Here is a 55337-nt window from a genome sequence, read left to right on the forward strand (position 1 = left end):
CAGTGTCTGATTGGGCTATACTCATGGGGAAACTCCTGGGGTAGGTTTGGTTGTCAAACTCATTCTACACCGGGAGTTTCAACCCATGACTGGAGTTAACTTAGCTTGTGCTTGTTTTCTTTGCAACAAAAACAAAGGCAGTGACCTTGCCTCTCTCTCACTCGCGGGCGATCTCACGCGATTTTTTAACCCACGTATGGATTCCTGGGCCGAGCATTTTCACATCATTGGGGAGCTGATTGTTCCTCGAACCGCTATCGGCGAGGCGACGGAGCGCATCTTTGCCTTCAATACGCCAGAGCGCTGTGAAGAACGTTGGGGACTTCAGGTGCTAAATCGCTATCCGACAGGTTAGAATGTTTCCATGCAATCAATGGCACTGACGGCAACCAATCTTCGCTGCGAGTATCGCACCAACCCGCTAGGTATAGACTCTCTGGCTCCACGGCTCTCCTGGGAGCTCCGTTCGTCGCGCAAGGGCGAGGTACAGCGAGCCTATCAAATAGTAGCAACGAGTAATAAAGAAAGCAATAACGTGCTCTGGGATAGCGGCAAAGTGGCCTCGGCGGACACCATTCAAGTGGCCTATGCAGGTAAGAAGCTGACAAGTGGCCAGCGAGTTTTCTGGCGCGTGCGGGTGTGGAACCGCGATGACCAGCCGGGGCCGTGGAGTAAAGAGGCGAGCTTTGAGCTGGGGCTTCTCACTCCCGCCGACTGGAGCGGGGCACAGTGGATTCGCGATCCCAAGCCTGCGCCCACCAATCCCTACGCCGATGATCCGCTGCCACTGTTTGGAAAGAGCTTTATGCTGCCCCGCGCCGTGAAATCCGCGCGATTGTCGGTGACGGGGCTGGGGTATTTTGAGGCGAGCGTGAACGGTATCAATCCCAGTGACGCGATGCTAGAGCCGGGCTGGACGAACTATGAGAAGCGTGTCTACTACCGCACGCTCGATGTGACCAAGCTCCTCAAGCGCGGCGAGAATGCACTGGAGATCTTCGTGGGCAATGGCTGGTGGAACCCCCTGCCGCTGGTCATGTTTGGGGGCGCGGCGTTCTTACCCAAGACCCTCTCCACGGGCCGTCCCCGCTGCATTGCGCGGCTAGAGATCGAGCTCAGCGATGGTGCAAAGCAAGTGATCGTCACGGACACAAGCTGGAGTGTGCGCGACAGCGCCCTGCGCTTCCAGAACAACTACATCGGCGAGGTCTGGGATGCACGGGAAGCGCGCAAGGGCGCGGCGCGGCAGGTGGTGCTTGCAACAGAGCCCGTTGGGCCGCTCCAGTGCGAACCGCAGCCGCCGATCAAGGTGATCGGGGAGCGCACGGCAAGCGTCCTCTCCGAGCTCAAGCCAAGTGTGTTTTTGCTCGATGCGGGGGTGAACCAGTCCGGGCGGGTACGTCTGACACTGAGGAACACAAAGCCAGGACAGAAGATTGCTCTACGCTACGGGGAGCTCCTCAATAAAGACGGCACGCTCAACCCGATGACGGGTGTCTGTGGGCAGATCAAAGGGGGGACGAAAGAGCGCCATGGTGCGCCCAAAGACAGCGAGCGTCCTCATATTCCCGCCGTGCAGGAAGACGCTTTTATCTGTGCAGGGGGAGCTGAGGAGACCTTTCAGACACACTTTGTCTTCCGGGGGTTTCGCTACGTGGAGGTGAGCGGGGCGAGTGAGAAGCCCGTTTTAATTGTCCAGTCAATGGCCGCTTCCGTGGAGAGCGCGGGGGAGTTTTCTTGCTCCGAGCCGCTGCTCAACCAGATTCAAGAGATCACGCGTCGGACGTTTCTCTCCAATCTCTTCTCTGTCCAGTCCGACTGCCCCCACCGCGAGAAATTTGGCTACGGCGGCGATATTGTGGCCACCCGCGACGCGTTTCTCTACAACTTCGACATGGCGGCTCTCTACGGGAAGATTGTCACCGACTATGTTGATGCCGCCCGCCCCGACGGTTCCCTGCCGGACACCGCGCCGTATGTTGGGATCCACTACTGCGGGGTAGGCTGGCCGATGGCGTTGCCCTTGCTGCAAGTGGAGCTTCTGCGCTACTACGGCGATAAAAAACTCATCGAGACGCACTACGCAGCGACTGCCCGCTGGCTGGAGGGCACCGATGCCAAGAAGGGACTTACAGATCACGAGGCGCGGGTGGGGAGCCCGACGGAGGCAACCCTGCCGCTGCTCTACGCCGAGTGTGCCCGGCTGGCCGAGAAGCTGGCGACGACACTAGGCAAGCCCAGTGACGCCGCAAAGTGGCGCTCTCTTGCACAGACGACGACTGCCGCCTACCAGCGTGCCTTCCCGGATGCACCGCCTATCCAGGCCTGCCTAGCCTACGCGCTGGAGTACGGTAAACTCGATCAAGCCGCGCAGCAGCGCACACTTGACCGCCTGCTCGCCGACTTGCAAGCCCACAATGGCCACCTGACCACGGGAATCTACGGCACCAAGTTTATGTTTGATGCCCTCTCGCGCCTGGGCCACGCCGATGCCGCCTTCACTTTTGCCACGAAAAAGACCGTGCCATCGTGGGGCGCGATGCTTGCGGGCGGTGCGACCACGCTCTGGGAGCACTGGGACTTCTCCGACAACACGTTCTCGCACAACCACCCGATGTTCGGCTCGATCAGCGCCTGGTTCTTCGCCTGGCTCGCCGGAATCCAGCCCGCCGAAGATGCCGTCGGCTTCGATAAAATCGAGCTACGGCCCCAGTTTGTGGCCGGGCTGAACTTCGTCAAGGCCAGCTACAAATCGCTCCGTGGCCCGATTAAAGTGGAGTGGAAGCGGCAAGGCGGGAAAATCGCCCTCACCGTCGAGATTCCCATCGGCTCCACCGCCACACTGCACCTGCCCGGTGGCGCGACAAAAGCACTGGAGAGCGGGAAGCATACCACCCAATGGAGTTAGGTGGCTAAAAGAATCGGTAGTAGCTCCTCGGCCTTCCCCATGAACTCGTCGTGCAGGTACGGGTTCTCATGGCGCGACGGCTCGATATTGACCGAGACGCAGTGCGCTCCGGCGTCGTAGGCGTCGAGGAGTAAGTACGCGGCGGGGATCACGACGCTGCTCGTGCCGACCACGAGAAACAGATCACAGCCACGGAGTGCGGCGGTAGACTGGGCGATAACTTTCTCCGAAAGCATCTCGCCAAAGAGCACCACATCCGGGCGGAGCGGCGCACCGCAGACGCAGCAAAGCGGGAGCGTTTCGTAGCTGGCTTCATCGTAGAATGGCGAGGCGCTGCATTTCGTGCAGCGTGTCCGAAAGCCAGAGCCGTGTAGCTCAATGATGTTCTCACTCCCTGCACGCTGATGCAAGTTATCCACATTCTGCGTGATCACAAACACCTGCCCCGGCCAGCGTTTTTGGGCATCGGCAATCGCCCGGTGCGCCGCGTTTGGCCCCACCGAAAGCGCCGTCGCTCGCCGCTCCGAGTAGAGCTTCCAGAGCTCGGGCAGCCGTGTCGGGATGCTCTCCGCATGCACAATCTTGGCCAGCTCCTCGTTCTCCCAGAGCCCACCCGGCCCACGATACGTCGGCAATCCCGACGCCACGGAGACGCCCGCGCCCGTGAGAATCACCACGCGGTGAAACTTCGTGCCAATACCTAGAGGAGGGATAGTCTTCATATTACTCTATCGTTTTTGATCGCCCGCTGAAGTGGGCACACAAAACTCTCCGAGTCGCGGAGCGATGCGAAGGGATACAGGATGAAAGGCTTTCAGGCATAATGCCCGCATGAACGATGAGAGTGTACCCAAACGGGCGGGGAGCGGTAGCTATGTCGCGGTGGAGGACGGCTACTTAGACTCGCGGCGGCTGAAGAAGAGTGCGGGCTGGGGGATGCTCTGGGCGCTGGGGGTCGGGGCCGTGATCTCCGGCGACTTCTTTGGCTGGCAGTACGGGCTCACGGCGGGTGGCTTTGGCGGCTTGCTGATCGCCACACTGATTGCCGCCGTGATGTACTTTTGCCTCGTGCTCTGTATCGCGGAGCTCTCGACGGCACTGCCCCACGCGGGCGGCTTCTACTCCTTCACCCGCAGCGCCTTCGGGCCGGGCGTCGCCTATCTCAACGGGGTCACGGATATCATTGAGTATGTCGTCACGCCCGCCGTGGTCGTGGTGGGGATCGCGGGCTACCTCAAGGCGCTCGTTCCCGGTATCCCCGACTGGGGCTGGTGGCTGGGGTTTTATGTGCTCTTTGTGGGCATCAATATCCGGGGCACCGCGCTGACATTTCGGATCTCGCTGATCATTACTCTACTGGCCGTGAGTGCGCTGTTAGTCTTTTTTGTGGGCGTCTTGGCAACGGGCTCGTTCCACTACGCCGACGCGCTCAATATCCCGCCCGATCCTGGCCAGAGCGCGTTTTTGCCCAAGGGGCTCTACGGCATTTTTGCTGCACTGCCTTTTGCAATCTGGTTTTTTCTGGCAATCGAGCAGCTTCCACTCGCTGCGGAGGAGAGCCATGATGTGGTTCGGGACATGCCCCGGGCGCTGATCCTGGGGATTTTCACGCTCCTGGGGCTTGCACTGCTCACGCTGGTGATCAACTCCGCGATTCCTGGCGGGGCGCGAGCCGTTGCGGCCACCGATGCGCCGCTCAATCTTGGCTTTACCGCAGCGTTTGGCGGGAAGGCGACCACCACGGTGCTGAGCCTGATCTCTGTGACTGGGCTTATCGCGAGCTTCCATGCCATTATCTACGCCTACGGACGGCTGCTCTTTGCCCTCTCACGCGCGGGCTACCTGCCGCGTGGCCTCTCCGTGGTGAGCCGCTACCAGACACCGCACCGTGCGCTGATCGTCGGGGCCGTGGTGGGCTTTGGGATGTGCGTCTTGATCAGTAGCTTCAAGGCCAATGTCGGGGCGGCGCTACTCAACATGGCGGTCTTTGGCTCCGTGATCTCGTACGTGATTGTTCTGATTGCCTACCTAAAACTGGCAAAATCCCGGCCTGAGCTGCCGCGTCCCTACAAGAGCCCTCTCGGGACTTTCGGTGCTGGGGTCGGCTTGATTCTTGCCGTTATCTGCCTGCTCGCCACTTTTGCCGCCCCCGATCTACGGCCCGGCGTGGTCGGCACCGCAATTTTCATCGGCGTGATGTTTGCCTACTACTGGCTCTACAGCCGCCATCGCCTCGTGGCCCATGCCCCCGAGGAAGAGATCGCGCTGATCGCCGAGGCGGAAAAAGAGCTGAGCTAAGCGCCTAAATTGTGTACAATAGCCTATGCGTTTGTGGTTGATTTTTGCGGCACTGCTCGCCGCCGTGCCGTCGCAGGCACAGGATATTCTCAAGACCCGCTGTGTGAGCTGTCACAGTGGGATAAAACCCGCCGCCGGGCTGGATCTCTCGCGCACGGAAGCGCTCCGTCAGAGCGCCGCCCGTATTGTTCGCGTCGTGGAGTCCGGCAAGATGCCGCCCTCGGGGAAGCTCCCTGCGGCAGAAATTACGCTGCTCAAGAAATCCCTGCCAACTACCGCGCCACTCTGGTCTCTCCAGCCACTTTCTAGCCCCCTACCCCCCGCTAGGCGGGGGGAAACGGGGGGGGGCTTCCTCGACAAACTCGTCCGTGCCCAGCTCGCTAAAAGTGGCCTGAAGCCCTCGCCCGAAGCGGATAAGCGGACGCTGATCCGGCGGGTGACCGTTGATCTCACGGGCCTACCGCCCACGCCCGGAGAGATCGCCGCGTTTGTGAGCGACACGCAGCCTAATGCGTATGAAAGGCTCGTGGATAAATTGCTGGCGTCCCCCACCTACGGCGAGAAGTGGGCGCGGCACTGGCTGGATGTGGTGCGCTTTGGGGAGAGCAACGGCTACGAGCGCAACTTGCTGCGAGAGAATGCCTGGCCCTACCGCGACTGGGTAGTGAGTGCACTGAATGCGGACATACCGTATGAAAAATTCGTGCGGGCGCAGCTTGCGGGCGACACGCTTGGGCAGGACGCGGCGACGGGCTTTCTGGTAGCCGGTGTCCACGACGATGTGCCGAGCCCGGATGAAGTCCTCACCCGTCAGCAGCGTGCCAGCGACTTAGACGACATGGTCGCCACTACATCGGAGACGTTTCTAGGGCTCACGGTGGGCTGTGCGCGCTGCCACGACCACAAGTTCGACCCCATCCCCCAGACCGACTATTACAAGCTCTGCGCGGTATTCGCCGGAGTCTATCACGGCGAGCGGGCGCTGGAGCCGCAAACAAGAACGGCAGATCGCCAGCGGGCGTATCAAAATGTGCTCTGGGAGGTTCGTAACCAGGCAAAAGCGGAGCAGAAACTCTCGGCTCTCGGCAATGAGGAAGTCTTCCCACCGACCTATGCGAAGTTCGTGCGCTTCACGGTTCTCTCCACACAAGGCGATGGCGAGCCTTGTCTGGATGAGCTGGCGCTCTATGGCCCAGAGAGCACCGAGAACCTCGCACTCAACGGCAAGCCCACCGCCTCATCGCTGCTTCCTGGCTACCCGATTCACCAGATTGCGCACCTCACCGACGGCTGGTTGGGCAATGAGTTCTCCTGGATCAGCAACGAGCCGGGCAAGGGTTGGGTCATGGTCGAGCTGCCGCACGAGACCACGATCAGCCGCCTCACCTGGGGCCGTGACGCCTCGGGGCGGACGGCAGATCGCTTGCCACAGACCTACAAGATCGAGGTATCCGAGGACGGCGAGCGCTGGCGCACGGTCTCCAGCCATGAGCTTCATGGCAACGAACCAGTGCTTCAAAAAGACCGTGACACGCTGCTACAAGAACGGGATGCGCTGCTGCGCAAAGCCGCCACCCTCCGCGACGGCACGCGGGCCTATCTTGGCAAACTCGTCGCCCCCGAGCCGGTCTATCTTCTCCAGCGCGGCGATGTGATGCAGCGCGTTGGGGAGATTATGCCTGGTGCCCCTTCAAATATCCCCCCCTTCGCGAAGCCGGAGGGGGGGGCGAGGATTGCCTTTGCCGACTGGCTGGTGCGCCGTGAGAACCCGCTGACCTGGCGCGTGATTGTCAACCGGATCTGGCAGCAGCACTTCGGTGTCGGGCTTGTGGCGACACCCTCGGACTTTGGCAACAACGGCGCGAAACCTAGCCATCCGGAGCTGCTCGACGCGCTCGCGGGCTGGTTCCAGGGCAGTGGTCAGTCGTTTAAGAAGCTCCATAAACTCATCGTCACCAGCCAGACTTACAAGCAATCCGCCGTGATCCCTCAGCCCAAAGCGGCGGCACTCGACAGTGGTAACCGGCTTCTCTGGCGTGGCCCCCTACGGCGCATGGAGAGCGAGGCACTCTGGGACGCGGTGCTGGCAACCAGCGGGACGCTCGACCGGACGATGGGTGGCCCACCGTACCGACTCTTTACCTACAAACAGGAAAATATCGCCTTCTACGGCCCCGCGGAGAGCTACGGCCCCGAGACTTGGCGAAGGAGTCTTTATCGCATGGCTGTCCGCGCCGTCCGCGATAACTTACTCGCCTGCTTCGACTGTCCCGAGAGCGCCCAGCGCGCCCCTAAGCGCGAGACCACCACCACCCCGCTCCAGGCACTCTCGCTCCTCAACGGTGCGTTCGTCCGTGAGCAGGCCACGCACTTCGCCCAGCGTGTCGCAAAAGAGGCGGGGCTAGTGCCCGACAAGCAAGTCACACACGCCTTCCGGCTCGCCTTTGGTCGCAGCCCAAGCACCGACGAGCTCGCTCTCGCCAGAACTCTGGTCGCTAAGGACGGCCTACCTGCGCTCTGCCGCGCTCTTTTTAACGCCCATGAATTTTTGTATTACTAGTCAACCTCTCCCCCTAGCCCCCTCTCCCGGTCGCTCCTACGTCGCTGGGAAAGAGGTAATAAGGCCATGAGCGACCGCCGCGCCTTTCTTGGGAACCTCGCCACTGGCCTGGGCTCCATTGCCCTAGCCAGCCTGCTCGCCGAAGAAGCAAATGCCCACCCCCTCTCGTCCGGCGGAACGCCGAAACAGAGCGAGAGGGGGTCGGCGAAGCCGGGGGGAGTGCCTGGCAAAGCCAAACGCGTCATCCAAATCTTCTGCCCCGGCGCGGCCAGTTCGCTGGACATGTGGGACTACAAACCCGGCCTCACCCAGCACGACGGCGAGATGCTGCCCGGCGCAGACGCGCTCGTGACGTTTCAGGGGGGACAGGGCAAGCTGGCGAAGAGCCCCTACGGCTGGAAACCCTACGGCCAGAGCGGCAAGTGGCTCAGCGACATCGTGCCGCACATCGCGCAGCACGCCGATGCGCTGTGTTTTCTGCACGCCATGACCGCCAAGAGCAACACGCACGGCCCGGCGACCCTTCAGATGAACACGGGCTTTATCTTTGAGGGATTCCCGAGCATGGGGGCATGGGCCACGTTTGCGCTGGGGAGCCTCACTGCCGACTTGCCAGCCTTTGTCGCCATCCCCGATGTGCGTGGCCTGCCGATCGCCGGGCCTGCGAACTGGAGCAATGGCTTTCTGCCCGCCGCGTTTCAGGGCGTGGCTTTTAATACCGAGAAGCAGATTCCCGACTTGGATCTCCCCAAAGGCGCGTCTCCCGACAGTGAGAAACGCGTCCGTGGCTTTCTGGACGCGCTCAATAAAGGCTACGGCAAGAGAGCACCAGGGTACACGGAGCTGGACGCGCGGCTGGCGAGCTACGCGCTGGCGGCCCGAATGCAGCTCTCCGCGCCCGAGGCCACGGATCTCTCCAAAGAGACGGCAGCGACGCACCAGCTCTATGGTACTGACAGTAGTAATCAATATATGGCAGCCTATGCGAAGAACTGTATTTTAGCGCGGCGCTTAGTGGAGCGCGGGGTGCGCTTTGTTCAGCTCTACTGCGGCGCATCGTCCTCGGCGGCGGAGGGTTCGATCAACTGGGATGCCCACCAGCGGCTTAAGTCGGACTTAGATAGGCACTGTCCTATTCTCGACCAGCCGACGGCGGCGCTCCTCACGGACTTGAAGCAGCGTGGGCTACTGGAAGACACCCTGGTGCTCTGGACCACGGAGTTTGGGCGCATGCCGACATTTCAAGCCCGGACCCAGGGGCGCGATCACAATCCGCAGGGCTTCACGGTCTGGATGGCGGGCGCGGGCGTGAAAGGCGGCTTCTCCTACGGTGCAACTGATGAGCTGGGCTGGAAGGCCGAGCAAAACGTCACGACGATCTACGACTTCCACGCCACCGTGCTTCATCTACTCGGGCTGGATCACAAGAAGCTGACCTACTACCACAACGGGGCAAACCGTCGCCTCACCGATGTGCACGGCGAGGTGATCCGGGAGGTCTTGGCCTAGTGCTCGTGCGGTGTCTCCTAGTGCTCGTGCGGTGTCTCTTTGACGGCGTTGCGGTTCCAGTGGGGTACCTCGATTACCACATCCTGCGTTCCGTTGGGGACGCACTGACAGCCTAGACGAGATTTCAACGTCAAGCCCGGCGCTTCCTCTAGCTGATCGTCTTCGTCCTCGGTGGCTTCGTTGAGTGAGCTCCAGCCCTCTTTGACAATCACATGGCAGGTCGAGCAGGCGCAGACGCCGCCGCAGGTGTGCTCCAGCGGGAGGTCGAAGCCATCGCAGATATCCAAGATCGAGCCAGGTAGGCCATTGTGGCCCAGCGGCAACGACGACGGGTTGATCGTCAGCTCGTGCCGCTCCCCCTCCATCAGGATCGTGAGTTTGTACGCTTGCCGAGGTTTCTCATAGGAAACCGGTGCCGTGTAGGGATTCGTTCCAGCCATAGATAGTTGTTGTATCGTATAATCCAACCAATGAACACCCCTTTGCTGGAAATCCGCGACTTGCAGAAATCTTTTGGGCAGACCCCGGTGCTGCGTGGCATCTCCCTCTCGGTCAAGGAAGGTGAGGTGATCGGGCTGATCGGGGCGAGTGGCTCGGGCAAGTCCACACTGCTGCGCTGCATCAATCGCTTGGAGACCCCGAGCGGCGGCAGTGTCGTGTTTCAAGGCCGCACCGATACCGACCACAACGAGAACGCGCTCCGCCAGCAGATCGGGATGGTCTTCCAGCGCTTCAATCTCTTTCCGCATCTCACGGCGCTGCAAAATATCACCCTCGCGCCCCGGAAAGTGCGCAAGCTAGACGCAGCAACGGCAGAAAAAGAAGCAAAAGCGCTTCTGGAGCAGGTGCACCTGAGTGAGCATGCCCACAAGCTTCCCGCCCAGCTCTCCGGTGGCCAGCAGCAGCGAGTCGCTATTGCCCGGGCGCTCGCCATGCAGCCCGCCGTGCTTCTTTTTGATGAGCCGACCAGCGCTTTAGACCCGGAGCTGGTCGGCGAAGTGCTCGAAGTGCTACGCGAGCTGGCCAAAACAGGCCGCACGATGCTGGTCGCCACCCACGAGATGGGCTTCTGCAAGGAAGTCGCACAGCGCGTGTGCTTTCTCGATGCGGGCAAGATCCTCGAATCTGGCCCGCCCGAGCAGCTCTTCGAAAATCCTAAAGAGCCAAGAACCCGAGAGTTTCTGGCACGTGTGCTCAAATAATCTCGGAGAAAAACAATGCCGTTTGTTCAAGATAGGTTTGCTATCGGATTCTGGGTAGATCCCCCCCGCGATGCCCATGTCGAGCAGCGCTACAAAGAGATCTCGGCGGCGGGGTTTAATCTGGTGCTCGCCGGGTTTCAGAGCGGACCGCTCCCCACGCTTTTCAGACTCCTCAAGAAGTTCGGCCTCAAGTGCATTCTCTCGCCGAAGGGCAGTGAGGCGGGCACGTTTCCCACCGACCCAAATATCTGGGGGTACGCGCTCCAAGATGAGCCCAGTGCGTCCGAGTTCCCGAAACTCAAAGTGCGGGCTGAGGCGATTGAGCGGCTTCATCCTGGAAAGCTCGCCTATGTCAATCTTTTCCCCGACTATGCCAGCCCCGAGCAGCTTGGCTCCCCAGACTATGTTACCCATGTCAGGCAGTTCATTGAGCAGGTCAAGCCCGGTGTTCTCTCGATGGATCACTACCCTATCTTTCACCCGGATCGCGACGGGCGGGATCGCTACTGCGGGAACTTAGCGGTGATGCGCGAGCAGTCACTGGCGGCTAAAATTCCGTTCTGGAATTTCTTTAACTCGATGCCCTACGGCCCCCACACCGACCCCACCGAGTCGCAGCTCCGGTGGCAGATCTACGCATCGCTGGCGTACGGGGCAAAGGGCGTGCTGTATTTTTGTTACTTCACCCCTGGCGGCGATGAGTTCCCTAAAGGCGGTGCGATTATTGCCATGGACGGAACTAAGACTCGCCACTACGCCCACGCCCAGCGCCTCAACGCTGAGCTACATGCCCTCGGCCCGACCCTGATGCAGCTCACCAGTACGGGCATTTACCGGGTCAAGCCTACCGACAACCCCGCCGAGGCGCTCCGTGGCTCCGGGCTTGTGGATCTCAAACGCGCCCCGGAAGATCCACAAGGCGACTATCTCGTCGGGGCATTTCGTCACAAAGACGGTCGGCGCGCAGTGCTCCTCCAGAACTACCGCTTCGCCTACTCCGCCTGGCCGACCGTGGTCTTTGATGCGCCGCTTGAGAGTGTCCGCGAGGTAGATAAAGTCACTGGCAAAGAGGCTCCCATCCGCGACGAGAGCCCCAACATGCCCGGCCTCCAGCTCTCTTTGGGGGACTCCGAAGGGCGGCTGTTTTTGCTGCCCTAGGCCCCGAGCTGGATACGAACCACCTTCTTGCCCACCCCCACTCCGATATAGCGAAACTCTTTCTTCACGGCCTTTTGGAGCTTCTCACTGAGCTTGCAGCGGAAGTCCAGGAGAACTTGCCGGTGGAAGTAGCGCATCGGAGGAATGAATGCCGTGTCGTGATCCCAGTCGATAAGGTTATCAAGGACAATTCGTCGGGCGATATCCACCTCGTCGGCCCAGCCACGTGGCGGCTTGGGGACATAGGTCGGGATCGGGACGATAATCTCGCGCCAGGGAGTACCATTTTCCAGAGCCTCTGCACGGGGACGCGAGCTGCCATGTGCTCCCTAGCCCTTTACATATCAATCCAGGTAACTTATCCCCACGCATAAATGCGGGGGCTTTGACAGTCACGAAGCCGGAGCTGTCGTGCCGTCCATAGCACCCAGGGGGTACCCGGTTACATTGCCCCGTGCCTTAAACGCAATATTCAGAGCTGCATTGCAGTCTGCATTGAGTTCAAGCTTGGGTACTTGGTGGGCTGGGCGACCTATCTGGAGCGCAACGCTACCTAGACCCCGTGCTCCCCTTAATCAACGAAAAAGGATCCGAGTACCTCCAGCAGCTTGCCACCTCGCTGCTCCACGGGCTCTATGGCTGATACCCGTGGATAGCAAAGTTAGTAGAGCCGAAGATTAGTAGCTACGGCGTCCGCTACCGAAGTTGCGGCTACCGGCGGAGCGTCCCCCGCTGGCGTTGCCCCCTAGTGACTTGGGGCTGGGGAACTGACGGGGCTGTGAGCTCTGGGAGCCGCGAGATTGACCGCCGTTGCGGTGCGGCGGGGTAGTCGAGGTCTCCGCCGTCTCCACGACCGAGGGCGTAAAGTCCGTGGCGACCTTGCGCTCGATCCTTTTCTGAATGAGCTTCTCAATGTCCGCCACATAGGTGCGCTCGTCGGCGCTTACCAGAGAGACTGCCTCGCCGGGTGTGCCTGCACGGCCCGTGCGCCCGATGCGATGGACATAATCCTCGGGGACATTGGGTAGCTCGTAGTTCACGACAAACGGAAGCTGGTCGATATCCAGCCCACGTGCCGCGATATCCGTAGCGACCAGAACCCGAATCCCCCCGGACTTGAAGTCCGCGAGTGCCTTGATGCGCTGGGGCTGGCTACGGTTCCCGTGGATGGCAGCGGCGTGGGTGCCACCGCGCACGAGCTGCTTGCAGAGCCGATCCGCACCGTGCTTGGTACGGGTGAAGACAAGCACTTGGCCCTTGATTGTGGTCGCGAGCAGGTGCTCCAGAAGCTCGCGCTTGCTGTCTTTGGCGACGGAGTAAGCGCACTGGGTTACCAGCTCGCTCTCTAGGTGCTCCCGGGGGACTTCCACGCGCACCGGGCTGTCGAGCAGGTCATCTGCAAGCGTCTTGATCTCATTGGAGAACGTGGCGGAGAAGAGCAGGTTCTGGCGGCGCGTGGGCAGCAGGGAGAGCACTTGCTTAATGTCGCGGATAAAGCCCATGTCGAGCATCCGGTCGGCCTCGTCTAAAACAAAGATCTCGACCTGGCTGAGGTTCACGGTGCGCTGGCTCACGTGGTCTAGTAGACGACCCGGTGTTGCCACAAGAATGTCCACGCCTTTATTGAGCGCACTGATCTGGGGACCGATCTTGACCCCACCAAAAACAACCGCAGCCTTCAAGGGTAAGTGGGCACCGTAGGTGCGAACACTCTCCTCAATCTGCGCGGCGAGCTCACGGGTAGGGGTGAGGATCAGGGCACGAATCGGCTGGCGGCGCGGGTGAGCGGCACCCTTGCCCGTACTCAGCTTCTGAAGCAAGGGAAGGGTAAAGCCAGCGGTCTTGCCCGTGCCCGTCTGGGCGGCGGCGAGGACATCGCGGCCCTCTAGGATCAAGGGAATTGCCTGTGCCTGGATAGGAGTGGGCTCGGTGTAGCCAGAATCGCTGATCGCACGCAGAAGCTCGGCACGCAGGCCGAGGGAATCGAAACTCATAAAAAAAATCTCCTGAAAATCAGCCTGCGTCTGTGCCCTCAAATAGGGAGGAGACAGCGCCGGTTCAGGCAGATTCGAACGTAATTAAAACGTGGTTTAGTGGTGCAGCGAGGACTCAGAAGGAGAAGCAAACCGGAGTGCGAAATCCACCAACGATACACAATTGTCAAATTGACGCACCACTCTATCATACTCTGAGGGGAGCCGCTATGTTTTGTTGTGGGATCGCTACAATAGCTTCTTTGTCACGGGCTTCTTCGCGCTGGTTTTCTTTTTTGTGGGCGTTATTTTCTTTTTTGTGGTACTTGCTTTGGGCTTCTTTGTTCTCTTTTGAGGGACGGCTTTCTGGGTGGCGACCGTGGCAGGAAGAATCCGGTGTGGCACCGTGATCGTGGCGGGGAGGATGTTGCTAGAAATTGGCGCACGCTCAATATTTGCGGGCGGTGGAATCTCCAAGGGAGCGGTTCGCGATGAAGCAGGCTCTGTCTCGCCGGGCTCCGTCTCGCCCGGTTCTGGGGTTCCCCGAGGTGTGAAGACGGGCAGAGTCACTGCGGCAACCGAAGGCTCGGGGGTGGTTTTCGGAGTGGGCGTGGACACGATGTGCTCCCGCATGCCCAGCGGAGCGGACGCGGGCCGGATGCCTGGAAAATCCGCCCCCGACAGACCGGGCAGATTGATCGCAATCGCTGGAAGCGGTGCGGGCGTGGGGGAGGCGGCAGGGCTGGGTTTTGGCTGCGGAGTGGGCTGGTCGGGAAAGAGCCCCTCTTTGGAGTCTATGGCATCGAGCGAGGCACGCGCCGCATCTTGTTGCAAGGCGTCGGCATACGGATCTGTTAAAAGGCGCAACAAGATCCCACGGGCCCTGTCTTCGTCGCCCTTGCCTCGTAGAGCAGTCGCCAGTGCCAGGCGGGCCGGAATGTCCTTTTTATCTTTTTCGACCAGACGGCGAAAGACCCTCTCCGCCTCCTCAAAGCGCCCTACATGTAGCAGACAGGCGGCTCGCGTTCGGATCGCCGCCGGATTCTCTTTGTCGCGTTGCAGCACCCACTCTGCCTCTCCCAGAGCCTCCGAGAAGCGCTGGGCTTGGAAAGTGCGACGCATGGCGTCGGCATGGAAGAGCAGGGTGTTCGGGGGCGGCGAAGGCGGTAAGAAGGGAAACCACTCGCGTGCCTGGAAGTTACCAGAAAGTACATAGAAGCCCAGCGCTGAGGCAGCAACTAGCCCCAGTGCACCTTGAACCAGCTTCCATTCTTTCACATTATCGTTCATAGACTACTCAAATGCCTCTACTACGATCCGGCCATCCCACTCACGGCAAGCGGGAACTCCCAGGGCGTGCGCCAAGGTCGGACAGACATCGTACAGGAAAATCGGCTCGTTGAGTTCCCGCCCCGCCGCAATGCCGGGCCCGTGCAAAATAAAAGGAATAGTCATGTCCTCCGCGCAGTTCGTGCCATGGCTACGTCCGTGCCCTCCATGATCACTGACAATGCACACAATGCCCTCCCAATATTTTAGCACCTGCGCTAGGCAGATGTCGGCGTTTTCAATGGCTTTTAAGTACGGCTCGGTCATCCAGCCGTGCGCGTGACCAGCTTCATCCGGATGTCCGAAATAGACAAAAACAAAATCTAGAGCATCGCTCTGAAGCGCCGCAATGGCTGCACCCGCCACTTTCTGGTCGCTCTCAAAAAGATGTGCCTCACCGTAGCAGGCACTAATTTTCGTGCTCCCTGGCGCGGCCAGATCTCTGAGCTGCTCCCAGTTGTAGAAAAAGCCTACCCGCTTGCCGTAGCCCGCCGCCGCGTCCATCACGCTGGGAACGGGCCGAGCGAGCGGCGTGAAGGTGTTGCTGGTGATCCCGTGACGCGGTACATCCACGCCGCGCAGCATGGACGTGTGACACGGCAGGGTCACCGAGGGCATCACCGACGATGCCTTCCACGTGTGCGCACCCTCGCGAGCGAGCCGCTGAATCGTGGGCGTCTGGCAGGCAAGAATGGCATCGGGCCGGACGCCATCCAGAGAACAAAGCAAAACGCGCTGAGACATGGTGCTATTTTACCTGGCATCCCTCCCCTCGGCCCCCTTCCTTCGCTCTTTTCCGCGCTCCAAGGGACGAAGCAAGGGGGAGAAGGGGTAACATTCCCTTATGATTTTTGATCTCGCCATTGTCGGTTCAGGCTTTGGCGGTGCGCTTCTTGCCATGGTCGCGCGTCGCCTGGGCAAGTCCGTTTTGCTTTTAGAGCAAGGCAGCCACCCGCGCTTTGCGATAGGCGAGAGCACGTCGCCGCTGATGAACTTACTGATCGAGGAGATCGCCCACACCTATGACCTGCCACGCCTATTGCCTCTCGCCACCTACGGCGCATGGAAGACGCACTACCCGGAGCTAGGCGTCGGGCTCAAGCGCGGCTTCACCTACTACGGCACGCAGCCCGGCGAGCGTTTGTTAGTTGCCGCCTCCCCAGGCGACGCTTGTGCCGATACGCACTGGCTCCGCGCCGATGTCGATCACTTTCTGGTCAAAGAAGCCATCGCCTTGGGTGTGGCGTACCAAGAAAATACCCCTCTGACGCGGCACGAGCATATCGGCGACATCTGGCACCTCAACGAGCACACCGCCTACTTTCTCGTGGATGCCACCGGGCCAGGAAAGCTCTGGAGCAAGGATGTCGGGTTTGCCGGCTACCCAAAAACGGAGGCGCTCTACTCGCACTTCGTGAGGGTAAAGGGGGCCTCCCTCCTGTGTGCATCCCTCCCCCAGCCCCTCCCTTCGCCTGAAACCCTCGTTCCGAGGGGCGAAGGGAGGGGAGTTGAAGAAGGGAGGGGAGTCAGAGGGGTGGGTTCTCCCCCTTCCTTCCCGCCGACGAAGGAGGGTTTCAGGCGAAGGGAGGGGGCCGGGGGGAGGGATGCACACAGGAGGGAGGCCTACCCCTATCCTCCCGATGCCGCCGCGAGCCACTATGTCTTTCCCGGCGGCTGGATGTGGATTCTCCCCTTCGATAACGGCGTTACCAGCGCCGGATTTGCGGTCGAGAGCTGGCTCGCCGATGAATTGCAGCTCTCAGAGGGCAACCAAGCCGCCTGGGAGCGGTTTCTGGTGCGCTTTCCCGCCATCCAAGCCCAGTTCGCCGCCGCGAAACCAATCGAAAAGTGGCACTATGCCCGCAAGCTCTCCTACCGGGCGGCAAATGCTGTCGGCGAGGGCTATCTTCGTCTGCCCTCCGCCGCCGGGTTTATTGATCCGCTCTACTCCACCGGAATGCCCCTCACGCTGCTCGGCATCCAGCGCATTGCAAAACTACTCACGGAAGGCGTCACCCCGGGTGGCCTTGCCGCTTACGAAGCCACCACCTTCGCCGAGCTAGACTGGGTCGCGGAGTTTATCGCCGCCAACTACGCCGCCTTTGCCGACTTCCCACGCTTTGTGGACACCACGATGTTCTACTTCGCCGCCGCCAGTTTCTCCGAGCTCGCCCGCCGCACGGGCCGGAGTGATCTCGTCAAGGGCTACCTCCTCACGCAAAACCCACAGTTCCGCCAAAGCTTCCAGGCCTGGAAGCAAAACAAAATTCCCCTCACCGACGCCATCGCCCCCTGGAACGCCGCCGGGCTCGCCGACAAGGGCAAAAACAACCTCTACGGCATGGACTTGGAAGATGTCGCCAAGAGCGCCGCCAAGCTCGAAAAAACCGAAGCCGAGATGCGCGAAATTATCGCCACCGCAGACTGGGCACAGTGCGAGTAACTGCGGCACAGGTTGTCTCGTTTCCAAAGCCGTGGTATCGTAGCCGCAATGCAAACGCGAGAGCAAATTTTACAGTGGTGGTGGCGCACGGGGGCTTGCCCGGTGCGCGCTACGAGCTGAGACACGCCGACGCTGCACACGAAAGAGAAGGCAGGCTCCCGAGTTACGATAACCCGGGAGCCTGTTTTTTTGTGTCTGGAATAAGAACAACCTATGTTTCCTACCACACCTGATCGAGCGACCTTTAAGGCACTAGCCACCCAGGGCAATGTGATCCCCGTCTCCCGGGAGATCCTGGCCGATATGGAGACGCCTGTCTCGGCGTTTAAGCGCCTGGCACACCGGCCCAATGCGTTTTTGCTGGAGTCTGTCGAGGGCGGCGAGCGAATGGCCCGCTACTCGTTTCTCGGCTCCGACCCGCGCGTGGTCTTGCGGAGCCGTGGCACGAGTGTGACGCTGACCGAACGCGGAAAGACAAGGCTGATTCCGCTGGCAAAGGGCGAGGATCCGCTGCACGTCCTGGAAGCCGAGCTCGCCAAAGTGAAGTTTGTGGAGACACCGAATCTGCCGCGCTTTGTGGGGGGTGCGGTAGGCTACATCGGCTACGACTGGGTGCGCTTTTTAGAGCCCATCGGCCAGAAGACCCACGACGATCTGAACCTTGACGATGTGTACTTGATGCTCACCGACACACTCTGCATTTTTGATCATGTGAAGCATCGGATCGTAGTGCTAGCGAATGCCCACGTGGAACCTGGCGATGACTTAGATGCGGCCTACGACACGGCCTGCGAAAAAGTCGAGGACATGATCGGGGCGCTCCGGGCTCCGATTCCCGATCTGATGGGGATGCCAAGTAAACGAAACAGTGCCCCACCGCCGTGGGAGTCGAATCTTACCCGCACCCACTACGAGGAGATGCTGACCACGGCCAAGGAGTATATTTCGGGCGGCGATATTATTCAGGCCGTGCTCTCCCAGCGCTTCTCGCGGCCCTACGATGGTGATGCGTTTGATGTCTATCGCGCCTTGCGCTCGCTGAATCCCTCGCCGTACATGTTCTTTCTGAAGTTTGAGGACGGCCCGATCTTAGTGGGGGCATCACCGGAGATTCTATGCACGGTCGAGGAGCGCACCGTGCGCGTCCGGCCCATCGCCGGAACCCGCAAACGTGGCGAGACACCCGAGGAAGACGCCGCGCTAGAAACCGAGCTTCTCGCCGATGACAAAGAGCGCGCCGAGCACATTATGCTGGTTGATCTGGGCCGCAACGATATCGGGCGGGTCTGTGAGTACGGCTCGGTGAAAGTGACGGACTTAATGGTCATTGAAAAATACTCGCATGTAATGCATATTGTGAGTAATATCTGTGGCAAGCTGCGAAGCGAAGTCACACCGATGGATGTGCTGCGCGCCACTTTCCCGGCGGGGACACTCTCCGGCGCTCCGAAAGTGCGTGCTATGCAGATTATTGAGAGCCTGGAGCCCACCCGGCGTGGGGTCTATGGCGGGGCGATTGGCTATTTTTCCTACAACGGAAACCTCGACGCCTCCATCACGATTCGTACCGCCGTGATCCATAACGGTAAAGTGCATGTGCAAGCGGGTGGCGGCATTGTCGCGGACTCGCAGCACGCCGCCGAGTTTGAGGAAACCGTCAATAAGTCCGCCGCCGCTCGGCGTGCGGTCGAGTTCGCCGAAGCGGGTTTGGATACCGTCCCCGTGCTCGCCGAAGTCGTCGAGGGGCGCTTCCGTCGCTTAGAGATTATCGAACCACAGCAACAACTCACGAGGTAATGTTATGATCGTCACCGTTTTCCGCAACCGCCTCCGCCCGGAGGCCACCGAAGCCTACGCCGAGCTCGCTCCTCAGATGGTGGAGCTGGCAAAGCAGCAGTCGGGTTTTATTTCCCTGAAGACCTTTACAGCTACGGACGGTGAGCGCGTCACTATCGCCGAGTTCGAGAGCGATGAGGCCGTGCTGGCCTGGCGCAACAACACCATCCACCAGAACGCTCAGGAGCGTGGGCGCACCGACTTCTACGCCGAGTACATCTCCCAGACCTGCGAGGTCATCCGGGAGTCCCGGTTCCCGTGACGACTCTGCCGAAAGAACCGTGGTGTGGCTATCTTCGGTGCTACGTCGAGGCGAAGAGCGCCCAGGCGGCCCAGCCTATCGCCGATCAAATTGGTGAAGTGTTGCGCCGTTTTGTCCAGCCCATACTCAAGCCGATTGAGCGGTACTGGAAGATTGAAGAATACCAGGAAGTACTGTTCGACTGGCAGCTCGACGAGAGCCCGGAGAAAATGCAGCGCTTGCTTCTGGATGCCCTGGGGCCGGAGTGGCACGAGCAAGACTCGGAAGCGGCGGTCTGGGACTTCCGAATGCACGCACCCCTGACGATTCCTGGGATTCGCTGGGCGAACCTGGAACACTATCTTTGCTCTGCAAGAGTAACAAATAATGATATTAGTAATTGATAACTACGACTCGTTCACCTATAATCTCGTTCAGTATCTCGGAGAGCTGGGCCAGGAGATCGTGGTACACCGTAATGATGCCATCACGCTTGACGAGATCACGGCGCTGAAACCCGATCATCTGCTTATCTCGCCGGGGCCCTGCTCACCTGCCGAGGCGGGGGTCTCGGTGGCGGTGATCCAGCGCTTTGCGGGGGAGATTCCGATCCTGGGCGTCTGTCTAGGGCATCAGAGCATCGGGCATGCATTTGGCGGCAAGATCATCCGGGCGCAGCGACTGATGCACGGTAAGACCAGCACGATCCACCACGAGGGTGTCGGGGTCTTTGCAAACCTGCCGCAGGACTTTCCCGCGATTCGTTACCACTCGCTGGTCATTGAGCGCGCGAGCCTGCCCGAGTGCCTTGAAGTGACGGCGACCAGCGAGGACGGTGAGATCATGGGGGTGCGCCACAAAACGCTTCCCATCGAGGGCGTCCAGTTCCACCCCGAGTCGGTGCTGACGGAGCACGGCCACGCCATGCTACTGAATTTTCTAGAGAACACGTAAGAATTGGCTGAACGAGGCACTTTCCTATAGAATTTACAGGTATGATTCCCTTGGTATGCGTCACATGCGTCCCTTACTATTTTTCTCTATTTTTCTTTTGGGCCTTGTGAGCTGGAGCTGTAGTGCCGGAGGCCCTGGCGCTGATCCTACTCCGAGTCCAACTCCGACCCCCACACTGACTCGAGTTCGTCTTAAAATCCACTGGCGATCCCGTTCGCGTAACACGGTTGATGTACAGTCCTCGGCCCTCTCTGTACGAATTACAGTAGGCACAGGAGGCCCTGTTCTTTTTCTTGTCAATCGAGATGACCGCTCGGAGAGCTATACCCAGACCATTGAGTCTCCCAATGAGATTCTGACCGGCCCGGTGTGGTTTTCCGTAGTTTACTACTCGGAGCGTGATCAGAAGGGAGAAGTGATCGGGTTAGGAGGGATGGTAACCGTGCCTTGCGCTGGAAAGAGGGGCAGCCAGCTCTTCTTGACTCTCTGGTACCTCCGGGGACTCCTCGCTTGGGGGCAGTTGCTCACGTTAGTGGTAATGGCAAGATGGCAGTGAGCGTCTTTACTGGCCTTAGTTTCATCGGCGTACTTCTGATCCCAAAGCAGCTCGCATAAGCCCTTTCTTTAAAACCGGATGCCGTAGGTGAAGACCGGATCGGTGGAGCCGCCGCGCTTGAGGCGGGTATAGGATAGCTCAAAGGTCTGGTGGGGGCCGGTAGGCCACCCGATAAAGAGCCGCGTCCCCGTGCCGCGCCAGCCGTAGCCTCCGATCCCCACCCCAAAATACCCCGAGTCGGCGTCCAAGTGTAGCGCGACTCCATTGCCACTGAAGCCCTGGCGGCTACGGCGGAGCGCGTAGAGGTTCTCGCTGTAGAGATGCAGAACGCTCCCCAGCTTCAGCGAGACCGACGAGTAGGCATCGCCCACCGAGTATGGATCGGAGGAGCCGAAGCCCGCCGTGCCGCCTAGCTGGACTTGGAGCTGCGCCGACGCAGGGAGGGCGAGGAGCGCAAGCGCCAGGCCACACAGTAGGTTTTTCATGTGGGCATTGTACAATGGGAACGTGAATACCGAGACGATCCGCGTACAGCTTAATTTTCCTCTTGCCGAGGCAACCAAACCCATTATCTGGCACTTCGCTCACGACTGGAGCCTGAAGTTCTCCATTCGTAAGGCCAACATAGACTCGAAGATCGGGGGCTACACGGTGCTTGATCTGACCGGCACCCGCGAGAACATAGACGGTGCCCTGGAGTGGGCGGCTGCCGAGGGCATTGAAGTGCAGGTCGGCGGCGCGACGGGCGAAGATGAGTGGGTGATCGGCAGATGAGTTTTACACACCCGGACGAGCAGGAGTACAGTGTCGGGCTGGTGACTAAAGAAAGCATCACACTAGGGGAGTTTGTCTGTGAGAACCGGCAGACACTCTCCGAGGTGACGGTCGCCTACGAGAGGTACGGGGAGCTCAACGCGGCCCGTGACAACGTGATTCTGGTGCTTCACGGCATCACGGGCTCGTCGCACGCCGCCGGAAAATATGCCTGGGAGAATCGCTCCCTGGGCTACTGGGACGGTTTTATCGGCCCCGGAAAAGCCTTTGATACCGAGAAATACTGCGTGATCGCGCCCAATGTGCTCGGCGGCTGCCGGGGCACCACCGGGCCGTCGTCGGTGAACCCCCGCACGGGCAAGCCCTACGCGATGACTTTTCCGATTATCACGGTGCGCGACATGGTGCGTCTCCAAGCCCGTTTTCTGCAGGAGCATTTTGGAGTGACGGAGCTTGCGGTTGTCACCGGCGGCTCGATGGGTGGGATGCAGGCACTGGAATGGGCGGTGATCTACCCCGAGCAGGTGAAGCACTGCATCCCGATTGCCACCAGCGCCAGAGTGGGGGCGCGGAGCATTGCCTTCAATGAGTGCGCCCGCCATGCGATTCTGCTGGATCCGAAGTGGAAAAGTGGCAACTACTACGACAGTCCCGAAGGCGGCCCCGATTCTGGCCTGGCGCTGGCCCGCATGATCGCCACCATCACCTTCCTCACCGATGCCACCATGCAGGATATGTTTGGCAGAACCAGCGCCACGCAAGACGAGGAATCCGCCTTCCGCCACGATCTGCACGCCCGCTTCGATGTCGAGCGCTACCTGCACGACGAAGGGGAAAAACTCGTCAAGCGCTTCGATGCCAATAGCTATCTTTATCTCTCAAGAGCCATTGATTTGCACGATGTCTCGCGCGGCTACCCGTCGCTCACCGATGCCCTGGCGCGCATCAAAGCCAAGTGCCTCGTGATCGGTATCTCCAGCGACGATCTGTTCCCCGTACGAGAGACCCATGAGATGATCGAGCGCATGCAAAAACGCGGCGTGGATGCCACCAGCTTTATCGTGGAGTCGTCGTACGGCCACGATGCGTTTCTGGTCGAGTACCGAAAAATGCTCCCCCCGCTCCGGGCGTTCATGGAGAGGATCAGACCTTAAACGTAAACCCCGTTTGGCCGAACTGGATCACGTCGCCGCTGGAGAGCGTTTCGGCAACATTGGCGACGAGTTTTGTCCCATTGAGCCGCGTCCCGTTGGTGCTGCCAATGTCAATGACTTTGTAGGTGCCGTTCTCAAAAATCAGCTTGGCGTGGCTGCTGGAGACGAACGAGTCTCCGGTGAGGACGATGTCATTGCCCGCTTTACGGCCCACGGTGGTGACGGCGGCTTTAAGCGTGTGCGAGCCGCTTGGGCTTTCGAGTCTTGCACCGCTGACCGTGCCACCTAGTGCGGCAATCGGGGCGCGACCAGGGTCTTTGGCTCCCAATGAGCGGCGCTCGGGCTGGGCGACATGGGGAATCTGGATCGTGAGCTTCACCGAGCCAAACTGGATCGCCTGGCCGTGGGTGAGGGCTTTCTGGCTCCCGGCGGGGAGCGGCTGACCCGCGACTTTCGTGCCGTTGGTGCTCCCGAGATCCTCCAGAGTGACATGATTGCCGCCAGAGACAATAAACCGGGCATGGCGGCGCGAGATGGTCGGGTGCGCCAGCGCGACATCGGCTCCCTCGCGTCCGACAATGCTCTCCCCCACACGGAGCATCAGCTCACGCCCATTTTCCTCGACCAGCTTGGGCAGTGGCGATGCCTGCGGCGTGGCCCCGACCGTGCTAGCGAGCATGTAGCCGCACTCGGAGCAGAAGCCCTCGTCGGCGGGCGCGAGCGTGTTGCAGAGGGGGCAAGCCCCGGCGACGATCAGAGCGCCGCCAGCCCCCGCTCGCGGGGGAGCCTGCACAGGTACCTTGCGTTGTGCATCGTACACGGCGCGTTTTTGCGGGTCTTTGAGCGTATCAAAGGCGTCCATCAAGATCGCGAACTTGTCGGGGTCTTGCTGAGCGGCGGGGGTTTTCTCGCGCATGGCGGTGCGGATCTCGCTCTCCGTCGCGCTTTGCGAGACCCCAAGAATGGCATAATAATCAAGCATTTTTGCATCCATCCCCCCGGCCCCCTTCCTTCGCCTGAAACCCTCGTTCCGAGGGGCGAAGGAAGGGGGAGTCTGAGGGGGTCTTCCGTTAATGTACCCCCTCTCCTTCCGCGGAACGCGGAAAAGAGGGAGAGGGGGTGGCGAGGGACGAGCGGGGGAGTGCCTAGCTCCGTTTTCCTAGATCAAGGCTGTAGATCGTACCGATCAGGGTCTTCTCCGCGCCTCCTGTATCACCGCGCTGGGCGGCTTGGGTGGCCATCTGGACGGTTTTCGCGGCCTCGGTGTTGCCTTGCTGGGTGAACATCTGCTGCGTTTTATTGAGAGCCGCTGTCAGATCCGCGAGGTTGAGCTGCTGAGTGCGCATCCCCATCATCGTTTTCTCGAGGTCACGTGCGGCCTGCATGGAGCTGAGCTCTTGGGCAACTAACGGATCAGCTCCCGACGGCACTCGGGACGCGTCTCCGGTGAACTCGACTACGGCGTTGGCGGTGAGCGTCTCGCGCTGCCCGGTCGCGCCATCGTCCCAGGAGAGGATCACTTTCGCGGTGCGGAAGCTCGCCACGGCGTGCGGGTCGTAGTCCACTTCCCAGAGCTTGGTCACCGTTGCGCCGCGCTCGATATCGGGGAGGGTGATGGCGGCGTGACGTGCGCCTAGCTCGGGCGGGGAGCCGTAGCACTGGCGCACGGTGACCCCGCGTGGGAGCGTGAGGGTAAGCCGTATGTTCTTCGCAGTGACGCCTAAGATGGTCAGCATCTCTTTTTGAAAGACCTCGGGGATCTGCTCGGGGCGCTCGATGTAGTAGTAGTTCCCCCCCGAGCGGCGGGCGATCCCAGCCATGAGCTCCTCGTTGTACTCTGGCCCAAAACCCAGCGCAGTGACCGTGATACCACGCGCTTTCAGATCCGCCACTTGCTGGACAATGCTCCCAAAGTCCTTTAGTCCCGCCGTCGGCTCGCCGTCGGTAAGTAATAAAACACGGGTGACGTAGCCCGCCATTGGCACCGACGCGACTTGGGAGCCGCCTGCATAAAGCCCATCAAAGAGATTCGTCGTGGTTCCAGCAACAATGCGCTGGATGTGCTGCTTGATGAGATTCGGGTCCGTCACACGCCGCGCGGGCATGAGCACCTCAACCGACTCTTCAAAAGTGACGATGGAGAGTACATCATCGGGGGTGAGTAGATCAACGACATGCTCGCAGGCTTTCTTGACGTACTGAATCGGCGAGCCATCCATCGAGCCAGAGCGGTCAATCACCAGGCAGACATTGACCGGCAACCGCTTATGGCCCCCCCCGCCCCCAAGATTGGGGGAGCTTGCCGCCGAGATTTGTGTCAGCACGTGCGCCCGTGTCCGATCTCCCGCAAAGGCGTAGCGATTACTCACCCGCACACTGAGCGCCAGCGACGGGCCGCCCCCTTGGCCCCCGCCCGGCGAGGGAAATCCCATCACGGTTGGCTGAGCCATCTGCGTTCGGTTGGGATCGCCTCCCAGCATTGTCGGATTCACGCGAATTGTCTGATCCATATTTTTTCCTACCCCCTAACCCCCGCCCGGCGGGGGGACAACGAGGACTTATTCTACTTTCAGTGTACTGGTACCAATCACGATCTGATCGCCCGGGGCGAGTGCGACTCGGGTGATGCGCTGGCCGTTGACGAATGTCCCGTTGGTGCTTCCTAAGTCTTCCAGCGCCACGCCGCCACTGTCACTGACTAGCTGTGCATGCCGCCGTGACGCTTTGGTGTCGGCGGGGAGCGCGGCGCCATTGCCAGGGTCGCGCCCAAAGACCAGCCCGGCAAGGAGCGCAAAGCTCTGCCCTGAGTGCGGCCCCGCCACCACGAGCAATCTGCCTCCCCCCCGGCCCCCGCCGGGCGGGGGAGTTTGTGGAATGGCATATGGCGACACGCCCGGCTGCGCTACGGGAATGGCAGGCGCTTGCTTGATGTCGCGGTTCTCCAGCACCGTGCGCTGGCGGACTTGTTTCTCAAAGAACACCAGCACTCGGTCCACGATCTGGATCTGGTCGCCCGAGCGCACTTTCTGCTCAGTATTTATCTTCGCGCCATTGACCAGCACACCGATTGGCGACTCGCCCGTGTCGCGCACGGCGTAGCCGCCGCTGGGAAGCGCGACCAGCAGTGCGTGGCTGCGCCCGATCTGCGCGTTGCCAAAAAGAGGGATGTCGCACAGCTCACTTCTGCCGATCTTACTCTCCGATTTTTCTAAGAGAATCTCTTTGCTAAACTCATTGCGGCCCACTTGAATCTTCACCCAAGCTTCTTTGAGCCACTCTTGAACCAGTGCGATAAACAGCCCAATCATCGCTCCCGTGATCACAAAGCCCAGCGTACGAGAGACCGCTCCCGCTCGAACTCCCGGCATCAGATACGGCGCGATCTCAAATACCGCCCCGCCTAGCAAGCCGCCGATCGCGCCGCCGATCAGGCCATTGCGCCCCACTCGGATACTCTGTTTACGCCAGCCCTCGGCGGTTCCGGCCAGCGCCCCGATAAAGCACCAGCCCAGCCCCCGGGCGATCACATTGCCCAAAAATGCTAGCGGATTGCGGGCTTTTTCCACATAGAGCGGGGCAAAGACCGCCATCCCAAACGTGATCCCGACAAACCCGGCAGCAACTCCAATCCCCAACCCGAAGCCCACAGCACGCACCCAGTCACGAGTGCCCGAGGCCAGATTGTTTGCGACACCAAAGAGCGCTCCCAGAAAGCCTCCAAAACACACCGCGGCACTGGTCGTGTTGTTCAGGTCGGTCTTGGTAGGTGGCCACTGGTCCGTGATGCGCAGGATTCCGGTGATATCCGTGAGGAAGACGACAAGAAGCCCTGCGGCGGCTCCCGCCAGCAGAAAGAGCAGGATACGTGAGGGGAAGTTCATTTTGCCCGCCCCCCATCCCCCGTCCAACGGGGGGGATATGCGGAAAATTCCTTATTGTCCCCCCGCCGGGCGGGGGTCAGGGGGTCAGACTCACGCTTCATAGCGTAACCTCGACGAGCCGATCTTAATCTCATCGCCGTGGGAGAGGGTCTGTGGAGTAGTGAGGCGCTGGCCGTTGATAAAGGTCCCATTGGCGGAGCCGCTATCGGCGAGCTCCCAGCCGGTGCCCGTGGGCAGAAAAAGGGCGTGCTTGCGGCTGACGGTGCTATCGGTGGGGAGGGAGAGGGCGTTGTCGGGTTCCCGGCCAACGCTGAGAGCGTCCATGAGCGGAATGACTTTCCCAGCGGCAGGGCCACTGTAGCCCACGAGCTTGGGTTGCCCCGTGGGGGCAGGCAGTGGCGGCGCACTCGTCGCTCCACTGGCAATGGCGACGCCTGCGGGGGCTGCTCCTGCCGAGGGTAAGTCCGAGAGGGAGGGCATGGGCGGGAGCGGGGCCACAGCGGGCTTGCCAATGGGCGCGGTGGCGGGGGGCGCTTCCTGCGGTAGCTCCACCCCGAGCTGCTTGAACGCTCCGGTAACCGTCACCCCTTTGCTTTTTAGTGCACGCCAACCAAAGAAGCCACCCCCGACAAGAATCGCTAGCCCGAGCCAGCCCGCGATCAGGCTACTGCTATTGTTTTGTTCCGGCTCTTTCTCACGCAACACGACCACAACCGGGGCAGGAGTCGCCACAGGCGCGGGGGTAGCAGTCGGAGAAGCGGCAGGCGCGGGCGTCGCAGCTTTTGGATCGGGTGTCGGGGTGGCTTTTTGTGGCGTCGGGGTGGCGGCGAGCGCTGTTTTAGGGGGCTCCAGCTTGGGCGCAGGCGTCGGTGTTTGTGCCTGCGTGCTGGTGGCAAGTAAGAAAGCAAGTGCCGTCAGTTGTGTCTTCATAGGTCGCAAATATCCCCCGATTCTAAGTGCTGCCGCACGGCGGGCAGGGCATCCCGAATCTCACCGGCAAGTGCCCCTGCGAGCAGCGATTCCCCTGCCAGTGCGTGCCAGGTGGCTCCACAGCGAGCGGCCTCTGTGGCAGAGAGGCCCTGTGCGAGCAACGCGGCTATCACGCCGGTTAGCACATCGCCGCTTCCTGCCGTCGCCAACGTCACCGAACCCTCGCGGTTGTAGTATAGCCGACCGGAGGGGGTTCCGACCAAAGTTCGTGCGCCTTTGAGCAGAGTCACGGAGCCAAAAGTGTGTGCGCAGCGCAGCGCGGCCTGGGTTCGGTGCGCCTGGACGTCCGCAGTGGGGACTCCCAGCAGTCGGCCCAGCTCGCCCGGATGCGGTGTCAGGACACGCTCACGCCCCGTAAGAGTTTGGAGCAGCACGGCTTTTTGCGCGATGGCATTGAGCCCATCGGCGTCTATTACCAGAGGAAGTTTGGTGTTCTTGAGCAGGGCTTCCACAAAGCCTTGCACCGCCTCGCTCGCCGCTAGCCCGGGGCCGAGCGCAAGGGCATCGGTGCGCTCTAAAAGCGGCAAGAGCGCGGCAAGTGCTCCAGAGCCACCGTGCGTGCCCTCCGGTGTCTCGGGCAGGGGGCGCACCACCACTTCGGCAGAGAGCGCGGCGACCGTCGCGACCAGACTCTCGGGGACGGCCAAGTAGACCAGCCCGGCTCCTGCACGAAGCGCCGCCGTCGCCGCCAGAACGGCAGCCCCCGCCATGCCGCGTGAACCCGCCACAACCAGCACGGTTCCAAACGCGCCTTTGTTGGCATCGCGGCCTTGTGTGCGCCGAGGAAGGGTTTCTTTTACCCAGCTTGCTGTGGTCAGCTCCTGGGTTGGAGGGGTGAGAATCGGCAGTCCAATCTCGGCGACAGTCACTTTGCCCGCGTACTCTGCGCCCGGATAGAGTAAGAGGCCGGGCTTGAGCGCCGCCAGCGTGAGCGTTTTCTGCGCCCGAATCGCCAGCCCCTCAACCACTTCCCCCGTGTCGGCATCCACTCCCGACGGCAGGTCGCAGGCTAGAATCGGCACCCCGGAGGCATTCGCGGCGACAATCGCCGCCGCCGTCACGCCCTCGGGCTTGCCACGTGCACCCGTTCCCAGCAGACAGTCCACCAGTAAGTCGTAGCCCGTGAGTGGCGCATTTTTCAGCGGTAGTATCGTCACGCCACAGGCACGGAGCGAAGCAAAGTGGAGGGCGGCATCGCCTCGAAGCTCCCTCTCTTCTCCCGTCAACAGAACCGAGATCTCTTTTCCCGCCACCGCGAGATGCCTTGCCGCGACAAACCCATCCCCGCCGTTGTTGCCCTTGCCACAGAGAAACGCCACGCGCTGTGCTCCCTCACACGCCCGCGCGAGTGCCTCCCCCGCCGACTGCATCAGGCAGGCGTTCGGAATCCCCAGGTTCTCAATGGCCTGACGATCCGCCTCCCGCAGCTCCGCCGCCGTCGCGATTCTCATGGTGCGCTTCCCAAAACCTCCGAAAAAACCAGAGGTTTCTTATGGACAGTATTCCGGTTTCATTTGTTCCAAGCCGAAGGCTCACTGACGCCTACGTTTGTGTGGGCGGAACCCGCGAGGACGGCCCAGCCGTAGATGCAATCGCGCTCGCCGACACGCACGGCCCAGCCGGCATCGCCGTAGCTGTAGTGCCAGAACTCCTCGGCGCAGTTGGAAAACCCAGCGGCGAGCATCGCGGCAAAGAGAATCTCGCGGTGGCGAACGGCTTTCTCGCTGAGGCCCGTGGCGAGGCTCCGCGCAGCCTTCCAGCCCGTGAGCGGCTTGCGCAGCTCGGCCTGCCTGCCCGAGGGAAGCAATAAATGGACATCCACGGCGGCTCCGGTGCAGTGGCCGGGGGGAGCAGGCTGATCATACGGCGCAAAGAAACGGCAGGTCTGGCGACGGAGGGTGGCGCGGCTCCACTCCGGGTGTTTTTCCGTCAGCTCCGCAAAGTACTTATCAAAGAGTGCCTGCTGTGTCTCTTTTCTGCGTAGCGCCGTCGTGACGTGTAGTCTGTAGCCCACCGGGAGCGCGGCCTGCGCAGCGTTCAGCTTCTCGGCAACACTTTGGCGTAAGTAGGGCAAGCACGTTCGGGCAACTCTCACGCCCGGGCAGTGCTTGCGGATGTCTAGCAGTGGCTCGCCGCACTCGCGCTCCTTGATGCGATTGAGCGCGGCAATCGGCTCGGGGCCACTCACGGCACGAAGCTGAGCGACCAGCTCAGGGTCAAAGGTGGCAGTTCGCAGACGGCGCGGCATGATGTCCTAGTGTACCCGGGTACAATCCCCCCATGTTTGACTGGCGGCTACACACACGGATTGTCTGCGGGGCGGGGGCACTCGCGCAGCTTGGGGAGCTCACGCGGGGGCTGGGGAGGCGGGCGCTGCTCGTCACCGACCCGGGAATCGTTCAGGCGGGACACGCGGCGCGGGCAGAGACCTTCCTGAGTGCGGCGGGCGTGGCAACCGCTGTCTTCGCCGCGGTCCATGAGAACCCGACCACAGACGATGTGGAGGCGTGCCTGGAAATAGCCCGGCAGTTTCGTCCCGAGGTACTGATTGCACTGGGCGGCGGCTCCGCGATGGACACGGCCAAAGGGACAAATTTTATCCTCACCAACGGTGGTCCTCTCCGTGATTTCTGGGTCGCCAGCCCAGTGCGTCGAGGTTTCGCAAGCCCCCTCCTACCCTCTATTGCTATCCCTACCACGGCGGGTACCGGCAGCGAGGTGCAGTGCCATGCGCTTATCGCCGATGCCACAACCCATGCTAAGATGGCGCTGGGAGAGACCGGCGCGGAGCCAACGATTGCGCTTCTTGATCCTGAGCTGACCCTCTCGCTCCCCCGAGGCGTGACCGCCAATGTCGGGATAGATGCGCTGGTGCACGCCATCGAGACCGCCGTCACCAAACCCCGCACCCCGCTCTCGCTGCTCTTCTCTCATGAAGCGTTCCGGCTCCTCTCAGCAAGCTTTGGCTTGGTACTGAGGGAGCCGAACAATCTTGAGGCGCGGGAGGGGATGCTACTGGGCTCCACCTGGGCGGGCCTGGCAATTGAGTACTCCATGCTGGGTATCGCCCACTCGCTGGCGAACCCTCTCACGGCGCACTTTGGCACGGTACACGGACAAGCCGTTGGAGTGATGCTCCCGCACGTCATCCGGTTTAATGCACAATACCCCGCCGCCCACCGTGCCTACGAGGCCTTGGGCCACACGCCTGAAGCGCTCGCCACGCTTGTGACAGGTTGGCTGGAGCAGGCACAGATGCACACCACCCTGACCGAGTGCGGCATTACCGAATCCTTGCTGCCCACCCTCGCCGCCGAAGCCGCTCGTCAATGGACCGCCACGTTCAACCCACGCTCCGTCACGGTTTCTGATCTCGAGATGCTATACCGAGCAGCACTCTAGCCAGTCTCCTAGTAACCTCTCCCCCTTCCCCAAGGAGCCTGCGACTGCCCGGGGGAGGGGGCAGGGGGAGGGGTTACCACGGCACGGGCGCACTTGTGACTGTCTCGCCGCTGGTAGCGGCGCGGTCCATTAAGATGCCCAAGTAGTGGTCGTGGCAGCCCTCGGCGAGGCCGTAGTAGCCGGGGCCACCCGTGGCGTACTCCGCCATGCGCACCAGGCACTCCGCAATCGCGATCTCATCATCGGCGAGGCGGGCGAGCGGGAAAGGGTTCTCATAGACCCACTCGGTGCCCGCACTGTAGCCTTTGTGGAACGCGCCCTCAAGATTGCCTCGGTGCCCGGCATCCTCGCGGCGCAAAGTCAGCGCGACCGGCGTTTTATAGTCGAGCAGTAGCCGTACCGTTTCGTCACAAATCTCCCCACGCTCGCCACGCACGAGCACACGCTGGCTGCGAATATAGGAAAAATACTGGTCGCCCGTAAAATCAAACACCCCAAGCTTGCCGCTCTCAAAATTCAGCCACGCCAGCGTCTGGCCCGACGGCATGACTTTCTCTTCCAGGGGGCCGCCGTTGCGACCCGGGCTACTGAGAATCGGCGACGTGAACTTCTGCGCTCGAATGGTCACGGGCTCAAAGCCAGTATCCAAGTACCGACGGATCAGCGCCATGCCGTGGTAGCCGTGCACCGCCGAGACCTGCGCCTGCGTCACGGTTCCGAGCTTCCCCGAGCGAGCAATGGCAATCCGGGCGGCGTGGTGCGGCTGGAACGGATACTGCTCCGCGATCTGCACTTTGGCCGTGCTGCCCACTTTTTCCCAGAGCGCCCGCAACGCCTCTTCATTGGGCGCGGGCGGCGTCTCCGCCAGCACGGGCATGCTGCGCTCGGCGCACCAGACAATCAGCTCCGGTGTCACGGGCCACGGCACGGAGAGCACCAAAAAGTCGGGCTTCGCGGCTAATAACTCCTCCGGCGTGCGCACCGTCGGTACGCCCCACATCTTTGTCAGTGCCGCGCCTTTTTCCGCGCTTCGCGTCACAACTCCTGTCACTTCAAAGCGCTCTGGGAGTGCCTGTGCGATACGCATAAAGAACTCGGTGCGCCACCCGCCGCCCACAATGCCAAATCGGATCATGCGAGGATTGTACCAAAATTCCGTCCTCGTTCATGAGGGCAGGTATTATAGGCGTATGTTAATCACGGCAGTGACGGCGCTGCCGCTGCGGGGGGCGACCCCTGATGGCGGCTGGGCGCAGGGCTACAATCAAGACGAGGAGCTGCACACACTGATCCGGGTGGAGACCGACGGCGGCATCACCGGCTGGGGGAGCTGTTTCACGTCGGGGGCGCTGGTCACGGCGGCGCTGGCGCTCCTGCGGCCCTATCTCATTGGCGAGTCAGCGCTGGAGCCCGAGCGGGTGAGTGAGACACTACTCCAGTCCACCTTCTGGCAGGGACGCGGCGGAACCGTGGCGCACGCTATCTCGGGTGTGGACATTGCGCTCTGGGATATTCTGGGCAAAGCGACTGGCCAGCCTGTCGCGCGTCTCTTGGGCGGCTGCTACCGCGATAAGATCAAGCCCTACGCCTCGATTCTCTTTGCCGAGCCTCCCGTGCTGAAACAGCGACTCGAAGCGGTGCTGGAGCGTGGCTTCAAGGCCATCAAGATCGGCTGGTCGGGCTTTGGGCGCGTGCATAGTAGCTACGACAAGCTGCTTGTCCAGACCGCACGCGAAACCGTCGGCAACGACGTCGAGATATTTGTGGATGCGGGCGGCTCCGAGCAGCTCTGGCCGCACGGCTATAAGTGGGCGCTCCAGACCAGTAAGATGCTCGCCGACTACGGTGTCGGTTGGTTTGAGGAAGCGCTCCCCCCCGACGACATAGACGGCTTCTGCAAGCTACGCGAGCACGCGCCTTTGCCCATCACGAGTGGCGAGGTACTGGTGCGGCGGCAGAGCTTTCTGCCCTGGATCGAGCGCGGCGCGGTGGATATTCTCCAGCCCGACACCACCAAGTGCGGCGGCCTCTCCGAAGCTCGAAAGATCGCCTGGGCCGCCTACGACCATAATATTGGCTTTGTCAGCCACGGCTGGAACACGGCGGTCGGGCTTGCTGCCGATCTCGCCCTGGCCGCCGCACTTCCCACGGCCCGCTACGTCGAGTACATCACGCCCGCCGCGTACATAGATCAGCTCGTCAAAATCCCCTGGAAACTCGACGACGAGGGATTTTTGCCCATCTCAATGACTCCCGGCCTAGGGATTGAGATTGACGAAGAGGCGCTCAAGAGGTTCACGTAACCTCTCCCCAACCCCTCTCCCGGGCGCTCGCAAGCTCGCTGGGAAAGGGGCTTTTCGGGCTCCCTCCTTTCCCAGCGAGGAACGAGCACCCGGGAGAGGAGGGCTGGGGAGGAGAGGTTATGAATAGTTTAGACAAAACACTCTACGACGGCCTGACGTGGCCGGAGCTCAACGAAGCCGTGCTTGCACGCAAAGTCGTCTTGTTACCCATTGGGAGCACGGAGCAGCATGGGCATCACCTGCCGCTTGATGTGGATAACTTTCTGGCGCGTAGTGTCTGCTTGGAGGCAGCTAAACGCGCTCCGCAGGAGCTACTCGTGATGCCGACCATCCCCTACGGCTACAATGAGCACGGTCAGGACTTTCCGGGGACAATCCATGTGACTTATGCCCACTTTATCGAGTATTGTTTGGATGTGGTCAAGAGTGTCGCCTACGCCGGGTTTGATCGGATCGTGATTATAGATGGCCACGGCTCCAACGAGCACCTCTGTGAGTTCATCGCTCGGCGTGCGACTCTGGAGACTGAAGCACTGGTGGCCTCGACAATCTGGACGAATCTGGCGATTGAAGCGTTTGAAAAAGTCCGGGACAGCGGGCACGGCGGCGCGGCCCATGCCTGTGAACTAGAAACCAGCGCGTACCTGCACCTGGCTCCCGAGCACGTCCAGATGGATAAGGCCAGCGATCACTACGGGGGCGCGGCAGGGCGCGAGGGCAGCAAGTTCCTCTCGGTGGATCTGACGCGCGGCTGGGGGCCGATGAAGCTGGTTCAGTGGACCAGCGGCGCGACTCCCACGGGGGTCTCCGGCGCGCCGACGCTCGCCACGGCGGAGAAGGGTAGGGTGATTATCGGCGGCGCAGCGGACAATCTCGTCGCCTTCATCAGAGAGTTTCGTGGCATGGAGAAGCTCCTGCGAGTGGATCACCGCGCTGTCAAACCCGCCTCCCCGACGCTGCCTAACTTGGACTAGCAATTAATTTGGACCCGCAATAAATCATGAAACAAACACCCCTCTACAACGACACTGTGGCTAATTCTAACCCCCTGCGCACCCAGCAGGCAAAAGAGCTGGAGAGCTACATCCAGACCTTGAAAACTGACCAGAGCCGCCGGATTTCCGATGTGAAGAAGCTCCGCCAGCGCTTCGCGGAGAGCATCGGCTGGCCTCCACCTGGCAAGCCCGACACGGAAGCGGCGAGCTTTACAAAGATTGGCGAGGACAGTTTGGGAGTTTATTTTCGCGCGATGATCCCGGTGCTTCCGGGCGTCCATGCCGAGGGAATCTACATCGTCCCAAAGAACGCAACGGGACGCGTTCCGCTGGTGATCTCCATGCACGGCGGCGGCGGCTCGCCGGAGGTGGCGCTTTTTAACGGCGGAGCGAACTACCACGACATGGTGCGCGGCGGGGTGAAGCGTGGCTACGCCGTCTTTGCGCCCCAACATCTTTTCCGGGCCGACGGTTTCCCTGGCGATGTACGCAACCGCACCGATGAGCGCCTGAAGCTACTCGGGACGAGCCTCACTGCCGTCGAGATCGCCAAGATCACGCGCAGCCTGGATGTGCTGCTCAAGCGCCCCGAAATTGACCCCAAGCGCGTCGCGATGGTCGGGCTCTCGTACGGCGGCTACTACGCTCTTGTCGCGCCCGCGCTGGAGCCGCGCATCAAAGTGGCGGTGTCGAGCTGCTACTTCGGCGTCCAAGAGTGGCGCTACGAGCGCGACGAGCTCTCCGTCCCGTCCGACTTCCGCTTTCCGGATAGATTCTCCCAGCTTCTCGACTCCGATTTAGTGGCGCTGATCTGCCCACGGCCTCTCCTCATTCAGGCAGGCACCAAAGACGACGCTGATCACCGCGACGGTGGCATCAAGCTCGCTCCAGCGTCGGCGGAGCACTACAAAAAAATTGGCAAAGAGGCCAACTTCGAGTTTCTCGTCTTCGAAGGTGGCCACGAGTTCCACGATCCGTCGGCGTGGGCATTTTTAAAGAAGCACCTATGACGGAGCTCTGGAGTGCTCTAAAAATCGGCGACAAAGTGCGCTTCATCCGCTTGCCTGAAGGCTGGATGCACGACGAAACTCGCGTGGTCTACGAGGCACTGATCGCCACGGGTGCCGTTCTAGCCGTGGATCAAGTTGACGAGTTCGGGCATCCTTGGACAGAGCCGTTCGATGTGAATGTAGCCGGTCAAGTGACGTGTGACTCTGGCATCGGGCACACGCTGGCAATAATTGACGACACCTGGGAGTGGGTTTAGCTCGTAGGCCACGGAAGCGCCCCGCTGAGACGCAGAGAGATTAGCTCCTCTGGATCGCTCCAGCCCGTGCGCTCCTTTTCAAACTGCTCCCAGTAGGTGGCGAGCTGCCCATTGTCGCGCTTGACACGAATGCGAAGCTGCCAGGCTCGCTTAAAGCGCGGCCAAGGAAAGTCTTCGTCTGGCCAGCAGCCGTTTAGGCGGTAGGTGCGGGGGTGCTTGTAGGAATTGATGTAGCGGCAGCGGATGGCGGAGCGCAGATGCTGGCTGGCGATCTTTCGGTTGGAAGCTGTAATAAATAACCAACCCCCACCTGTCGCCGACTCCCAGATGTAGTAGCAGTCCCAGACAGGCAGGCGCTCGGCGGCCCAGAGCGCCCCACCAGCGGGGGTCAGATAGTAGGTAAGTCGCCCGTCATCTTCGTCGAGTTTTCTATAGAACAGCCCGTCATGGTGCCAGTGCTCTATGCGTGCCCTCAGCTCAGAGTCTGCCATTGTGTGGGGCTGAAATGGCAGGTTCATATGAATCGCAGCGTCTTCGGCAAGTAGGGGGCGCGACCAGCAGTCGTACATCGCCATTTTTGCGAACCAGTCGAAGTGGATTAGCTCGTCGTCGGTGAGGCCAGAGGTGTGGGTGCGGAAGCGGAAGTAGTCGGTACGGGTCATGGGCATTAGCAGGAGACATCTTTGCCGTCGGCTCCGAAGGCGGCGAGGCGCACGGTATTGTCGGTTTTTACGGCGCTGCTGGGGAGATAGTGGTACTGGAGCGCCCAGCGGGTTTCGTCGGTCTGGTTGATCGGGGTGCCGTGGGGGAGCTTGCCATCGAAGAGTAAGAGATCGCCCGCCTGCATCGGGACGGCAGTGCGCACAAACCCCTCCGCCTCCGTGTCGCAGAGCTGCCAGTCGCGGCGCATGAAGTGGGTGCGGGGGCCGCCTTGGTGGCCGCCTGCCAGAACAAACATGCAGCCGTTCTCCGGGCGCACGTCTTCCAGCGCGATCCAGACGCCTACAATCTTGGTGGTCAGCGGAAAGTTGAAGTAGGCATGGTCCTGGTGCCAGGGCTTCTCGCGCAGTTCGGGCAGGTGCGCAACTTCGGCCAGCGGCGGGTGCTCTTGCGTGAAGTCCATGAACTTGCGGACATAGCGTGCCCGTTCTTCAGCAGCAAGCGCGGGCTGGCCCGCACCATCTTGACCCAGTGAGAACTGCGATACAGGAGCGCCGCCGTGCTGCACGTCTACGCGGCGCAGGTACTCAGGGAGCGAGCCCTCGTAGGCCAGGGAGCCGCAGCGCGGGTCGTCGGCTAGGGTCATGAGGCGCAGCTCTTCTCGTGTCGCCCGCACTTGCTTATCCGAGAGCGCCCCACGAACGACCAGATAGCCGTCGGCTTCGTAGCGTGCCTGGGCGTCAGCATCAAAGCCCTCCCAGCCACAGATAGAATTTTGTGCAAGTGCATCCACGCAGTACAGCTCCGGCGCGTGGGAAGCAATCTCAGGTTCATAGATCACTTTCATGGATTTATGCTACCACAGCACGCAATGACGACAACCCTGATACCCCGGCTTCAAGGTCAGAGGCCAGAGCGACGCGCTGGGCTGGCTCACTTCGGGATTTTAGGGGTTTAGGCATAAAAGTTGCCAACCAGACAAAGTTACTATGCGACTTACCAGATTCTTACTACCTCTTTTACTGCTACTCTTTGTTGTTAACTCCCTGACGCACACCCGGCAATTTCCCTACGATGCTATGAACTACGTGGATGTCGCGTGGCACGTGACGCAGGGCGATGGCCTAGTGCAGACCACAGTGGGAGTATTTCAGCCACGACTCGCGACGCTTCCCAGCACTGGCCCTGTACCTTTTGTGGCTCAAGCGCCTCTTTTTCCTCTGCTGGTCGCGGTGCTTCATGCACTAGGAGCCTCTTTCCAAGATGCGGCGCTACTTCTCTCCGCACTAGGCTATCTGCTCACACTCGGGCTGGGCACGCTACTCGCGCGCCGCTTCTACGGAGATGGTGGTGCACAGCTTGTTCTCGCCGCCTTGCTGGTCTATGCGCCCTTGGCACAGGCGGGGCGTACCGCTCTCACGGAGGCACTGGCACTGGCAGTGCTCCTGGGAAGTATTGTGCTCGTGACCGCCCCAGGAAAACACCTTCGTGCGCCGGTGTTGGCGGCGGCGGGCCTGCTGGCGGGTCTCGCCTTTGCAACCCGCTACGCCCTCGTGGGGTGGATTCCCCTCGGGCTGCTCTGGATCCTCTGGCGGGGTCAAGGACGGGCTCTCTCGGGGGCAGTCGCCTATGGACTCGGGGCAGCGTTGCCCGTCGCGCCAATCCTCATCCGTAACTTAGCTCTCACGGGGGAGCTGATTCCCCGACCTCTCCCCTCCGACCAGGGCTGGCAACAAAACATCACGGACGCCATCCAGGCGCTGCTCGGCAACTTCTTCCTGGCGGAGCGTCAACAAGTGGCCCAGGGCCTCGTGAGCCTTGTCTTTCTCGGAATCGTGTTCCTATGGAAGCGGCACTCGCTGCGCCTGCGAAACGTCCCCCATCGGCCTGATGTACTCCTGATACTCTGGGCGCTGATCTACACAAGTGGGCTGATCCTCCAACGCACGCGGGTTCACTTCGATCCGCTAGACTCCCGGCTACTGCTCCCGGCAGGCGTGCCTCTCCTCCTGCTCCTGGGTAACCTAGCTGGAAACCCTCGGGCCGTCCGAACGGTGCTGGCACTGGGGCTTCTGCTGGCTCTAGGCAGGGAGGTCAAGATTCTCAGCACGCCGCTTGAGGCACCAGCCATCGTGCGTTCCCCCCGCCTCGCTTGGCTGGCGAAGAACACAGCCAACGCGGATCGCATTCTGGGCGATGATGCAATGGACATTCCCTTTTTCCTGGGACGGCCCCACGTGTTCTCTTTTTCCGCCTACCCTTACAACGAACCAGTGGACACGGATTTTCTCCAGCAAATAGCGCCCGTCTATGTCGTGGTCCGCCCCTCAGAGGGCGACAAGAAAGATGCTCGCTACGGCCCGATTCTCGCCGGGCTAAAGCAAGGTGTGCTTCCTCCAGGGCTACATATCACGGAGCAGGCCGTTCTCCACGATGCCCGAATCTACCGAGTCGAGGCGGAGATTTTTACGATACCATAGCGCTTATGAACCTGACAGAGACGCAGCGACAGACACTAAACAACGACGGTTTTGTAGTTCTCGAACGTGTCTTCACGCCCGGCGTGTTGGAGCACGTCACGGCGCGGATCGAGACATTTCAGAAGCGGCATGAGGAGACACTGGCCCAAAAAGGCGGCACGGAGGGAATCTCGCGTGCCAACGAGATCACGTTCACGGCGTATCTCGCCGAGCACGACCCGGAGCTACTCGCCTTCTGCCGCCGCCCGGAAATCGCTGCGCTGGGAGTCGCGCTGCTTGGCCCCGACGTGGATCTCTACTGGAACCAGGCGGTCTTCAAGATGCCCGAGGGCGCACAGCAGTTCCCGTGGCACCAGGACGACGGCTACACGCCGGTGAGCCCCTCGCCGTATCTCACCCTCTGGATCGCGCTGAATGAGGCCACAGTGAACAACGGCTGTGTCTGGGTGCGGCCCGGCTCACACAAAAACGGTCTGGTGGAGCATCTGGCTACACCGATTGGACTCGCGTGCCATAGCCTCGACGACCCTGACCAGGGCATTCCCGTGCCGGTGCCCGCGGGCTCGATTGTGGTATTCTGGTCGCTCACCATGCACAAGAGCGGTGTCAATGTCTCCCAGGGCTGCCGCAAGGCCTATATTGTCCAGCTTGCCAAAGCCGGGCTGGTCAGCTTACGCACCGGCGAGCCCGTACCCAACTTACTGCCCATCGCCCGTGAGGGTAGGAGCTTGTAAAAAATGATCACGTACGGCGGACGATTCCGCGTGTCACTGGAAACCTATCACGGAGTTCCCACGGGGTGGAGCAAGGCCGAGCTAATCGCAACCCATCGCGCTCTTGGTGGCTTGTTTGACATTGCAGCGCCGGAAGCCACAGAACCCGGTGCGCCGTGTTGGCTTCCAGATCGCAAGAACTGGCTACAGTACCGTGCGACACTCTACAAAATTGCCGAAGGCGTGCGCGCAAAAGACCCTGCCTGCATTGAGCTTGCGGTGCGCTACATTGAGCTTCGCTACATCGGCTCGTATTCTGGCTACATTCGTACTCATCTGGCTCGTGGGCTTAAACACGCACTCTTGTCCGTCGAACAAAAAGAGCGTCTTGATCAAGTCTTCCTCTCCATGGTCAAACGTCGCGACTACACCTGCGAATTTAGGGAGTACGTAAAAATTTGGCATCGCATCGCTTCGCCAGAAGCCATAGAGTTCATCAGATCACTGTCCGCTCAACACTCACCAAATAATCAAAGACCTTGGCTACAAAAATTTGCCCGTGTAGACTAACGCCAAAATAAATTCAATCCCCCCGCAACCAAGTGGTTGGCGCTTGCGTCTAGTAAGTGTTGTAAAAACATATACGGAGGTTCGGATCATGCTTGGATTTTTCAAGGGGCAACCCAACGACTATGTGCTGCGCTACTCAGGCGGGCATCTCGCCGACGAGGGGCAGGGGCTGACGTTCTGGTATCTGGCAGCGACAACGACCATTGTGACGGTGCCAACAGGGAGCTGCGACGTGCCTTTTGTTTTCAATGAGCAGACCGGTAGCTTCCAGGACGTGACGGTGCAAGGACAGTACACCTACCGCATCACGGCTCCACGCAAGACCGCCGCACTTCTGGACTTCTCGATTCATCCCCTGCGCCGGGAGTTTCGCAGCGACGATCCCCAGCGGCTGGCGCAGCGGATCACCAATCTCTTGCAGACCGAGGCGCGGCGGGCGATCCTGCGGCGCTCTCTGGAAGCGGCGCTTCAGGAGAGTGAGGCGATTGCCTGCGAGGTGCAGAGCCGACTTCAAGAGAGTGCACTTCTGGAGCCACTGGGAGTGGAGCTGCTCACGCTCTCGCTCTTGGCGATCCGCCCCACGCCCGAGGTGGCCCGTGCGCTGGAGGCAAGCTACCGGGAGAGCCTGCTCCGCGCCGCCGATGAGGCGATCTATGCCCGCCGCGCTGCCGCCGTCGAGGAGGAGCGCAAGATCAAGGAAAACGAACTGGCGACAGACATCTTGCTGGAGCGCCAGCGCCAGCAGTACATTGCGCTCCAGGGAGAGAATCTTGAAAAAGAGGCCCTTTCAAAGGCCCATGCACTTCAGTTGGAGCTAGGAAGCTACCAGAGCCTCGATCCCCGCTTGCTACTGGCTCTCTCCATGCGCGAGCTGGCCCAGAACGCGGGCAACATTGGAAACCTCACGATCACCAGCGAGCTGTTCGCATCGCTGATGGAGGCCAAAAATGCCTGACAAGCTGGTGATTGTCACGCGCAAGACGCCGCTGGAGGAGCTAATCCAGCGGCTCGGCACCCGCTCGCAGGCGAAGTTCTACCTGGAGCAAGAAGCGGCGCGGGGTGGCAGCGGCTTTGCACGCTACGAGCGTGAGGACGCGGCCTATGCCCGCTCCCGCGAGCTGCTCCGCCGGGCACTTCCGGGCAAAGTGCGAACACACTGGATCGAGCGCGATTTTTTGCCGACCTTCACCTTTGGGCCGCAGGATCTGATCGTGACGCTCGGGGCCGATGGCCTGGTAGTGAATGTCGCCAAGTACGCAAGCGGCCTACCGATTCTTGCCTTCCTGCCTGAAGGGGTCGCCTCAGAGTCGCAGCTCGCGCCCCATCCCGTCAGGCAGGCGGCGGCTCTCCTCGCACGGGTGATGGCAGGCGGTCTTGTGTCGCGCTCTATCACCATGGCTCGTGCCACTCTCGCAGATGGTCGCCAGCTCCACGCGGTAAACGAGCTTTTTATCGGGGCACGCACCCACGTCTCGGCACGCTACCAGCTCCGGGTGGACGAGCGAGCGGAGTTTCAGTCGTCGTCGGGCGTGCTGGTCTCCACGGGAGCGGGCTCCACCGGCTGGCTCCGTGCGCTCTGTGCAGGCGCAGCAGGAATCTCCGGCGAGCCCCACGCCTGTCAGTTCCTCGCGGAGTCGGAAAAGCTTGTCTATGCCGTCCGCGAGCCGTGGCCCAGCAAGACAACCGGAGCCAGCCTCGTCTATGGCGAGCTAGTATCGGGCCAGGTGCTGGAGCTGGTCTCCCAGATGCCCACCGGTGGCGTGATCTTCTCGGATGGGGTCGAGAGCGATTTTTTGCCCTTCGAGAGTGGTGCCGTCGCCCGCATCACGGTAGCCGATCAGAAAGTTCAGCTTTTGGCGGGGTAAGAGGATTTTCGTACAACTAAAGGCAATACAGCCAGCATGACCCCGCTCTGGCACCCCGATCCCGAGACCCGCAAGCCCGACAGCCATGTTGCCTTTCGTGCGACCTTTGAGCTAACGCAAGACGCCGAGATCGAGGTGCGCCTTCTCGGTGCCTCGTGGTTTGTCGCAAAACTGGACGATGTTTTTCTTGCCGAGGGGCCAGCACGCTTTACGCTTCCCTTCCCGCAGTACCAGCCGCACCGTGCTCGGCTCAAACCGGGGACACACACGCTGACCGCCCAGGTCCACCACTTCGGGGTGGGCACGCGCCTCTTAGAGAACCCACCGCCGTTTCTCTGGGCAGCGGTTGTGGTGACTGGGGAGCGCGAGCTGGCGCTGAGCTGGAAGTGCGCCCGGCTCACGGGCTACAGTCGCACGGGGCGGCGGATCAACAACCAGCTTGGCTGGAGCGAGTGGTGCGACACGCGTGCAGAGCCCGTCTGGGTTGCTCCTGTCGAGGCAAGTATTCCCCTCGGCACGATTCTGCCCCTCTCCACCGCTCCCGCCCGCGCCAATGCCCTGCCGGTGAAGGCCATCGCGCAGGGGACGCTCACCGAGACGTTTGGCTACGAAAACGACAACCCGCAAGCCCGATTTTTCCTACGTGAACTCAAGCCGAGCCTGCCACCTCAAGGGGTTTGGCGGCGCTACGATCTGGGGCGCGTTCGGCTGGCTCGTCCTCGTTTTGTGCTGGATCTGCCTGCTGGATCCATCGTCGAGTTTGCCCAGTCCGAGGCACTCACGCACAACCGGGTCGCGCCGTGGATCACGCTCTCGGCCAGCGACTCGTGCAACTTAGACCATTTTGTGGCCCGTGGCGGCCCTCAGGAGTTTGCGCCGCTGAACCCCAAGGGCGGGCGTTATCTGGAGGTGCATGTTCTCGCGCCACCGGAGAAAGTGCGCTTTGTCAAAGAGGAAGCCCTTGAGCGGACGTACTTTGGTGAGCAGATTGGTGCACTGGCAACGGGCGATACGCTGCTGGATAAAATCTGGAAAGTGGGCGTCGAGACACTGCGGGCCTGCTCCGAGGATGCGATCTTAGACAACCCGACTCGCGAGCGCGGGCAGTGGGCAGGCGACGTGGTCTCGGTAGGATTGGACATTGCGGGTGTGGCCTTCGACGATCTACGTGTTTTCGCCCGTGGCTTGGTCCAGTGTGCCCAGAGTGCCCGCGCCGATGGGCTGGTCTCGGGGATGGCGCCGGGCAAAGATATCTACCTCTCCACCTACGCTGCGCAGTGGGTCTCGGCCTGCGTGCGTTATGTCGAGCGCACCGGCGACAAGGCGCTTCTGGAGCAGCTTTTTATGGCGGCGGAGCGCAATATCGCCGCATTTGAAGCCCAGCGCGGCCCGGAGGGTGTGAGTAGCGGGCTGGCGTGGGCGTTTGTGGACTGGGGCTACGTGGCAAACCCCGGGCCGTCGGACATGGGCCTGAACTTGCACTATCTGGCGGCGCTGGAAGACATGCAGCGCTGGTGCGGCTTGCTGGGTAAACCAGACCGGGCAATGCACTACCAAGCTCTTGCCCGCGCTGTTTGGGCGACGATCCAGCGCTACTTCGAGCGGGAGCCGTCGTGGGAGAAGCGCGGCTTTCACCGCATCGCGCTGGCACTTCGGAGTGGCTTCTTTACGGGTGGCGACGAAAAAACAGCCATCGCAGCGCTAAAGTCTCACATCAGACGCTGTTTTCCCAACGACCCGAGCGCCCCACGCCTCTCGGATCCGTCGGCGGCCAACTCGCGCCTGATCACACCGTATTTTGCTCACTTCGCGTTTCCGGCCCTCATCGAGCGTGGCGAGCTGGCCTTCGTGCTGGAGCAATATAAAACTTGCTGGGGCTGGGCTTTAACTATTGAGGACGGCACGTGGCTAGAGGTGTTTGATCCGCGCTGGAGTCACTGTCATCAGTGGGCGGGCTGCCCTACCTGGCAGCTCAGCCAGGCACTTCTGGGGCTCAAACCACGCTTCGATCTAGGAAAGAATCACTTCGAGTGGGCCGTCCAGACCGGCGGGCTACGGCGTGTGACCGGAACGTTGCCAGTGCTCGGGGGGCGGGCGCGAATCACCCGCGAGGGACAGCGCTATCAGCTCCAAACGGATGCCCCCCTCACACTCCACGAGGGCGCGACGGAAATTCGTATCGAGCGCATGTGGCAGCCTCAGATTTCCTCTACTTTAGCGGACGGCTCTCGGTGACGATACCCACTTTGCGAGTGACAATCACTTTGCCATCGGAGAACGTCACCCTGCGTGGTTGGGCGGTGGCGCTGTAGACAAAGTAGGTTCGCTGGTTGCCTTTCTTAAACACGCCGTAGAGTGGGGTGTCGGCGGAGATGCTGGTGTCTACTTGCCCGGCTTTACTCAGAAAGTGCATCCAATAATAGAAATTCGCCCGGGAGTTTCCGGACTCGATCTCCTGGGTCTCGAAGTTGCAGTTTGCCAGCGCCCCGGGGGCATCAGCGAGGGCCTGGTACATCAGGATCACGTCACCCCAGCCGCCCCAGTTCTTGCCCGTGCGCGGTGGCAGGCTCTGGTCGCGCTTGGCATCTTTTTTGTCGTGAGCAATGCGCTCGGTAGCGAGGCTGGCGAGGTTCTCGGAGATATAGGCCGGGTGCGTCCCTAAGTACAGCGAACCGCTCTGGAGGGGCAGCAGATTGATGCCGTGCATGTGGATCGGGTCGCCGGAGAACCAGGTGGCAAAGACGGCCTTTGCGCCCCAGACCATCGAGGCCAGCGAGCGCGTAAACGCCTTCGGGTAGAGCTTGTTCACATCAAACCAGTAGTTGTCAATTGCGTCTTTTTCGGTCACGTAGAGATAGATGCCCGTGTCGCGGAGCTTTTTATCGCCCGTGAGCTCTCCCCAGAGGATCATCCCCGTCCATGCGTTCATCGCCTCCGACGACGACTCATTGTTATTGCCATCGGCGAAGTCGCCCTTTCCGTCGGCCCAGGTGTGGCCCTCGTAGATATCGAAGTTACGCAGAAACGGGAACAGCGGGTCGCTGCGCTCCGGGTTGGCACAGTCGCGGATCAGTAAGTTCACCATGGCGCCCCACTGCGCTTGGCTTGCCCACTCTGGCTCCTGGCGCGCCAGCTCGGCGGCGGCGCGGATGAAGTAGCCGTAGTGAAAGTGATGGTCGTTGAGGGCTTCGTCGCTACCGTAGGAGGCCGGGTAGCCGATCAGTGTCCCCCACGGCTTGTTGTAGTAGAACAGCCCCTTTGTCTTAGCGTCTTTTGCCGTGAAGTAGTCTTCGAGAAGCGCCTGCAGTCGCGCCCGAAGCGCCGTGTTGGCGGCAGTGTTGCCCGTCGCCTCCGCGAGCGCGGCGAGGGTCGCCAGCTTACCCAGCGCCTTTCCCGTCCAGTACGTATCGGCCAGCTCTGGCTTGTAGGTGGCGGCATCGGTGTCTATGAACTTCTTGAGGGTCGCTTTCTCATAGCCACCAAAGTCGGGCAGGAGCGGCAGGACACCCTGGAACGGGGTGACCGTGGTGAACCCCTCCCCGGCGGCAACTTTTAAGGTTCCACGAGTGCACTGGTAGGTGTAGTCCGTGAGCTTTGTGGCGCTCCGCTGGTACTGGTGCGGATAGAGCCCAAAGAGCGTCCCCAGCGTCGCGCCCTCATAAGCTTTTACCGTGAAGGCATACTTCGTCGTTACTCTACTCGTCTTCTCGTCGTAGCTCCAGACAACTTTTGAGTCCGTCACGTGGTTATACGCGTACTTAGCAAAGAACGCCAGTGTCTCTTGTTTATTATCAGGCAGTAGCGCCACGGAAAAATATGACTTGCCTTTGCAAGTAAGCTTACTCGTGCCGGTACCTTCCCACGTGCAGCCCGCCGCGCCGAAGAGTCCGTAGCTACGCCCCCCAAGTGTCACCCCAAGCACGGGGCTCTTCGCATCGCCGGAGAACACCGTTGGTGCGCTGGCGAATGTGAATGTCGGGTCACCGTCTGTAATGGTGCCGTAGACAAACGGTGAGCCGTGCCCAAACGTCAGGAAGAGCTTATTGCCAAAGGCAGCCGTGACGAACCAGTCGCTCCAGCTCTCGGCACGCGCATCGGGGAAAGTAAGCTGCGCGGAGTGCCCAATCACCAGGTCATCGGGGGCCTGCATCACCGCCGTGAAGATTCCCTCGGGGTTGGCGGTGTAGCCGACACCAGGGTAATAAATCCGCAAGCCTTTCTCGTGCGCCTGAACGCCCAGTGGGTGCGGGAACATCTGATTCGAGAACTTCGAGAAGACCAGCGAGCTCCACCAGTCATTGGTGGGAATGGGCTTCTTCACTGCCTCCGTCACAAACGGCAGTGTCCCTGGCTCCTTCGCCCCCGTAGGAAGCTTTGTCGTGTAGCTTCCCGCCCCGACAGAGACGATGTCGGGCGATTCATTCTGTGCACAAGCAATCGGGGAAGTCAGCATTAGCACACTCAGCGTGGCAAAGAGAAAAACCATACAGAAGTTTACCACTTGGGGCTGGAATCGCATTTGCATCATGCAGTATGCATTTCCCTGCAAGACAAAAGAACTCCGGCTGCACTGAGGAGCAGGCAAGCACTGAGGAGCAGGCAAGCACTGAGGAGAAGTCCATTAATCAGTAGGATCGCGGAGGGCTTGGGCAACATGGCTTGATAGTACCTAAATTTAGTACGGCGGAAAGAGCCGACGGAAGCCATGAGCGAGGACAATGGGCAGGAGTAGGGCGTGTGTAAGCAGCCAGAAGCTGGCGTCGGGGCGCTGGGGGGTTCCTGAATGGGCGACTTGGGCGAGCTGCGTGGCGAGTTTTGCAAGGCGCTTCTCGCTCCACCAAGGCTCGATCAGCCCAGCAAGCCAGTCGGTGGGGATGCCCTCATGCCCTACCCGTGCCCCGATCAGTCCGCCCACAATCGCTGCCACTGTGTCGGTGTCTCCGCCCAGCGCGACGCTCTCAATCACGGCGGCGCGGAGGTTATCGGGGTGACGAGCAGTGAGTGCGAGCGCGGCGGCGACAGTGTGAACGATGTAGCCTGAGACGGGTCCCTGAGGGAGTTCTGTCGCTGCTGGAAGTGTGATGGCAGCTTTGGCAATAGCCAGCGCCCCGTCTTCTGCTTTCGGGTCCGTGTGCGTGAGGCGAGTGGAGGCGCGGACAAGCGTACGGAGCCGGGTGTCATCGGTGTCGGCGGCGCAGAACAGCCCGATAATCGGGGAGCGCATCGCCGGACCGTTGCCTGCGGAGAAGACCCCGGAGTGCTCAGGGGGAATGCCAACAAGAAGCCTGAGGGAGGCTTGCGCGGTGGCCTTGCCTATTCCTGGTGGCAGACTCAGAAACCAGCACTTGAGCCGACCAGCTAGCTCTCTCCCAAACTGTGTCGGGTCGCCGCCAGAGGCAACGAGGGCTTGGGCCGTCATGATCGCGTGCGCCGTGTCATCGCTGACAAAGCCATGTCCAAAGAAAAGTCGGTGGTTGGTGAGCTCGCCAAAGAGCCGTTGGCGACGCTCAGGACGCAGCCCCTCGGAGGGGAGTCCGATGGCATCGCCCACTGCCATGCCGAGAAGACAGCCCAGGAAGTTGTTTTTATCCATACAACACCAACGAAAAATACGGGGCTTCGGTTACGCTTTGGCACGGGGCTTGCTCTAGGAAGAATCCTATAATGATTTCGCCGCTCTCAGGTCTGCTTGTTCGTCCACTCACCCCCTCTGATGCATCGTTCTTGCCGGAAGCTCTGTACCGGGCTCTCTATACCACTGCAAAAGAGGCACCCCTCTCACGCGATGTTCTCCTGCTGCCGGAGCTTGCCCGCTACATTGATGGCTGGGGGCAGCGCTTTGGTGACCAGGGGATGCTCGCTCTTAAAGACCAGGGCTACTTTCTGGGGGCAGCTTGGCTGCGCCTTTTTTCTCATGAAACACCGGGCTATGGCTATGTGGATGATCTCACGCCCGAGCTCTGCGTCTCTGTTCTGCCGGAGTGGCGCGGCTGCGGGATTGGTACCCGGCTCCTTGTCGCGGCTTTGGAACAGGCCCAGCGGCAGTTCCCCGCCGTGAGCCTGAGTGTCACTCCGGGCAACCCTTCCCAGCGCCTTTATGAGCGTCTTGGCTTTGAGGTAGTGCACGCCACTCCGCACGAAATCACTATGCGCCTCGCCTTTTAGTTTTCCCGTTGACTCGTGTTCATCGTGGCAATGCGCGCCACGCAAGCTCGGTCGTCGTTGTTGTGGATAAAGGGTTCGATATCCCAAAGATCTGCCGTGACACGCATTTCCTTGCCTAAACCCAGCCCGTAGTGCAGGCACGCCTCCAGGCTCTGGAGGGTCGGTGGTACGTAATGCCCTTGCGCGGCAAGGGCTTCCAGCGCCCCGTTGCCCGCACGGGTGGGCAAGAGCGCTGCAAAGGTCGCACCGCACGCAGATGCCGTGTCCAGTGAGCGACAGCCCCACTCCACCCCTTCGTCTTCGCTCAAAAACGGTGGGCGCACCAGAAGAAACACCCGGAGTGCGATTTTATTCTCCGCCAGAAACCCCGCCGCCCGGCGAAAATCCTCTACACTCATGTGCTTATTGAGCTTCTCCAGCGCTTGTTCGTGCACGGTCTCCAGCCCTATCGCCACTTCTAGGGTTGCGGGCGCGATGGCATCCCGAAAGGCGAGAACATGCTCGGCGTGCTTTCCACCCAGAAACGCCGTGTGGCTCTCGACAATCACGCGATCAAACTCAGAGTTTCGGATGTGCGCGGCAATTTCGGAGTAATCGTCGCGCGGCACCTGACCGGGATCGAAGAAGCTCCCCGCATTGTAAAGCTTGAGGGCACGCCGCTTAGATTCCCCCGTTCCACAGGGGCTAGGGGACAGGCTCGCGGCCACTTGCGCTGCAATTGCGCCAGGCTGTGTTGGTGTGTCCAGTGTGTCTTGCCAGAGGTCGCACATCAGGCAGCGAAAGGCGCACTCGCGGTTGGTGAGCAGCAGCGTGTGGCAGAGCCAGGGTGTGCCATCGGGGCCGGGCTCCGCTTCGAGAAAGTTGCCGTAGGGGAGCGTGGGAGCGTGGGGCGTTTTTGGGCCACGGTGCTTCAGAATCCAGCGGGTGCGCTCGGTGGATTTCTTGGGATAGAGAGTTAGCGGTGTCACGGCATCATTTTATCGCGGTAGAATGGGACAGTTTATCGCGGTAGAATGGGACAGTTTTTATCCGAAAGGACACTTCATGCCCCGTTCTGTTGTTACTGGAGGTGCAGGTTTTCTGCCCTCGCACCTGTGTGATCGCTTGCTGGCCGCAGGCCACGAGGTCGTTGCGCTCGATAACTTTATTACCGGCTCGCCGGACAATCTCGCCCACTTGACGGACAACCCAAAGTTCACTTTTATGGAACAAGATGTCTGTCAGCCCTATGAAATTGAGGGCGCGGTGGACTTTGTTTTTCACATGGCCTCGCCCGCCTCGCCCGTGGACTTTACCACCAAGGCCATCGAGATCATGATGGTTAATAGTGAGGGAACACACCAGTCGCTCAAGCTCGCCCTGGCAAAGAGGGCGGTTTTTCTCATGGCCTCGACCAGTGAGGTCTACGGCGATCCGCTGGTACATCCCCAGCCTGAGGAGTACTGGGGTAACGTGAATCCCATCGGTATCCGGAGTGTCTACGATGAGTCCAAGCGCTTCTCAGAGGCGTTGATCATGGCCTACCGGCGCTTTAAGGGCGTGGATACCAAGATTTTCCGTATTTTTAATACCTACGGCCCCCGTATGCGCCTAGACGATGGCCGGGTCGTCCCTAACTTTATCGGGCAAGCTCTGCGCGGCGATAATATCACGGTCTATGGCACCGGCACCCAGACCCGCAGCTTCTGCTACGTCGCCGACCTCGTGGACGGTATCTACAGGCTCTCGCAGACTCCCTCAGAAATTTCGGGCCCCATCAATCTGGGTAACCCCACGGAGCGCACGATGCTGGAGTTCGCCCAGGAGATCAAGCGCCTCACGGAGTCCGACAGTGAGATCGTCTACGAGGCCCTCAAGACCGCCGATGATCCTAAGCAGCGCCGCCCAGACAGCACCAAGGCCCGAGAGATTCTCGGCTGGGAGCCTAAAGTCAGCCTGGAGGACGGTCTACGAGCCACCATTGAGTATTTCAAGGGCAAGGTGTAGAGTTTACGCAGAAGATTCCCCGATTCCCCTTGACAGTGGGATAGCGCTTGTGTTATCCTGCGAACAGTTTTTCTGTCTCTCAGAATATAGGGACAAGATACGAGGACAAACCTATGGCAATCCGACGGCTCGGTGTGGCAGCGCTCGGCGTTCCCACAGCTCTTTCGCTTTTGATGGTTATGCAGAGCGGCGCTCTCGCACAATCTTCCGTGACCCGTGGCTCCGCAGCAGATCTGCGTGTTCTGACTCCTCTCAAGGGTGAGATCATCGGGGCAGGCTCCTTCAAGCTGGACTTTTCCTTCAAGAGTCTCTCCGCTTCCCCGATCACTCGGGTGGAGCTCCATGTGGATGGTGTGCAGTGGGCGGGCCGCAACCTGGATGTCCCGAGTCTGGGCAATGTGCTTACTTTTGAGGTAGATGGCTCAACCCTTGCCGAAGGCCCCCATACCTTCCAGGTAAAGGTAATCAACAAGAGTGGTGCGATCTCCACCACTGACCTTCAGGTCGTGGCGCAGAGCAAGAACAGTACCCTGGGTGGTGAGAATGCGACTCCCGCTAGTGTGAGCGCTGCCGGTGCCCCGCAGATGACCTTCCGCGCACTGCCCTCTAGCCGTTTGATGGGCACTGTTGAAATAAAGATGGATGTTAAAGCGCCCAACAACCAGAACCCCTATGTCTCGTTCTACGTAGACAAGCAGTTCAAGGTGCTCAAGAACTACCCGCCTTACTCCTTCCTCTTCGACACCACCACGGTTAGCAATGGCAAGCATATTATTGAAGCCACTGGCTACCTGGAGTCCTCGAACGCCGCTACCACCACACGCAAGGAAGTGTTCGTAGACAATCCGGGGGGTAATACTGAGCGTGCGACGGATATCAAGGACCTAAGCAACAAGTCCGGCGAGCCCTCGCAACCCCAGCTCTCTGCCGTGCCGGGTGCCTTGGCGGCGAGTGTACGTGCCGCATCTGGTGTGAAGCCGATCCAGCTCATGCTGCCCGGTATCAGTGGAGCCCGCTCCGTGGAGCCCCGTGTGGCTCGGACGAGTGTACCATCTACTGCTGTGGCGACGAAGACCCTTGCTGCAATCGAGACTCGAACTGCTCAGCCTCTCGCCAAGGGGCTGCACGCTCCGATGCCAGTGGCAACGGGGATCTCCGTGGGGCGGCCCATGCCTTCTGCGCCGGGAGCCGCTACGCGCGCTGCGGGTTTCGCTACCGCCCAGGCCGTGCGAAGCGCCGATCTGATGGTGCCACGCCGTAGCGTGAAGCCCACACCGCGCACGGCACAGGGCATCAAACCGATTCTCTCCAGTGCAATGACCAATGACTTTAGTAAGAAGCTGATGGTGGCCTTCGATGGCAGTGCAATCAACTTCGATGTGGAGCCCCGTGTTGAGGCAGGTATCCCACTCGCTCCGTTCCGCCAGATTTTCGAGCATACCGGTGGACAGGTCATGTGGGCCTCCGATGCCAAGACCGTGCGCGCTCTGAACGCCGACCGCGAGGTGATCATCAAGGTGGGCTCCCCGAGCGCCACCGTGAACGGCCAGAGTGTCAGCATGGAGCGCACCTCGTTCATTGACCGGGGACGTACCATTGTGCCGCTGAGCTTTGTGGGCAAGGCACTCGACGTAGACGTGGACTTCGATCCCACTACCGGCAAGCTGACCATCACCAGTAAAAAGTAAACTCTCTCTCCTACCCCGGCGCTTCGTCTCGTTGCGCCGGGGTTTTGTTTTTTGTAAGGGCTTTGTCATGAAATTACTGATCCTGGGGGGGACGCTCTTTCTGGGGCGGCATCTGGTAGAGGCTGCGTTGGCGTCTGGCCATACGGTGACAATCTTTCACCGAGGGAAAACCAACCCAGGGCTCTTTCCCGGCGTGACTGAGCTTCTGGGGGATCGCACTAAGGACGACGATCTCGCACAGCTTGAGGGGCTGCGTTTCGATGCCGTTGTTGATACTTGTGGCTATTTCCCCCGCATTGTGCATAAGAGTGCACAAGCGCTCACAGGGAAAGCGAAGTGCTACTGCTTTATCTCCACAGTGTCTGTCTATGCAAACTGGCCGGAGTCGTCTCCTGACGAGGAGTCGCTATTAGGAACACTGGATGACCCCAGGACGGAAGAGCTTACGGGCGAAACCTACGGCCCCCTTAAAGTGCTTTGTGAGCAAGCGGCGCAAGCGGCTTTCCCGGAGCGTGCGCTGATTATCCGCCCCGGCCTGATTGTTGGCCCGTATGACCCGTCGGATCGCTTTACTTACTGGCCGCACCGTGTGGCGCAAGGAGGAGAGATTCTCGCTCCGGGTAGCCCGGAGCTGCCGATTCAGTGGATCGACGCGCGCGATCTGGCCGAGTGGACACTGCGTCTGTTGGAAGCGGGGCGCACGGGAATCTACAACGCGGATGGTCCTCCGATGGGCTTGGGACAGCTCCTAGCGACCTGTGTGCTGGCGAGCGGCACACAGCCTACCATTACCTACGCCGAGGAAGCCTTTCTTCAGGCGCAGGAAGTCAAGCCCTGGCTGGAGCTTCCGCTGTGGATCCCAGGGCTTCTAGGCCGCGCCGACGGCGCGACCCGGACTCAGCGCGCCAACCTCGCGGGACTGACCTACCGAACCGTGCTTGAAACTGTCCGCGACACGCTGGTCTGGGATGCGCAGCGCCCGCAGGAGAACGCCTGGAAGAACACCCTCACGCCCGAAAAAGAGGCCGCCGTGCTAGCCGCATGGAAAAGTCGCGCCGAGGGATAGCACCGCCGGTTGGAGCGGGGGGTTAAAAGTCGAACTGTGCGACGTTGTCTTTGGTGAAAATCGTGGGAGGGCCGACGGTGATCTTGTTCAAGTCCTCGACCGCCCGCTCGCCCATTGCGCCCACTTTGACTTTCTGACCCTTCTCCGCTTTCAGCTCGCCTTTTGCCAGAGCGAGGCAGACATACGCCGTGACCGTTCCCATGTCCACGGGGCTCCAGAGCATGATCTCGGGCGTGACGCCTCCCTCGATAAAGCTTCGCATCTGTTTAGGGAGACCGAGCCCAAAGACCCGCGCGCCTCCGTTCTTGGCATTGGCCCCGCCCGGATAGACACCACGCTGCTGCGCGACCTTCGCCGCCGCCGAGACACCCACCGTGGTCGGCGCGATCACGCCCTTGAGGTTCGGGAACTTGGTGAGCAGGCCCTCCATCTCGGTGGCGCTCTTCTCGGGCTTATCGTCGCCAAAGACCGTCGCGACCAGTGGCATCTTGGCGTACTTCGGGTCTTTCCACGCCGCGTTCATCTGCTCCACCCAGAGCTTCTGGTTGGGTGAGTCGCTGGTGGCCGAGAGGATCGCGACCTCGCCGGTGTAGTTGATCCCCTTGCCAAGCTGCTCTAAAATAGCCCCGCCGAACTTGGAAAAGTCGGTCGCAAAGACCCCGATATCACGGTGACTCTCGTTGCCCGTGATGTCGGCGTCCACGGTAACCACTTTGACACCCTTGGCTCGAATCTCATCGAGCGTATTGTTCAGCGCATCCACGGAGTTTGCCGCCAGACAGATCACATTCGCCCCCGCCTGCACTTCATCCTTGATGTACTGAATCTGGTTGGTCGCCTCCGCTTGCGCCGGGCCGGTCATCTTGTACTCCGCGCCCTCGGCCTCACAGACAGCCTTCATGCCCTTGTCAATCGCGTCAAAGTACGGATTGCCGACGTTCTTAGGAATAAAGACCACCTTGATCTTCTTCGTCCCACCGCCTGCCGTGTCCGTCGTCTTGGCTTCTTCAGGCTTACAGCCCGTCATCAGCGCCAGTGCCGCCAGCGGCACAAAAGAGAGTAGTGTTCTTCTGTTCATAGCAGCTTATTCGTGATGTTTCGTTATAGTTCCTGCCGAAGGTCCCTCTGGATTTTCGAGCAAGGCATTGGGACGAACCATAAATAAGAGAATCCCCAAGATGTTTTCAATACGATCTAAGTAGTAGTAGCCGTCTTCCATGACGACACTCTGCCCGGAGAGCTGTAGAAAGCTCCAGGCATCGCCCGTAGTGACGGCTCCGTAGATTACAGTGCGCGGTGTTCCTGCACGTTCGTTGAAAATCTTGGCTGCGACCATCTCGGCGATGCACTGGCCGTAGCCGCTAACAATGGCTTCGTTCTTGGCTTCCACAACAGCGAGTACGGGCGCTTCTAAATAGAGCGACTCAGGCGAGGCGGAGACCAGATAGTCACAGAACCCGGCGAGGCGCTGGGCGGCATCAACGATAAAACTGGCTCCCGAGAACACGCTGATCTGGTAGTGTGCCTGCCGCCGCGCTTCCATCAGAATCGGCATGATGAGTAGCTCCGAGCGTGCTTTCTCAGTGTTCAGGCGCAGGGCATACTCCGCCGACTCTTCCAGGTGCGCTGTAAGAATGCTAGAGGGCGACACGGGGGCGGCGGCGGCAAAAAGCCCAGCTTGATCCTGGCGTGTGAGGCCAAACGAGCGCAGGGCATCGGGGAGGGTAAAGTCGCTGTAGGCCATGGTTGTATTGTACCGCTTGACGGATAGCCGCGAGAGATTGTAGGATGCGCACACGATGAACCGTTTTGTAGGAGTTTTGCTACTAGCACTGGCGGGCTGTTCGGTGTCTCCAAGCCCCTCGGCGACGCCGTCGCCGTCGGTGCCTCGTCGGGTGAGTGCGGAGCTTCTGCCCACGGGCGATATGCCGGTCGAGGCGAGTGCAACCGTGCAGGCACTTCAGGCGGCACAGGAGGCGGGGCAGAGTGCGAAAGCCTTGAGTTTAGCGTTGGCACTGGAGCCAGCGGCGGCTCGCTCGTCGGATCTCAGTGATTTTCTAGGGGGTTTTTATCTTCAGCAAGGCGCACCGGACCGGGCGCTCCCCTTGGTACGACAGGCGGTCGCGCTTGCCCCGAAGTCGGCGGCGGCGCTACTGCATCTGGGCCAGTTGGAGCAGGAGCTGGGCTACTCGAAGCCCGCCGGGGAGCACCTGCGCGCCGCGCGGGAGCTGGCACCGGATGTGGTATCGGTTCACCTGGCACTGGCACGTTTTTTAGAGCGTGAGCTTCACCTGCCAGAGGGTGAGGCCGAGCGGCGCGAGGCCGTGGCTCTCGATCCACAGAACCCTGGCGTGCTGGGAGAACTCGCGAGCAATCTCATCAAGCAGCAGCGCTACGACGAAGCCAAGAAG

The 55337-nt window shown here is 60.8% G+C and carries 51 protein-coding genes (1 of these 51 running past the window's edge); 30 read left to right on the forward strand and 21 right to left on the reverse strand.

Going from position 1 to position 55337, the window contains the following annotated elements; all coding sequences use genetic code 11:
* Positions 1-85: 85 nt before the first annotated feature.
* Both ACH2ED_RS06425 and ACH2ED_RS06430 read left to right on the forward strand, forming a co-directional pair.
* Entirely contained in the window at positions 86-355 is a 270-nt protein-coding gene (locus ACH2ED_RS06425) for a hypothetical protein (protein ID WP_395089464.1), read from the forward strand.
* A 9-nt stretch (positions 356-364) separates the two neighbouring features.
* On the forward strand, positions 365-2908 hold the full coding sequence (locus ACH2ED_RS06430; RefSeq protein WP_395089466.1) for a family 78 glycoside hydrolase catalytic domain: 2544 nt from the start codon (positions 365-367) through the stop codon (positions 2906-2908).
* On the opposite strand, the gene ACH2ED_RS06435 is transcribed toward ACH2ED_RS06430, so the two are convergent.
* Positions 2905-3630, reverse strand: coding sequence for an NAD-dependent deacylase (locus ACH2ED_RS06435; protein ID WP_395089469.1), 726 nt, complete (start codon positions 3628-3630; stop codon positions 2905-2907). The two genes, ACH2ED_RS06430 and ACH2ED_RS06435, sit on opposite strands and share 4 nt — an antisense overlap.
* 109 nt (positions 3631-3739) lie before the next feature.
* Between ACH2ED_RS06435 and eat the strand changes: the two genes are divergently transcribed.
* The 3 genes from eat (at position 3740) to ACH2ED_RS06450 (ending at position 9275) form a co-directional block, all read left to right on the forward strand.
* Positions 3740-5206: an ethanolamine permease gene (gene eat / locus ACH2ED_RS06440; RefSeq protein ID WP_395089471.1), complete on the forward strand. Its 1467-nt coding sequence runs from the start codon at positions 3740-3742 to the stop codon at positions 5204-5206.
* A 25-nt stretch (positions 5207-5231) separates the two neighbouring features.
* The gene (locus ACH2ED_RS06445; RefSeq protein ID WP_395089473.1) at positions 5232-7766 is read left to right on the forward strand and encodes a DUF1553 domain-containing protein; all 2535 of its coding nucleotides are present in this window, start codon (positions 5232-5234) and stop codon (positions 7764-7766) included.
* Between the two features lie 66 nt (positions 7767-7832).
* Positions 7833-9275, forward strand: a complete 1443-nt coding sequence (locus tag ACH2ED_RS06450; RefSeq protein WP_395089475.1) for a DUF1501 domain-containing protein — start codon at positions 7833-7835, stop codon at positions 9273-9275.
* A gap of 17 nt (positions 9276-9292) precedes the next feature.
* On the opposite strand, the gene ACH2ED_RS06455 is transcribed toward ACH2ED_RS06450, so the two are convergent.
* Entirely contained in the window at positions 9293-9715 is a 423-nt protein-coding gene (locus ACH2ED_RS06455) for a 2Fe-2S iron-sulfur cluster-binding protein (protein ID WP_395089478.1), read from the reverse strand.
* 42 nt (positions 9716-9757) lie between these two features.
* Here ACH2ED_RS06455 and ACH2ED_RS06460 point away from each other — a divergent pair, with 42 nt between their 5' ends.
* A complete protein-coding gene (locus ACH2ED_RS06460) occupies positions 9758-10477 on the forward strand; it encodes an amino acid ABC transporter ATP-binding protein (protein WP_395089596.1) in 720 nt (239 codons plus the stop codon).
* Positions 10478-10492: 15 nt separating this feature from the next.
* Positions 10493-11635: a hypothetical protein gene (locus ACH2ED_RS06465; protein WP_395089480.1), complete on the forward strand. Its 1143-nt coding sequence runs from the start codon at positions 10493-10495 to the stop codon at positions 11633-11635.
* Here ACH2ED_RS06465 and ACH2ED_RS06470 read toward each other — a convergent pair.
* From ACH2ED_RS06470 to ACH2ED_RS06485, 4 genes are all read right to left on the reverse strand, one after another.
* A complete protein-coding gene (locus tag ACH2ED_RS06470) occupies positions 11632-11844 on the reverse strand; it encodes a hypothetical protein (RefSeq protein WP_395089482.1) in 213 nt (70 codons plus the stop codon). The two genes, ACH2ED_RS06465 and ACH2ED_RS06470, sit on opposite strands and share 4 nt — an antisense overlap.
* 468 nt (positions 11845-12312) lie before the next feature.
* Positions 12313-13629 (reverse strand): DEAD/DEAH box helicase, encoded by a 1317-nt coding sequence (locus tag ACH2ED_RS06475; protein ID WP_395089485.1) that lies wholly within the window; start codon positions 13627-13629, stop codon positions 12313-12315.
* 228 nt (positions 13630-13857) lie between these two features.
* Entirely contained in the window at positions 13858-14898 is a 1041-nt protein-coding gene (locus ACH2ED_RS06480; protein ID WP_395089487.1) for a tetratricopeptide repeat protein, read from the reverse strand.
* Positions 14899-14901: 3 nt separating this feature from the next.
* Entirely contained in the window at positions 14902-15681 is a 780-nt protein-coding gene (locus ACH2ED_RS06485) for an alkaline phosphatase family protein (RefSeq protein WP_395089489.1), read from the reverse strand.
* Between the two features lie 100 nt (positions 15682-15781).
* Between ACH2ED_RS06485 and ACH2ED_RS06490 the strand changes: the two genes are divergently transcribed.
* From ACH2ED_RS06490 to ACH2ED_RS06510, 5 genes are all read left to right on the forward strand, one after another.
* Positions 15782-17380 (forward strand): NAD(P)/FAD-dependent oxidoreductase, encoded by a 1599-nt coding sequence (locus ACH2ED_RS06490; protein WP_395089491.1) that lies wholly within the window; start codon positions 15782-15784, stop codon positions 17378-17380.
* 213 nt (positions 17381-17593) lie between these two features.
* Positions 17594-19177, forward strand: a complete 1584-nt coding sequence (trpE, locus tag ACH2ED_RS06495) for an anthranilate synthase component I (protein WP_395089493.1) — start codon at positions 17594-17596, stop codon at positions 19175-19177.
* A 4-nt stretch (positions 19178-19181) separates the two neighbouring features.
* Positions 19182-19478 carry an antibiotic biosynthesis monooxygenase family protein gene (locus tag ACH2ED_RS06500; protein WP_395089495.1) on the forward strand — a complete coding sequence of 99 codons (297 nt, stop codon included), beginning with the start codon at positions 19182-19184 and terminating at the stop codon, positions 19476-19478.
* On the forward strand, positions 19475-19861 hold the full coding sequence (locus ACH2ED_RS06505) for a hypothetical protein (protein WP_395089497.1): 387 nt from the start codon (positions 19475-19477) through the stop codon (positions 19859-19861). Before ACH2ED_RS06500 ends, ACH2ED_RS06505 begins: the two co-directional genes overlap by 4 nt.
* Positions 19845-20411 (forward strand): anthranilate synthase component II, encoded by a 567-nt coding sequence (locus ACH2ED_RS06510; protein WP_395089498.1) that lies wholly within the window; start codon positions 19845-19847, stop codon positions 20409-20411. The genes ACH2ED_RS06505 and ACH2ED_RS06510 overlap by 17 nt, the downstream gene beginning before the upstream one ends.
* 624 nt (positions 20412-21035) lie before the next feature.
* Here the strand turns inward: ACH2ED_RS06510 and ACH2ED_RS06515 are convergent.
* Positions 21036-21452 carry a hypothetical protein gene (locus tag ACH2ED_RS06515; RefSeq protein ID WP_395089500.1) on the reverse strand — a complete coding sequence of 139 codons (417 nt, stop codon included), beginning with the start codon at positions 21450-21452 and terminating at the stop codon, positions 21036-21038.
* A gap of 22 nt (positions 21453-21474) precedes the next feature.
* Here ACH2ED_RS06515 and ACH2ED_RS06520 point away from each other — a divergent pair, with 22 nt between their 5' ends.
* Together ACH2ED_RS06520 and ACH2ED_RS06525 are read left to right on the forward strand one after the other, a co-directional pair.
* Positions 21475-21741 (forward strand): NIL domain-containing protein, encoded by a 267-nt coding sequence (locus ACH2ED_RS06520; protein ID WP_395089502.1) that lies wholly within the window; start codon positions 21475-21477, stop codon positions 21739-21741.
* The gene (locus ACH2ED_RS06525; RefSeq protein ID WP_395089504.1) at positions 21738-22895 is read left to right on the forward strand and encodes a homoserine O-acetyltransferase; all 1158 of its coding nucleotides are present in this window, start codon (positions 21738-21740) and stop codon (positions 22893-22895) included. Before ACH2ED_RS06520 ends, ACH2ED_RS06525 begins: the two co-directional genes overlap by 4 nt.
* Here the strand turns inward: ACH2ED_RS06525 and ACH2ED_RS06530 are convergent.
* From ACH2ED_RS06530 to ACH2ED_RS06555, 6 genes are all read right to left on the reverse strand, one after another.
* Complete coding sequence (locus ACH2ED_RS06530; protein ID WP_395089506.1) at positions 22885-23877, reverse strand: FHA domain-containing protein; 993 nt, start codon at positions 23875-23877, stop codon at positions 22885-22887. The genes ACH2ED_RS06525 and ACH2ED_RS06530 overlap by 11 nt on opposite strands.
* A 163-nt stretch (positions 23878-24040) precedes the next feature.
* Positions 24041-25405, reverse strand: coding sequence for a VWA domain-containing protein (locus tag ACH2ED_RS06535; RefSeq protein ID WP_395089508.1), 1365 nt, complete (start codon positions 25403-25405; stop codon positions 24041-24043).
* A 48-nt stretch (positions 25406-25453) separates the two neighbouring features.
* Entirely contained in the window at positions 25454-26776 is a 1323-nt protein-coding gene (locus ACH2ED_RS06540; protein ID WP_395089511.1) for an FHA domain-containing protein, read from the reverse strand.
* Between the two features lie 90 nt (positions 26777-26866).
* Positions 26867-27706 (reverse strand): FHA domain-containing protein, encoded by an 840-nt coding sequence (locus ACH2ED_RS06545; RefSeq protein ID WP_395089513.1) that lies wholly within the window; start codon positions 27704-27706, stop codon positions 26867-26869.
* Positions 27703-29217: an NAD(P)H-hydrate dehydratase gene (locus ACH2ED_RS06550; RefSeq protein ID WP_395089515.1), complete on the reverse strand. Its 1515-nt coding sequence runs from the start codon at positions 29215-29217 to the stop codon at positions 27703-27705. Before ACH2ED_RS06550 ends, ACH2ED_RS06545 begins: the two co-directional genes overlap by 4 nt.
* Before the next feature lie 59 nt (positions 29218-29276).
* Positions 29277-30014, reverse strand: coding sequence for a M15 family metallopeptidase (locus ACH2ED_RS06555; RefSeq protein ID WP_395089517.1), 738 nt, complete (start codon positions 30012-30014; stop codon positions 29277-29279).
* A 32-nt stretch (positions 30015-30046) separates the two neighbouring features.
* Here ACH2ED_RS06555 and ACH2ED_RS06560 point away from each other — a divergent pair, with 32 nt between their 5' ends.
* Complete coding sequence (locus ACH2ED_RS06560; protein ID WP_395089519.1) at positions 30047-31168, forward strand: iron-containing alcohol dehydrogenase; 1122 nt, start codon at positions 30047-30049, stop codon at positions 31166-31168.
* Between the two features lie 73 nt (positions 31169-31241).
* Here the strand turns inward: ACH2ED_RS06560 and ACH2ED_RS06565 are convergent, their stop codons facing one another.
* Positions 31242-32303 carry a Gfo/Idh/MocA family protein gene (locus tag ACH2ED_RS06565; protein WP_395089520.1) on the reverse strand — a complete coding sequence of 354 codons (1062 nt, stop codon included), beginning with the start codon at positions 32301-32303 and terminating at the stop codon, positions 31242-31244.
* Positions 32304-32358: 55 nt separating this feature from the next.
* On the opposite strand from ACH2ED_RS06565, the gene ACH2ED_RS06570 reads away from it, so the two are divergent.
* The 4 genes from ACH2ED_RS06570 (at position 32359) to ACH2ED_RS06585 (ending at position 35733) form a co-directional block, all read left to right on the forward strand.
* The gene (locus ACH2ED_RS06570; RefSeq protein WP_395089523.1) at positions 32359-33471 is read left to right on the forward strand and encodes a mandelate racemase/muconate lactonizing enzyme family protein; all 1113 of its coding nucleotides are present in this window, start codon (positions 32359-32361) and stop codon (positions 33469-33471) included.
* Between the two features lie 119 nt (positions 33472-33590).
* The gene (locus ACH2ED_RS06575) at positions 33591-34445 is read left to right on the forward strand and encodes a creatininase family protein (protein ID WP_395089525.1); all 855 of its coding nucleotides are present in this window, start codon (positions 33591-33593) and stop codon (positions 34443-34445) included.
* A gap of 26 nt (positions 34446-34471) precedes the next feature.
* Positions 34472-35476, forward strand: coding sequence for an alpha/beta hydrolase family protein (locus tag ACH2ED_RS06580; protein WP_395089528.1), 1005 nt, complete (start codon positions 34472-34474; stop codon positions 35474-35476).
* On the forward strand, positions 35473-35733 hold the full coding sequence (locus ACH2ED_RS06585) for a hypothetical protein (RefSeq protein ID WP_395089530.1): 261 nt from the start codon (positions 35473-35475) through the stop codon (positions 35731-35733). Before ACH2ED_RS06580 ends, ACH2ED_RS06585 begins: the two co-directional genes overlap by 4 nt.
* Here the strand turns inward: ACH2ED_RS06585 and ACH2ED_RS06590 are convergent.
* Together ACH2ED_RS06590 and ACH2ED_RS06595 are read right to left on the reverse strand one after the other, a co-directional pair.
* Positions 35730-36401 carry a hypothetical protein gene (locus ACH2ED_RS06590; RefSeq protein WP_395089532.1) on the reverse strand — a complete coding sequence of 224 codons (672 nt, stop codon included), beginning with the start codon at positions 36399-36401 and terminating at the stop codon, positions 35730-35732. The two genes, ACH2ED_RS06585 and ACH2ED_RS06590, sit on opposite strands and share 4 nt — an antisense overlap.
* Positions 36401-37240 carry a phytanoyl-CoA dioxygenase family protein gene (locus tag ACH2ED_RS06595; protein ID WP_395089533.1) on the reverse strand — a complete coding sequence of 280 codons (840 nt, stop codon included), beginning with the start codon at positions 37238-37240 and terminating at the stop codon, positions 36401-36403. Before ACH2ED_RS06595 ends, ACH2ED_RS06590 begins: the two co-directional genes overlap by 1 nt.
* 142 nt (positions 37241-37382) lie before the next feature.
* Between ACH2ED_RS06595 and ACH2ED_RS06600 the strand changes: the two genes are divergently transcribed.
* The 6 genes from ACH2ED_RS06600 (at position 37383) to ACH2ED_RS06625 (ending at position 44256) form a co-directional block, all read left to right on the forward strand.
* Entirely contained in the window at positions 37383-38873 is a 1491-nt protein-coding gene (locus ACH2ED_RS06600) for a hypothetical protein (RefSeq protein WP_395089536.1), read from the forward strand.
* A 5-nt stretch (positions 38874-38878) separates the two neighbouring features.
* A complete protein-coding gene (locus tag ACH2ED_RS06605; protein ID WP_395089538.1) occupies positions 38879-39607 on the forward strand; it encodes a phytanoyl-CoA dioxygenase family protein in 729 nt (242 codons plus the stop codon).
* A 3-nt stretch (positions 39608-39610) separates the two neighbouring features.
* Entirely contained in the window at positions 39611-40156 is a 546-nt protein-coding gene (locus ACH2ED_RS06610) for a hypothetical protein (RefSeq protein WP_395089540.1), read from the forward strand.
* A gap of 88 nt (positions 40157-40244) precedes the next feature.
* Complete coding sequence (locus ACH2ED_RS06615; protein ID WP_395089542.1) at positions 40245-41111, forward strand: SPFH domain-containing protein; 867 nt, start codon at positions 40245-40247, stop codon at positions 41109-41111.
* A complete protein-coding gene (locus tag ACH2ED_RS06620) occupies positions 41104-42021 on the forward strand; it encodes a sugar kinase (RefSeq protein WP_395089543.1) in 918 nt (305 codons plus the stop codon). Before ACH2ED_RS06615 ends, ACH2ED_RS06620 begins: the two co-directional genes overlap by 8 nt.
* 36 nt (positions 42022-42057) lie before the next feature.
* Positions 42058-44256 (forward strand): hypothetical protein, encoded by a 2199-nt coding sequence (locus tag ACH2ED_RS06625; protein ID WP_395089546.1) that lies wholly within the window; start codon positions 42058-42060, stop codon positions 44254-44256.
* Here ACH2ED_RS06625 and ACH2ED_RS06630 read toward each other — a convergent pair.
* A complete protein-coding gene (locus tag ACH2ED_RS06630) occupies positions 44231-46549 on the reverse strand; it encodes a glycosyl hydrolase (RefSeq protein WP_395089547.1) in 2319 nt (772 codons plus the stop codon). The genes ACH2ED_RS06625 and ACH2ED_RS06630 overlap by 26 nt on opposite strands.
* Before the next feature lie 147 nt (positions 46550-46696).
* Positions 46697-47614: an ADP-ribosylglycohydrolase family protein gene (locus ACH2ED_RS06635; RefSeq protein ID WP_395089550.1), complete on the reverse strand. Its 918-nt coding sequence runs from the start codon at positions 47612-47614 to the stop codon at positions 46697-46699.
* Positions 47615-47685: 71 nt separating this feature from the next.
* Here ACH2ED_RS06635 and ACH2ED_RS06640 point away from each other — a divergent pair, with 71 nt between their 5' ends.
* Complete coding sequence (locus ACH2ED_RS06640; protein WP_395089552.1) at positions 47686-48186, forward strand: GNAT family N-acetyltransferase; 501 nt, start codon at positions 47686-47688, stop codon at positions 48184-48186.
* On the opposite strand, the gene ACH2ED_RS06645 is transcribed toward ACH2ED_RS06640, so the two are convergent.
* The gene (locus ACH2ED_RS06645) at positions 48183-49154 is read right to left on the reverse strand and encodes a radical SAM protein (protein WP_395089555.1); all 972 of its coding nucleotides are present in this window, start codon (positions 49152-49154) and stop codon (positions 48183-48185) included. The genes ACH2ED_RS06640 and ACH2ED_RS06645 overlap by 4 nt on opposite strands.
* Positions 49155-49230: 76 nt before the next feature.
* Between ACH2ED_RS06645 and ACH2ED_RS06650 the strand changes: the two genes are divergently transcribed.
* The 3 genes from ACH2ED_RS06650 to ACH2ED_RS06660 all read left to right on the forward strand — a co-directional run bounded on the left by ACH2ED_RS06650 (position 49231) and on the right by ACH2ED_RS06660 (position 52926).
* Positions 49231-50172 carry a UDP-glucuronic acid decarboxylase family protein gene (locus tag ACH2ED_RS06650; RefSeq protein ID WP_395089556.1) on the forward strand — a complete coding sequence of 314 codons (942 nt, stop codon included), beginning with the start codon at positions 49231-49233 and terminating at the stop codon, positions 50170-50172.
* Positions 50173-50285: 113 nt separating this feature from the next.
* On the forward strand, positions 50286-51860 hold the full coding sequence (locus ACH2ED_RS06655; protein ID WP_395089558.1) for a copper amine oxidase N-terminal domain-containing protein: 1575 nt from the start codon (positions 50286-50288) through the stop codon (positions 51858-51860).
* Positions 51861-51927: 67 nt separating this feature from the next.
* Positions 51928-52926, forward strand: a complete 999-nt coding sequence (locus tag ACH2ED_RS06660; protein WP_395089560.1) for an NAD-dependent epimerase/dehydratase family protein — start codon at positions 51928-51930, stop codon at positions 52924-52926.
* 22 nt (positions 52927-52948) lie between these two features.
* Here ACH2ED_RS06660 and ACH2ED_RS06665 read toward each other — a convergent pair whose 3' ends face one another.
* Together ACH2ED_RS06665 and ACH2ED_RS06670 are read right to left on the reverse strand one after the other, a co-directional pair.
* Positions 52949-54004: a substrate-binding domain-containing protein gene (locus tag ACH2ED_RS06665; protein ID WP_395089563.1), complete on the reverse strand. Its 1056-nt coding sequence runs from the start codon at positions 54002-54004 to the stop codon at positions 52949-52951.
* 6 nt (positions 54005-54010) lie between these two features.
* Entirely contained in the window at positions 54011-54670 is a 660-nt protein-coding gene (locus ACH2ED_RS06670) for a hypothetical protein (RefSeq protein ID WP_395089565.1), read from the reverse strand.
* Positions 54671-54725: 55 nt separating this feature from the next.
* Between ACH2ED_RS06670 and ACH2ED_RS06675 the strand changes: the two genes are divergently transcribed.
* Positions 54726-55337, forward strand: the 5' portion of a protein-coding gene (locus tag ACH2ED_RS06675) for a tetratricopeptide repeat protein (RefSeq protein ID WP_395089568.1). It continues 531 nt past the right edge of the window; 612 of the gene's 1143 nt are visible here — the first part of the coding sequence; its start codon is at positions 54726-54728; the stop codon falls past the right edge of the window.

It is taken from the genome of Armatimonas sp. (genome assembly GCF_043757465.1).
Lineage (GTDB): Bacteria > Armatimonadota > Armatimonadia > Armatimonadales > Armatimonadaceae > Armatimonas.

Excerpts from the sequence above, each read along its gene's own strand:
- ACH2ED_RS06425 (WP_395089464.1), top strand. The coding sequence starts at position 86 with ATGACTGGAGTTAACTTAGCTTGTGCTTGTTTTCTTTGCAACAAAAAC.
- ACH2ED_RS06430 (WP_395089466.1), top strand. The coding sequence starts at position 365 with ATGCAATCAATGGCACTGACGGCAACCAATCTTCGCTGCGAGTATCGC.
- ACH2ED_RS06435 (WP_395089469.1), bottom strand. The coding sequence starts at position 3,630 with ATGAAGACTATCCCTCCTCTAGGTATTGGCACGAAGTTTCACCGCGTG.
- eat (WP_395089471.1), top strand. The coding sequence starts at position 3,740 with ATGAACGATGAGAGTGTACCCAAACGGGCGGGGAGCGGTAGCTATGTC.
- ACH2ED_RS06445 (WP_395089473.1), top strand. The coding sequence starts at position 5,232 with ATGCGTTTGTGGTTGATTTTTGCGGCACTGCTCGCCGCCGTGCCGTCG.
- ACH2ED_RS06450 (WP_395089475.1), top strand. The coding sequence starts at position 7,833 with ATGAGCGACCGCCGCGCCTTTCTTGGGAACCTCGCCACTGGCCTGGGC.
- ACH2ED_RS06455 (WP_395089478.1), bottom strand. The coding sequence starts at position 9,715 with ATGGCTGGAACGAATCCCTACACGGCACCGGTTTCCTATGAGAAACCT.
- ACH2ED_RS06465 (WP_395089480.1), top strand. The coding sequence starts at position 10,493 with ATGCCGTTTGTTCAAGATAGGTTTGCTATCGGATTCTGGGTAGATCCC.
- ACH2ED_RS06475 (WP_395089485.1), bottom strand. The coding sequence starts at position 13,629 with ATGAGTTTCGATTCCCTCGGCCTGCGTGCCGAGCTTCTGCGTGCGATC.
- ACH2ED_RS06480 (WP_395089487.1), bottom strand. The coding sequence starts at position 14,898 with ATGAACGATAATGTGAAAGAATGGAAGCTGGTTCAAGGTGCACTGGGG.
- ACH2ED_RS06485 (WP_395089489.1), bottom strand. The coding sequence starts at position 15,681 with ATGTCTCAGCGCGTTTTGCTTTGTTCTCTGGATGGCGTCCGGCCCGAT.
- ACH2ED_RS06490 (WP_395089491.1), top strand. The coding sequence starts at position 15,782 with ATGATTTTTGATCTCGCCATTGTCGGTTCAGGCTTTGGCGGTGCGCTT.
- trpE (WP_395089493.1), top strand. The coding sequence starts at position 17,594 with ATGTTTCCTACCACACCTGATCGAGCGACCTTTAAGGCACTAGCCACC.
- ACH2ED_RS06500 (WP_395089495.1), top strand. The coding sequence starts at position 19,182 with ATGATCGTCACCGTTTTCCGCAACCGCCTCCGCCCGGAGGCCACCGAA.
- ACH2ED_RS06510 (WP_395089498.1), top strand. The coding sequence starts at position 19,845 with ATGATATTAGTAATTGATAACTACGACTCGTTCACCTATAATCTCGTT.
- ACH2ED_RS06515 (WP_395089500.1), bottom strand. The coding sequence starts at position 21,452 with ATGAAAAACCTACTGTGTGGCCTGGCGCTTGCGCTCCTCGCCCTCCCT.
- ACH2ED_RS06525 (WP_395089504.1), top strand. The coding sequence starts at position 21,738 with ATGAGTTTTACACACCCGGACGAGCAGGAGTACAGTGTCGGGCTGGTG.
- ACH2ED_RS06530 (WP_395089506.1), bottom strand. The coding sequence starts at position 23,877 with ATGCTTGATTATTATGCCATTCTTGGGGTCTCGCAAAGCGCGACGGAG.
- ACH2ED_RS06535 (WP_395089508.1), bottom strand. The coding sequence starts at position 25,405 with ATGGATCAGACAATTCGCGTGAATCCGACAATGCTGGGAGGCGATCCC.
- ACH2ED_RS06540 (WP_395089511.1), bottom strand. The coding sequence starts at position 26,776 with ATGAACTTCCCCTCACGTATCCTGCTCTTTCTGCTGGCGGGAGCCGCC.
- ACH2ED_RS06545 (WP_395089513.1), bottom strand. The coding sequence starts at position 27,706 with ATGAAGACACAACTGACGGCACTTGCTTTCTTACTTGCCACCAGCACG.
- ACH2ED_RS06550 (WP_395089515.1), bottom strand. The coding sequence starts at position 29,217 with ATGAGAATCGCGACGGCGGCGGAGCTGCGGGAGGCGGATCGTCAGGCC.
- ACH2ED_RS06555 (WP_395089517.1), bottom strand. The coding sequence starts at position 30,014 with ATGCCGCGCCGTCTGCGAACTGCCACCTTTGACCCTGAGCTGGTCGCT.
- ACH2ED_RS06560 (WP_395089519.1), top strand. The coding sequence starts at position 30,047 with ATGTTTGACTGGCGGCTACACACACGGATTGTCTGCGGGGCGGGGGCA.
- ACH2ED_RS06565 (WP_395089520.1), bottom strand. The coding sequence starts at position 32,303 with ATGATCCGATTTGGCATTGTGGGCGGCGGGTGGCGCACCGAGTTCTTT.
- ACH2ED_RS06570 (WP_395089523.1), top strand. The coding sequence starts at position 32,359 with ATGTTAATCACGGCAGTGACGGCGCTGCCGCTGCGGGGGGCGACCCCT.
- ACH2ED_RS06575 (WP_395089525.1), top strand. The coding sequence starts at position 33,591 with ATGAATAGTTTAGACAAAACACTCTACGACGGCCTGACGTGGCCGGAG.
- ACH2ED_RS06580 (WP_395089528.1), top strand. The coding sequence starts at position 34,472 with ATGAAACAAACACCCCTCTACAACGACACTGTGGCTAATTCTAACCCC.
- ACH2ED_RS06585 (WP_395089530.1), top strand. The coding sequence starts at position 35,473 with ATGACGGAGCTCTGGAGTGCTCTAAAAATCGGCGACAAAGTGCGCTTC.
- ACH2ED_RS06590 (WP_395089532.1), bottom strand. The coding sequence starts at position 36,401 with ATGCCCATGACCCGTACCGACTACTTCCGCTTCCGCACCCACACCTCT.
- ACH2ED_RS06595 (WP_395089533.1), bottom strand. The coding sequence starts at position 37,240 with ATGAAAGTGATCTATGAACCTGAGATTGCTTCCCACGCGCCGGAGCTG.
- ACH2ED_RS06600 (WP_395089536.1), top strand. The coding sequence starts at position 37,383 with ATGCGACTTACCAGATTCTTACTACCTCTTTTACTGCTACTCTTTGTT.
- ACH2ED_RS06605 (WP_395089538.1), top strand. The coding sequence starts at position 38,879 with ATGAACCTGACAGAGACGCAGCGACAGACACTAAACAACGACGGTTTT.
- ACH2ED_RS06610 (WP_395089540.1), top strand. The coding sequence starts at position 39,611 with ATGATCACGTACGGCGGACGATTCCGCGTGTCACTGGAAACCTATCAC.
- ACH2ED_RS06615 (WP_395089542.1), top strand. The coding sequence starts at position 40,245 with ATGCTTGGATTTTTCAAGGGGCAACCCAACGACTATGTGCTGCGCTAC.
- ACH2ED_RS06620 (WP_395089543.1), top strand. The coding sequence starts at position 41,104 with ATGCCTGACAAGCTGGTGATTGTCACGCGCAAGACGCCGCTGGAGGAG.
- ACH2ED_RS06625 (WP_395089546.1), top strand. The coding sequence starts at position 42,058 with ATGACCCCGCTCTGGCACCCCGATCCCGAGACCCGCAAGCCCGACAGC.
- ACH2ED_RS06630 (WP_395089547.1), bottom strand. The coding sequence starts at position 46,549 with ATGATGCAAATGCGATTCCAGCCCCAAGTGGTAAACTTCTGTATGGTT.
- ACH2ED_RS06635 (WP_395089550.1), bottom strand. The coding sequence starts at position 47,614 with ATGGATAAAAACAACTTCCTGGGCTGTCTTCTCGGCATGGCAGTGGGC.
- ACH2ED_RS06640 (WP_395089552.1), top strand. The coding sequence starts at position 47,686 with ATGATTTCGCCGCTCTCAGGTCTGCTTGTTCGTCCACTCACCCCCTCT.
- ACH2ED_RS06650 (WP_395089556.1), top strand. The coding sequence starts at position 49,231 with ATGCCCCGTTCTGTTGTTACTGGAGGTGCAGGTTTTCTGCCCTCGCAC.
- ACH2ED_RS06655 (WP_395089558.1), top strand. The coding sequence starts at position 50,286 with ATGGCAATCCGACGGCTCGGTGTGGCAGCGCTCGGCGTTCCCACAGCT.
- ACH2ED_RS06660 (WP_395089560.1), top strand. The coding sequence starts at position 51,928 with ATGAAATTACTGATCCTGGGGGGGACGCTCTTTCTGGGGCGGCATCTG.
- ACH2ED_RS06665 (WP_395089563.1), bottom strand. The coding sequence starts at position 54,004 with ATGAACAGAAGAACACTACTCTCTTTTGTGCCGCTGGCGGCACTGGCG.
- ACH2ED_RS06670 (WP_395089565.1), bottom strand. The coding sequence starts at position 54,670 with ATGGCCTACAGCGACTTTACCCTCCCCGATGCCCTGCGCTCGTTTGGC.